The organism is Pseudomonas sp. Mb7 (assembly GCF_054790525.1).
Genome location: NZ_CP186501.1, coordinates 60,172 through 117,473 on the forward strand (window position 1 = coordinate 60,172; position 57,302 = coordinate 117,473).

Genomic DNA, 57,302 nt, shown 5'->3' on the forward strand with positions numbered 1-57,302 from the left:
CCCTACGCGGCGGACAAACCGCTGTTCACCATCACCAAAGCCAATCTCGACCAGTACAAAGCCCACCTCAGCCCCGGTCAGATCGCGCTGTTCAACAGCTACCCCGACACTTTCCAGATGCCGATCTATCCATCCCGGCGATCCGGCTCAGCGCCGCAATGGCTGTACGACAACACCCTCAAGAATGCGACCTCGGCCAAATTGCTCGAAGGCGGCAGCGGCTTCTCCGATGCTTACGGCGGCGTGCCGTTCCCGGTGCCCAAGGACGGCGTTGAAGTGTTGTGGAACCACATCACTCGCTATCGCGGTATCTACGTCGTGCGCCGCGCCTCCGAAGCGCCGGTCCAGCGCAACGGCAGTTTCGCGCTGGTGACCTCGCAGCAGGAAGCGCTGTTCAATTACTACCGCCCGAACGGCCAGTTCGCCGACCTGAAGAACATCCTGTTCTACTACCTCGCCTTCGTGAAAAGCCCCGCACGATTGGCCGGCGGTGCCGCACTGGTGCACGAAACCCTCGACCAACTCAAAGACGCACGCCAAGCCTGGATCTACGACGCCGGCCAACGCCGCGTGCGCCGCGCACCGAACCTCGCCTACGACACGCCGATCGCGTCCTCCGATGGACTGCGCACCGCCGACGACACCGACCTGTTCAACGGCTCACCGGACCGCTACGAGTGGAAGCTCAAGGGCAAACAGGAAATCTACATCCCCTACAACAACTACAAAGTCGCCAGCCCCGAGGTGAAATACGCGCAACTGCTCACCCCGGGCCACCTCAACCCGCAATACACCCGCTATGAACTGCACCGCGTGTGGGTGGTGGAAGGCAACCTGAAACCGGGCTCGCGGCACATCTACTCCAAACGCGTGCTGTTCCTCGATGAGGATAGCTGGGGCGCGGCACTGGTCGATCAGTACGATGGGCGAGGGGAGTTGTGGCGCGTATCGATGGCCTACCTGAAAAACTTCTACGACCTGCCGACCACGTGGAGTGCGCTGGATGTTTTCCACGATTTGCAGGCGCGTCGTTACTACGTGCAGAACCTTGATAACGAAGAAGCGGAGACGGTGGATTTCGCGCAGCCGGTGCCGGAGGATGCTTACTTCATGCCGTCGGCGTTGCGGCAGCGGGGTACGCGGTAAGTGATTGCGCTGGCTGTTCTTGGGCGGATGGATGTTAGTCTCGATCAATGATTTTTAGTTGATAGCAGGAGTCATCATGGCCAGCATCACAATTCGAAATATTGATGGTCCGCTCATGGATCAGTTACGGATTAACGCGGCCCGGAACGGAAATTCCATCGAGGAAGAAGCTCGCATGATTCTGGGGCGAGCATTGATTAGAAGGGATAGCGCTGGAGGCTTGGGTAGCCGGATTCGCCAGCGCTTTTCCTCGGTCGGAGGGATCGACCTTGGTTTGCCTTCACGGCAGGAAAAAGCCAGGGTTATGGATTTTCCAGATTGCTGATGCTCGAAATGCGCACGCGCTGAAGAATACCTTCATGTAGGAGCTGCCGAAGGCTGCGATCTTTTGATCTGGCTTCTGATTTGTTCAAAAGCGAAGATCAAAAGATCGCAGCCTGCGGCAGCTCCTACATTAGGCGGAGTTTTTTTCCGGGACATCGGGGTGATGGGGCGGACGCAATCGCGAGCAGGCTCACTCCTACATGGGAATTGGCGTCGCCCACATAATCTGTGATCGACGCGTTACCTGTAGGCCTTCGCCTGCTCGCGATTCGGTTGTAGCTTCAGCGCGAAATCAGGATCAAACGCGGAAGTGGCTGACCATCTGCTGCAACTGACCACCCAGACGCGCCAGTTCAACACTCGACGCTGCCGTCTCATCACTCGCCGCTGCGGTCTGTTCCGACACGTCGCGTACGTTGATGATGCTGCGGCTGATCTCTTCAGCCACGGCGCTCTGCTGTTCGGCAGCAGCAGCGATCTGCTGGTTCATCGACTGGATGTTTGACACCGTACGGGTGATGTTTTCCAGCGATGCGCCAGCCTTGCGCGTCAGGGCCACGCTGCTGTCGGTCAGGGCGCGGCTGTTGCTCATCACCGCCGAGACTTGCTGGGTGCCGTTCTGCAGACCGGCGACCAGGCCTTCGATTTCTTCGGTGGATTTCTGCGTACGCTGAGCCAGACCACGAACTTCATCAGCGACCACGGCAAAACCACGACCGGCTTCACCGGCACGCGCGGCTTCGATCGCGGCGTTGAGCGCGAGCAGGTTGGTCTGTTCGGCCACGGCTTTGATCACGTCCATGACGCTGCCGATCTTGTCGCTTTCCTGTTGCAGCACGCTCATCGCTTCGGTCGAACGCACCACTTCGCTGGCCAGACGTTCGATCTGGGCGATGGCTTCGTTGACGACTTTGTCGCCTTCACGGGCTTCGCCGTCAGCGGCGGCAGCGGCTTGTGAGGCTTCTTCGGCGTTGCGCGCGACTTCCTGCACGGTGGCGGTCATTTCGTGCATCGCGGTGGCGACCTGATCGGTCTCGACTTTCTGGCTGTTCACACCGGCGCTGGTCTGCTCGGTCACAGCGGACAGTTCTTCGGCGGCGCTGGCGATCTGGGTGACGCCGTCGCGGATACCGCTGATCAAGTCACGCAGGGTCACGCCCATGCGTGCGATGCCTTGTTGCAGCACGCCGAGTTCGTCGCGGCGGGTGACGGTGACGTTCTGGGTCAGGTCGCCGCTGGCGATGCGCTCGACCACGGCCAGGGTTTCTTGCAGCGGACGGGTGATCTGACGGGTGATGATTACCGCAGCAATCACGCCGACCAACAGCGCCAGCAGGGTGCTGATCAACTGGAAGGTGCGCGCCTGGGCACTTTCGATGTCGCGACGGTCGAGTTGGATCTGATACAGCTGCTCGCTCGTGGTAACGATGGCGGCGCCCTGATCGGTCATTTCTTTGCGCGCCTGCACCGCATCGGTGTTGGCGTTTTTGTACGCCATCAATGCGCTGCGATAGTTGACCAGTGCGGTTTCTAGCTGACGCAGGGCGTCTTGCTGCGAGTCAGCAAAATGCACGTTCAGTTGCTTGAGGCTGGCAATGGCGGCGTCGATCTGGCGGACGGCTTTCTGCTCGGTTTCGGCGTTGCTGGTGGCGGTGTAGCCGCGCACTTCGTAGCGCGCGAGGATGAACGCTTCCTTGGCGGCGGTGATCGCCTGGAACTGTTCGAAACGCTGCTCGCTCATGTCCATCTGCTGCACGCGTTTGCTGATCGATTCGATCTGGTTGTACGCGGTCTCGGCACTCACGCTCATGCTGTCGCGCGCGCTGTTGCCGGTGCGATAGGCGTTGCGCATTTTGTTCAGCGAGGTCTGGTATTCAGCGATGGTCGCTGCCTGCTCTTTGAGCAGTTTGACGTTTTCCGGGCTCTTGAAGCTGTTGATCAGCTTCTGTTGCTGCGCGGCGAAGCTTTCGAGGGTGGTTTGCACATTCTGTGCGGCGGTTTCATCGCCATTGGTCAGCATGTATTGCAGGCGCACCACGCGCAGTTTGGTCAAACCGGCATTGAGCTGGGTGATGTCACTCATCCAGTTGCTGCGGTCGATCAGGCCACCGAGGCTGGTCCAGCCCGTCAGGGCCAGCACGCAGGTCAGGGCCAGCACGAGGCCGAAGCCCAGGCCCAGTTTCATGTTCACGCTGATGTTGCCGAACCAGCTATTCATCAAAAATCCTCCAGAAACGTTGGGTTTCTTGTCGTCGGTTAGGCTGGAAGATTGTTGTTTTTTTGAGCCAGCAAGGGTGTTAGCAGGACTGTATCGGCCGCATTTCCCAGAGCTGAAAGGATTTTGTCCTACGGAATTTGTAACACCGGATCCCAAGACTTTTTTCACATGGGTTTCACTGGCTGCCCACGCGCGCCTCTGTACCTTCGCCGCATCGAATGAACCCGAGATGCACAGTGGCGAGGCGGTTTTTGTGGAATTGAGACTGAGTCTGTTCGGCGTCAAACGCTCGATCGATCTGAGCTTTTTAGCGCGTTTTCGCAACACTTGGGTGGTGTTGGCGGCATCAGTGTTGGTGATCCCGCTGACTCTGTGGTTGCTGGCGCCGGCGGCGGTGCCGGACCTGGCCCACGGCAATGTCGCCGGTGCGCAAGCGTTGGCGACAGGTTGGGCTAAGGGCGAGATGATCGTGCTGGTGCGTCATGTCGAGCGCTGCGATCACTCCAAAGCTGCCTGCCTGAGTGGCAATGACGGTATTACCGATCGCTCGCGCAGTGTCGCGGTGGCGGTTGGTGCCGGGTTCGAACAACTGGGCCTGAACAACGCCGACATCTACAACAGCCCGTCTATGCGCACGGTGCAGACGGCCGGCTACATGTTCAATCATGCCGCCAGCGGTGACGACTGGTTGATCAACTGCCGGGGGCGCATGTTGCAGGATGCGCTCGCCCACAAGATCCCGGGGCGCAACCTGATTCTGGTGACCCACAGCGAGTGCATGGCGCAAATCGAGAAAGACCTCAACGTACCGACTTCGAGCGCGGGTTATGGCTCGTCGTTGTTTGTCTCCGCTGCCAGCCCGGCGGCTCCCAAGATGCTCGGCTTTATTGAAGCCTCCGACTGGCGCACGGTGAATACCCGATGAAATCCCGCTTCTACGCTTACAACTTTGGTATTCCGCTCGCTTGTGCGGCGCTGGTGTTCCTGATGTTCGACATGACCAAAATCGACATCGCCTTCAGTAACCTGCTGTTCGATCCGCTGACCCAGACCTTCCCGCTCGACAAAATCCACTTCTTTGAAAAACTCACCCATAAATGGGCGCGGATCATTCCCAACTGGACGGCGGAAATCGCCCTGATCGGCGCGCTGCTATCGGTGCTCTGGCCGTTGGTCAATCCGTACAAACGTCCGCGACTCGGCGCAATGCTGGAGCGCAGCAAAGTCGCGCCAGTGCTGCGATTTGCCGCTGATCACCGTAGGGATTTTCTGTTTGTGGTGGTCGCATTTGCCGTTTGCACCGGGGTGATTCACTTCCTCAAATCCCACACCAGCGTTTACTGCCCGATCGAGACCACGCTGTACGGCGGCAAAATGGCTCACGTTGAGTGGTACAGCAATTTTCAACTGTTCCATGAAGCGGGTAGTGGCCGGTGCTGGCCGGGTGGCCATGCGTCGGGCGGCTTCACCATGCTGGCGCTGTATTTCGTGGCGAGACGTTATCAATGGCGTTTTTCCAGTGCCATCTTGTGGGGTTCGCTGCTGCTGGGATTGGTTTACGGCACCACCCGCGTCCTGCAGGGCTGGCATTACATGTCCCACACGTTTTGGGCCGGAATCTTTGTCTGGCTGGCGTGTTTGCTGACAGCGTTGGCGTTCTATGGGCGGGCTCGGCTGGATTTGCCAGTGCTGGGCAAGCGTGAGCAGAAAGCTTTCAGTGCTGAGGTCTCTCTCTGAACCCGTTCGGATCAAATGAAAAACCCGCCAATCATCGGCGGGTTTTTTTATGGGGCTGCGCAGGCCCTCAATAGCCGACGAAGTAATACGGTTGTCGTCCGACTATCATGGTCTTGAGCACTTTCAATGGGGCTGCGGGTTCGCTGTCGCCGGCCATCACCGCGACATGCGAGGGTGATGCCGCGAGAAAATCTCGTAACTGCGCTTCGGTATCCAGGCCTTTGAGTACTTGCTGGGTATAGAAGACCGTGGCGCCACCGACCCGCTCATTGGCCTGAAACAGCGCGACTTGGTGCCCGGCGGTTTGCAGCGATTGAATCTCTGCACTCAACGGCAGGAACGAAAGCTTTTTGTCGGCATGAGGCAACGCCCACTGCGCGGCGGCGAGGTAACTGCCGATCACCAGCGTGAGCACACCGACTACCAGTGTCTGACGCTGCCGGGCAATTCGGCCTACGAATCCATTACCGGATTCATACTGCTTCAAGCGCTCGAACAGCACGCCTGCATACTCCGCTGCGATCACCGCGGCGGCCGGTGTCATCGACATCAGGTACACCGTGCGTTTGCTCGACGCCAACGTCAGCATGATGAACTGCGCCACGATCCACAGGCTGAAAAACAGCAGGTAACGATTGGCCTTCAGGTGTTTGCGGAAATGCCAGAGCCCCAGGTACACCAGAATATTCCACGGCAGAAAGGCTTCCGGCAGTTTGGCGAGGTAGTAGTAGAACGGTTCGTAGTGCCCGGCCTCGACGAACGAACCGCTGAAGCGCCCGACGCTGTTGGTCAGCAGCACTTCTCTGACGGCCTGTGCGCCGCCGTGCTGGAAGAGGATGACGAGCCAGATCAGCAGCGGAATCAAACCGAGCAGGGTCAGGAAACCCGGTCGCAGCCAGTCAGCGATTTTCAGTCGTTTGTCCATCAGGTTGTCGGCCAGCAGATAGGCAAAAATCACCACTCCCGGCATGGCCAGCCCCAGCACACCTTTGCTCAACGTGGCGATGGCGATCCCGACGACAAACAGCAGCGAGTTGCCCAGAGTCGATGCCCGCTGCGCCTGATAAAAGGCCAGCAGCGCGGTGGTCACGCCGAGTGCGAGCAGCGCATCCTCACCGACGCCGCGCACATTGCTCCAATAACTGGCCATGGTCGCGAGCAGAATGCCTGCGGTCCAGGCAATCATTTTCGGTCGCTCGAAACGCCGTAACATGCCGTACAGCAGCATCACACTGAGCAAACCGGCAACGGCCGACGCCAGCCGCACGGCCCACGGTGAAACACCGAACACGCGCATGGCGCCAGCATCCAGCCACAGGCTCAGCGGTGGTTTTTCCAGAAACGGTTCGCCGAACAACCGAGGCGTCACCCAGTCGTCGTCCAAGTGCATCTCCATGGCGATACCGGCGACGCGGGCCTCAGTGGAGCCTTGCAATTGGTGGCCACCCAGCGCGAAGAAAAACAGCAGGGCGGCAAGCAGAAACAGCGAAGTGGCGGCACGCGACATAGGTTTCAGGCAACCGGAAGGGGCGGGAGGCCTGAGCATACGACGGCAATCCTTAACGAATTGTGAAACTCACGCCAAAGGTTTCGACCAGCGCTTTTCCGGTGTTTCGAACCTCGAATTGACCCGCGCCGTCAGCACGTGATCCTGCCAGCGCCCGGCAATGTTCAGATACGCCTTGGCGTAACCCTCGCGCTCGAAGCCCAGGCGCTCAAGCAAGCGCGCACTGCGCTCGTTGCCGGGAATGTAGTTGGCCATTATCCGGTGCAGGTTCTGGGTATCGAACATGTAAGCGATGCCAGCCTCCAGCGCTTCGTGCATCAAGCCCTGTCCCTGTTGGGTCTCATCAATGTGATAACCCAGATAACACGCCTGAAAGGCACCACGAATGATGCCGCTGAAATTGCAGGCGCCGATCATCTGCTGGCCGTCCGGGCTCAGCAGCGCGAAATGCATGGCCAGCCCGGCCTCGAATGCGCTGGCCTGTATTTCAAGGCGTCGGCGAATCTGCACGGTGGAAAAATATTCGGTGGTGCGGATCGGCGACCATGGCGCGAGGTGGCGCTGGTTGCGCTGGTAGAACTCGCTTTCAAGCTCGGCCTGCTCCGGTGCAAGTATCGCGAGCGTTAGGCGTTGGCAGGGCAGGGTCAACAGCGGCATCGGGCGCTCCGGCTTGTGGGATCTGCTCGCAGAGTCGCGCAATCACTGGGGTTACGGCAAGTTGTGACGAATAAGGGGTTTTGTTTCAGGCAAAAAAAAGCCCGCAGGAGCGCGGGCGAACCGTAGTTTCTTGAATGAGCGAGCGGACTGTACAAGGCTTGGCCGCGCAGCTGCAGTGAAGAAAAATTCATCTCGATGGGCGGCTCCAATGCAGTCCGATGCGCAACCGAACGCCGGGGGTTCGCCCTTCAATGGCGGGTTTCAGGCCCGGTAGTGTTCAGCGGTTTCTGCGGATCAAGATTGTCCCGTGCCCGACAAATCAGGATCTCGGCGAGTGCGCTCAATTGCTTCATGGCCACCGCCACATGGCGTTTCGAGCCGTCGAACTCATCGGCAAAAGTTGCGCTGATGGCCGCGAGGGAATCGAGGATCTCACTGGCGTGGGTGAGCAGGGTCAGGGTGTCGACATCGTCGCGCACCCTGATGAGCTGATTGAGCGGGATGCTACGGCGCCGCTTGTGCGCTTCGCTGGTATTCGATGGCGGTTGGGTGCTGGACGTTGGCGCATCGGACGGTGCCGGGCCAACCAGCGAAAGGCGGGGGATTTTCTTCATGACGTAGCTCCGTGGAGTGAACATTCACTGCAATTGCGGCTGCCAAACCGTCCGCTGGATGGCAGTGGTCGTGGAGCGTAACGCCCTGAGGAACTGTGCACCAGTTCATCAAAGTCGACGCGTGTTGCGGGAATTTTCCTAGGACGTTCGATGTGGGAAGTAGGGTGTGGCGACAAAACCAATGGCAGTCGCGGTGATCACGGACGTCATTTCAAGGCAGGTGGTCAGCAGCAAAGTCAGCCTCTGACCGGGCACGCAACTGCCCCTTGCGACACGCCGTCTGGAAGCGTTCGAAATCACGTTCGTTCTGCGCGGTGTAATGTTGCGCGTACTTCAACAGCGCATCCGCCAGCGCATCGCCTTTGCCGATGTAGCCACTGATCTGCGCAGCGAGACCGGAGGCCTTGGCATGTGCTCGAGCGAGGGCGCGGCCGCAAACGCGACCGTAGGCAGCAAAGGTTTCACCGTCGAAGTTTTCCAGTTCGGCAGAGATCTTCATGTCGCGTAATTGCCGCACGTAGAATTGCCGACCGCTGGGGCCGGTCGTCCAGCCCAGAAACAGGTCGCTGGCCGCCTGCATCAGGCGCTGCCCCTCGACCACGCGCTGCCCTTCATGACGCACCCTGGATTTGCTTTTGACGTAGTCGGCGAGCACCGAACGCCGGGCTTCCTTGAATTGCAGGAACAGCGGGAACTCCTGATCGTCCGTCAGCAGCGCCACCAGACAACGCGTGCCGACACTGCCGACGCCCACCACTTTGAACGCCAGATCCTGCACGTGAAACCGCGACAACAACTCGCGGCGGTCGGGTTGCAACGTGCTGCGATACTCGCGCATGAAGGTGTCGAAGAGCGGCCGCCAGTCCGCGAGCCGCAGCCAGTCATCCTCGGCATCCAGCAGCGTGGTGTTTTTGTGCAGGTGAAAAATTTCCGGCAGGTCATCGCGAATGATCAGACGCCCGTGGGTATCGCGCTCGCTGATTTTCGGCAGCAGCTCGGCGTGTGTGCGCCGTTCGGCCTTCTCGATGGCGCGCTCCACATGTTCAAGGGTACTTTTGCGTGCCTGCGCCAGCAGGTCGTTGTAGCTGATCGACTCGTACCAGTTTTCCAGCGTGCTCTGCTCGGCGCACTCCAGAAGCGTGGTCTGATAGGCGCCGACCATTTCACGACACACCTGTTCCTCGACCGACTCACCGTGGCGCAGGTCGCGGGCTGCCACCACGCAACTTGCCGCCAGACGCTTCAGATCCCACTCCCACGGCCCGGGATGTGCTTCGTCGAAATCGTTGACGCTGAACAGCAGATTGCGCTCAGGCGTGGCGAAACCGCCGAAATTCATCAGATGGCTGTCACCACAGATGGGCAAGTTCAGGCCCATGTTCGCCGTGCCCGACAAATCGTGCGCCTGCAACAAGGCATTGCCGCGAAAGAACGTGAACGGCGACACCAGCATGCGCCCGTAACGCAGTTCGACCAGCGACGCGACGCGGCCCTGGCTGGAGGCCTTGATCAACGGAATCGGGTCACGGTTCATCTTGCCGGTGGATGCCTGAGCGCTGCGTGAGCACTGCTTGCGGGCGTCCTTGCCTTGTTGCATGCGGTCTTTGAGTGAGGTCATTGGGCTCGGTCCGGCGGAAGGGGCGCTGTGAGTGTAGAAGCGCTTTTGGGGTTTATCCGTTGGCGTGAGCCCGGTGACGTCAACTCAATACTCCGCCACCTTATCTTCGCGCAAAACCCACCCGGCCTCGCCCGCCATCAACGTGTATTGAACCTGGCGCATCTTCCCCGTGCGGCCTGCGCCTGCGTCAGTGCTGTCATACACCGGGAAGCGCTGCACCAGCGCGTTTTCCACCACTGCAAACGAATCCTCGCCCTGATAGCCTTCGGCGATTTTCGGATTGTCGCTGACCGGCGGCAGGTAGATTTCGCTCAGGGATTTCTTGTTGTTGGCGGAATAGGCGATCAGATCGCCCGGCATGCCGCGTCCGGGCGAGCGGGTAAACACGTAGAGTTCGGGGGAGCCGTCGTTATTGAGGTCAGCAACCTCGGCACGCACGACCTCACCGGTGAGCGCCCGGCTGATGACCGCGTTATCGATCTCCAGACCTTTGGGGGTGATGCGCAGCGTCGGTTTGCCATCGACCTGTTCGGTGCTGGCGTGAAAGGCAATGCCCTGCAATTCCAGCGTCTGCTCGAATGGCTGTCTCCCGCTGGTGGCGTCGCCATTGACCCGTCTCAGAGACAGCTCGTAGTTGGCCACTTCGTTGAGCCGTGCGGCATTGCGCATGAGATAGACCTGAACGATGTACTCGCCGTCGGCCGGCAATGTTCCGAGGAAATGATTGCCCATGATCGAACCGTTGAACAGCGCGTAATCCGCGCCCTTGGCGGTGATGTTGAAGTAAGCGGAGGTGTTGGACGGTTTGAAATCGACGGTGAGCAACTGGCCGGCCTTGGCGTTGAATCTGTACTCCGCCGTCTGGTCGCCCTTGATCGACTGTTTGCGCTGAACACTGTCGGCGCTGGTTGGGAAATCGATCGGTTCGACGCGCACAGCGCCAGTATCTGCTGCGAGGACCGGCAGAGAAATCAGTGCGGCCAACGCGGCGGCAATCCAGGTTTTCATCTTCAACTCCATTGCATCTCGATGTACGCAGCATAGAGGCTGCGTCGAGCAGGCACCCAGTGATTACGCGGTTTATATGTTGCTGGATTTGAGCGCGTGCTTGAGGTGATGTTTCTGACACGAATCAGCTGTTCACATAATTCTCACCTCAGTTTTGCCATGATCATTACCGGTATTCCATCGGCCCGAGCGAGTGATCCCGTCATGAATGTGAGCGTTCTCTACGCTTTGGTTGCGGCAGCATTGTTTGGCGCCAGCACGCCACTCGCCAAGCTGTTGGGGGTACAGATTTCACCGATTCTATTGGCCGGTTTGCTCTATCTGGGCAGCGGTCTGGGTTTGGCCGTCCTGCGTTTCGCCCGCGATCGAGGCTGGCAGCGTTCCGGACTGGGCACAGGCGAATGGCCGTGGCTGGTCGGAGCGATTGGCTTCGGCGGTGTGCTGGCGCCAGTGGCATTGATGTTCGGTTTGACCAGAACGTCCGGCGCGAGCGCGTCACTGATGCTCAATCTGGAATCAGTGCTCACGGCACTGCTGGCCTGGGTCGTGTTCAAGGAAAACGCTGATCGACGAATCGTGATCGGCATGCTCGCCATCGTGGCCGGCGGTGTCGTGTTGTCATGGCCGCAAGAGGCCATGTCGGCGCAGGACTGGACAGGCCCGCTGGCCGTCGCCTTCGCCTGCTTTTGCTGGGCCATCGACAATAACCTCACGCGGAAAGTCTCTGCCTCGGACGCACTGTTCATCGCCGGCAGCAAAGGCCTGGTCGCCGGTCTGGTCAACTGCGGCCTGGCCTTGCTCATCGGCACGCAAATGCCTGCGGCCACCACGCTGGTGCCCATCCTGCTGGTCGGATTTCTCGGCTACGGCGTCAGCCTGGTGATGTTCGTCCTCGCCCTGCGCGGGCTGGGCAGTGCACGCACCGGCGCATACTTTTCCACCGCACCGTTTCTGGGCGCAGCGATCTCGATTCTGCTGCTGGGCGAGTCGGTATCGCTGATGTTCCTGCTCGCAGCAGCGTTAATGGCCGTGGGGGTGTGGATTCATCTGATGGAGAACCATATTCATGAGCATCAGCACGAACGGCTCGAGCATGATCATCGCCATACCCACGACGAGCATCACCAGCATACGCACGGGGCTGACTGGGATGGAACGGAGCCGCACAGTCATCCGCATGTGCATACGCCGATGCGTCACCGGCATGCGCATTTTCCGGATGTGCATCATCGGCATGAGCATTGATTGAATGTCTGAAGTCTGGTGATTGATATCATTGTGATATCATTTTTTGTCTTCAGTCTTTCATTCGAGTCATTCCATGAAACCCTTTTTCCTGCTGCCCCTTGTCACCCTGTTTTCTGCTTTCAGCGTTGCCGCTGCACCCTCACCGGTGGCGTTGTTTGCCGCTTGTGACGATCACTCACTGGCCGTTGTGCAATCACCTTTGATCAAGGATCTGGTGCCAAGCACCGTCGAAAATGGCCAGATCAGATTGTCCGGCGGCACCAAGAGCGACATGGGGCAGCGCTGGATGTTTGCCAAACCGGTCGAGATCGATGGCATGTCGTTGACCGGCTTTTACGCCGAAGACATGGATCTGATGGGCACGCGCATCATCAGTTGGGGCTTCTACGCCAAGCAGACGCCGAACGAACTCCACACTCAACTGGAAAAAGCGGGCGGCCCACGCCTGGACATGTCGCAGGGACTCTACGCTCGCGCGGAAATCTGGTCCCATGGCAAATCCAGCTGGCAGCCGGAAGATCCTGCTGCCACTGCCGGTAAGCTGGTGGTCGACAGTGCTGAGCGGGTGTTCTTGATCGAACCGGCTCCGGAAGAGCTGAGCGGTGGGAGTAAGGGGATGTTTACTTGCTCGATTCAAGGCAAGGTTAATGAGGCGATGCTTAAGTCTAGTCGTCCGGATTTGGTTAGTGTTGCTCGTTGATTGTTAAGGAATGCGGGTATGGAAAAGGACGACATTAGGTCGTCCTTTTTCGTAGCGTTTTCGAGGTAGTCGAGCCTGATCAATTGCAGACTACGGTCTTGCGTGCCCGGTTTGGCTTATGCCCTGATGCGACAAAGCCCGCACTTGGCGGGCTTTGTCGTTGAGAGGTGGTGGGCCGGGGTAATCTGAACTGAGTTGTTAGGTATTTGATTTAATTGATTAATATGAATTTATATTTTTCTTTGGAATACCAGCTGGAATACCGCGAGAAGTAGGAGTAAGCCGCATGCTTCGTATCCGTATCTTGCAGAGCACGGCTAAAAGGCTTCTGTTTACTCGAAACCGGGCAAGCTGAGCATGCCGCCTGTGGTGCGTTTGCCAAAGCCGGTGGGTATTAGGATTTTGTGCTTTTTCATCTCTGCGAGTATCGCCAACCATTCGGTTTTGCCAAAGCGCAGCTTGGTGTCGTTCCAGCTATGCATGACTTCGTCCACGATGGCGTCATCGGAAACCGGGCGGCCTTCGAGAATAAAGTCGTTCCAGGCGGCATAGAGCGTCACAGTCATTTCGCAACGATCTGTATCCCAGTCCCGCATTAGCTCGATGATCTGCTCAATGGTGGCGCGCTCAGCGGCCGACCAGGTGCTGCTATAGGCCTGCCGATGCTGTCCTGCTTGGGAAAGTGGGCGGTAAGCATGGCCAACAGTCTCGCGCTCGATGCGCTCATACCACTGATGGTCTTCCATTTCGCCTTCGACCTTATTCATCAACTGGCGATCGTGGGGGCCAGCGGCGTCGCGCAGGTAGGTACCATGGATAGCGGTGAGTCTGGCCGTGTGTTCGGCCAAGTAAATCACCTTCTGCAGCTTGCGTTGGCCGAAGGTGCGTTGCGTATGTAGCTGATGAGTGATTTGTGCGGCGAGCAGGGTGCGGGCTGCTTGCCGATCCGTGGCAATGGGGGACCGTTGGCCGTCTTCGGCAATGGCTCGTCCGATCAAGGTACTGCTCAACTGTTCGTTCAGTTTACGGGCCTGGGTTAGACGGGTTTTGATTTGGTCGCAGAGGGCCATTAGTTGATCGACTTTGGCAACGATGCGTTGTTGTTCGGCAAGAGGAGGTAAGTAAACAACATGCGACCACAGCTTTTCCGAGATCAGCTTGCAGGTGCCATGACTCGAACGATCTACAAGCCCAACCATTGTCGCCTTGGCGGCCTGTAGGTACATCAACAGATAGTCGCTGAGTTCTTGTGGGGGCACCAATGCTTTCATGTCTTGGTTGATTGTTACTTCCCGAGCGGTGAGTGCTACAGGGAAGGAGTGCACCAAGATCATACCCCGGACAACCATAAGTAGACTTCTGGGAGGGATTGTTTTCAGCGAGGTTTCCGCTAAGGCTCGCGCTGAAACGTGGTCTTCAGAGTCTTGGATCACAGAACGTTTCATATCCTTTGGGGAGACCCAGGGAATATCACCGTTCCAGAACTCTACATTGGCTTTGTTAGGTGTTGAACCGCCAAGAATTTTGCCCAGATTCCCTAGTGGAACCTCGGCCCATCCTTGTAGTGTGTGGGGTTGGCCTTTGATGCCGTTGCGCTGTAACAAGCGTGCTACAGGTTCGTCATCGGGCTCCTGCGACACCAGCTTGCCCATCACTGCCAGTTGCAGCAGGGTTTGTTTGAGGATGTCGATGTTGGGTTCGGTGGTGAACAGGGTGTGGAAGTGTTCGGTCAGGCGATCCCAGTTGGTGGCGAATTCGGTGGCGTCTCTGGCTTGGGTCAGGTTACCTAGTAGCGCGTGCACCAGTTGGCCGTGGGCGCTTTCGGCGTCGGCCTGCTGGGCTTCCAAGCGGTCGCACAGGACCATCAGTTCATCGACTTTGGCGACGATGCGGTGTTGTTCGGCGAGGGGTGGAAGAGGGAGAATTGAATCCGCTATCCGATGAAGAGCAAGCTTCGGTTGAGCCAATTGGTTTGTGCTGTCTGAAAACTGGCGTTGAGCGAACTGGCTATTCAGTGTTCGCTGCAACCAGCGCCTATCAATTTTTTGGAAAACTATTTTTGCCGCATTCTCAGTAAGGTTCATACCATCGAAGTGGTCGGGCACCATGCCCACGTCGCCGATAGTACCTGCGATAGTTATGTAAAGATCATCCTTCGATATGGTGTATTGCTTAATGGCACCTTGAGTCACTTCATCAATATATTTGAGACTCTGATCAATAATGGTACCGCCCTTCATATTGGTAACTTGGATGTACACATGCGGAGTTATTTCAGGTGCAAAGGTTGCACCTGCAGGTAAGCGCTTACCACCTTTTATCTGACTGAGGCTGCCAAGGCGTACCCACTCCCACCCTAGAGGTAGGCAGAATTGCTGTTCTGCCTCATCGATTACATCTAGCGACTTTTGCTTCTTAATTTTCCCCTCAGCTACCAATCGCTCCTTTTCCTCGGCAATACGCTTGAGCAACTCACTGGCCGGTTCATCAATCGGATCTTGCGGCACCAACTTTCCGCGTACCGCCAGTTCCAGAATCAGCTCACGCAGCTTCTTAATGCCACTCGGCGCGCCAGCCAGCAACGGCAAGTTATCGGTGAGCAACGCCGTCATACCTGGCGCTCCAGGGCTTCGGCCAGCACCGCCTTGAGCTGATCACGCAGATCGCTGATCTCGCCTTGTAGGCTGGCGTAATTGCGCAGCAGCTCGTCCGGGTCGTGGCTGATCTGTTCGCTGATATGCGGGTTTTTGCAGTCCAGGTTCCAGTTGCGCACTTGCAGTTCTTCGAAGCTGACCTGCCAAGCGAATTCATTCTCCACCCGCGTGGCAAAGCCATCGCCCTCGTTGCCCCACCAGGCTTGTTCCAGGGCGAATTCTTCAATGCGCATGGGGCGGGTCTTCGAGTAGTTCTTAACGCCTGCCGGGTACTGGTGTTCGTAGAACCACACCTGTTTGGTCGGTATGCCTTTGGTAAAGAACAGCAGGTTGGTCTTGATACCGGTGTATGGGTTGAACACGCCGTTGGGCAAGCGAACTATGGTGTGCAGGTTGCACTCGGTCAGCAGCTTTTCCTTGATCCGGCTTTTGATACCTTCGCCAAACAAGAAGCCATCGGGCAGTACCACAGCGGCGCGGCCACCGTCTTTGAGCAACTGCATGATCAGCACCAAAAACAGGTCGGCGGTTTCGCGAGTGCGGAAGGCAGCAGGGAAGTTGGTTTCGATGCCATCTTCTTCCATGCCGCCGAACGGCGGGTTGGCAACGATGCAGTGCACGCGCTCACTCGGCCCCCAGCTGATCAGCGGTTTGCTCAGGGTGTTGTCGTGGCGAATCTGGTTGGGCACCTCGATGCCGTGCAGGATCATATTGGTGGTGGCCAGCAGGTGCGGTAGCGGCTTTTTCTCCACGCCGAAAATGCTGGTCTGCAGGGTGCGTTCGTCTTCGGCGGTTTTTACATAGCGGCTGCGTTTGTGTTCGATGGCGCAGGTGAGGAAGCCGCCTGTTCCGCAGGCCGGATCCATGACCTTCTCGTCCAGCTTGGGGTCGACCATGCGCACCATAAATTCAGTGACTGGGCGCGGGGTGTAGAACTCGCCGGCGTTACCCGCGTTCTGCAGGTCTCGCAGCAGTTGCTCGTAGAGATTGCCGAACTCGTGGCGCTCCTGGGCCTTGTTGAAGTCCACGCCTTCCTGAATCTTATTGATCACCTGGCGCAACAACTGCCCGGACTTCATGTAGTTATAGGCGTCTTCAAACACGCTGCGTACCACATAGGCCGAAGGCGTGTTGCTGTACTCATTCAGGTTCTGCAACTGGGGAAACAGGTTGTTGTCGATAAAGCCCTTCAGCGCATCGCCAGTCATGCCTTCCGGATTAGCGGCCCAGGTACGCCAGCGGCAACTGTCGGGAATGGGCGAGCGGTAGTTGTCGTCCATCAGCTCCCATTCCAGCTCGCGGTCATCGAAGATTTTCAGGAACAGCAGCCAAACCAACTGGCCGATACGCTGGGCGTCGCCGTCTACGCCAACGTCTTTGCGCATGATGTCCTGGATGGACTTGATGGTGGAGCTAATGGACATTAAGTTCTCTCAACGCGTACCGCAAGGGGGGCGAAATTCTACCGGATAGTGGGGACGACGGCTTTGGCATGTCGTCGGCGCTTAGCCCTTAGCTTGCGTAAAGTTCGTCTTCCAGTTCGTGGATAGCTTTGTTGTAGCCAGCCTTGCCGCCAAAGGCTTTGACCAGCTCGATGGGCGCACCGAACTGGCTGAAAGGGTCAAGCTGAAGGATTTTGATGTCCTCGATATGCTCGATGCCGGTATCGGCGTATTTATCCAGCAAGGCCTCCAGCACCTGGCGAGCGGCGCCAGAATACTTGGCGAAATAGTTGCGCTTTTTCACCTGTTCCGCCCGCTCGCGGCGTGATAGGGCAGGCTGATCGAAGGCGACGTGGCAGATCAGATCGAACGGATCGAGCGGCTTGCCCTGTTTCTTTTCTACTTCTTCGGCCAAGGCTTCCCACATCACGCCCTGGACGGCCATCTCCTCGATGATGACTTTCTTCTGCTCGGAATTACTCCAGCGTCGGAGGAAGTCATCCAGCGAGGCGAACTGCTTTTGTACGCAGGTACGGGTGTAGTCGTGCAGCGATTCGGTGATTAGTCGGCCATCCGGGCCGTAGTACTGCACGCGCTCGGCGACGACGTAAATCGGGACGGTATCGATTACGTACTTAATGCGTTTTTTGCCATCATCCTCGCCGGTGAATTCCAGGTCATCGCTCTCGTTATTGTTGCCTGCGCTGATGCCGTCTTCATCGGCAAGTGGATCGTCCGGCGGTACGGGCGAGTCATTGGCATCGGGGGCGTAGATCACCACCGGGTCACCGTCGAAGGCCGGGTCGGCAAAAAGCTCAGTGGCCTTTTTGAAGTCCATGATGGTGAACCAGTACTTGCCGTAGTCCTCGTTGATGCGAGTGCCGCGACCGATGATTTGCTTGAACTCGGTCATCGATTTGATGTGCTGGTCGAGCACGATCAGCTTGCAGGTCTGAGCATCGACGCCGGTGGTCATCAGCTTGCTGGTGGTGGCAATGACTGGGTAGCGCTCCTCCGGGTTTATGAAGTTATCCAGCTCGGCCTTGCCTTCCTGGTCGTCGCCGGTGATGCGCATGACGTACTTGCGATTCTCGGCCACACGTTCAGGGTTAAGGTTGACCAGGGCTTGGCGCATGCGCTCGGCGTGGTTGATGTCGTCGCAGAAGACGATGGTTTTCTGAAACGGGTCAGTGGCCTTGAGCAGTTCGGTGACCTTCTGCGCCACCAGTTGGGTGCGCGCCTCGATAACCAAGGTGCGGTCCATATCCTTGAGGTTGTAGATGCGATCTTCGATCAGTTCGCCATTCTTATCGAGCATGCCTTTGGGGGGGCGCCAGCCTTGTAGGTCTTTATCGAAGTCGATGCGCACCACTTTGTAGGGGGCGAGAAAGCCGTCTTCGATGCCTTGCTTCAAGGTGTAGCTGTAAATCGGCTCGCCGAAGTAAGTGATGCTGGATACTTCTTTGGTTTCCTTTGGTGTGGCGGTAAGGCCGACATGGGTGGCGCTGGAGAAATAATCGAGGATTTCACGCCAGGCGGAATCCTCGGAGGCGCTGCCACGGTGACATTCGTCGATCACGATCAGGTCGAAGAAGTCGCGGGAGAACTGCTTGTAGATGTTCATCTCTTCATCAGTGCCGGTGACGGCCTGATAGAGCGACAGGTAGATTTCGTAGGAGGTATCGATCTGGCGTTTGGCGATTTTGGTCATCGCCTGGCCGAAGGGCTTGAAGTCGTTGTTTTTGGTCTGGTCGACCAGGATGTTGCGGTCGGCCAGAAACAGGATGCGTTTCTTCTGTTTCGATTTCCACAGCCGCCAGATGATTTGGAAGGCCGTGTAGGTCTTGCCGGTGCCCGTAGCCATCACCAGCAGGATACGGTCTTGACCGCGCGCCACAGCCTCGACGGTGCGGTTGATGGCATTCATCTGGTAATAGCGCGGCATGCGCCCGGAGCCGTCGTCGTAGTAGGGCGCTTCGATCTTGTGCTGGGCTGTAGTATCCAGCCCCTTCCACTGGCAATAGCGGTGCCAGAGTTCGGCAGGGCTAGGGAATTGATCAAGGGTGAGTTCGGTTTCTACTTGGCCGCCTGTGCCACTGCGGTCGTGAAACAAGAAGCCATCGCCATTGCTGGAGAACACGAACGGTACGTCCAGCGCCTCTGCATAGCCCAAGGCTTGCTGCATGCCGGAGCCAACGGAGTGCTTGTTGTCCTTCGCCTCGATTACAGCGATAGGCAGGTTGGCCTGGTGGTAGAGGATGAAGTCTGCGCGGCGTGCTTCTCCACGGCTGTGAAGTTTGCCTCGGACGATAATGCGGCCTTTGGTAAAGCTGACTTCCTCGCGCACCTGCTTGTGCATGTCCCATCCAGCTTGTTGAACGGCTGGGGCGATGTATTTGCTGCAGATGTCCCGCTCGGAATGCGACTTTTTGTCCATAACCCCAATTTCCTTTCAAGCCGGCCTGGTCGCTCCATTCCGGCACTGCTGATCGTGCTTGATGGGCGTAAATGTACCTTGTTTGATGATGGCACGGGGGAAGATCAGACTTTGGTGGCTGAAGCTGTAGGTCAGATGAGTTGAGGCAATAACAAGGCGCATGTTTCGCGTTGTCCGAATCCTTTATCTAGGATCGTTTACTGCGGCGGGCTGAAGATGGCTAGGGTGAATAGGACCGCAAGCAAATCGTTGGTATTGAATTAACTTTCGTCGGCGTACATCGCCAATTTGGTGGAGCATGTTCGGTCGTTCCCGATCCGTGTAGGTAGCTGGATACAGCGCCGGATCATAGGGAATGGCGTCCAGCACGTCGATTCCATACTCGACATAAACACGCTTGCCGAGCGGTGTCAGGGCCAAAGCCTTAATTCGGCGGATATGTTCTGATATGGCTCGGTATCCATCATGTACAAGCAGGTCGCGCAGGTAATGGTTCGAGGCGCGAAGTGCGATCTTCACCCGCACGGATTCCCTGTGCCGCCGATCCTGCCAGTAAGCAAATAGGTTGAACAGGCGAGACTTTAGGCATGTGATGGGGTCGATGACGGCGACTTGCACGCCTTCGATATCCAGAACGGATAAGTACTTGAAAATCTCTTTTTTGGGCGCGCCCCCGACGCTGTCCATTTCGAGGATATCGACGATGACCTCTTTACCGTCAACCCAGTCAATGTACGCGGCGGCAATATTTATTGTGTTGTCTTCCATCTTCGCTTTGCGAAAAGGGACGCCCATCATGCGGGAGCAATAATCAACAGAGTTGGGTTTGCCGATAAAGTCCAAGTCATCGCTGGTGACGAATCCGACATCCTCGCCTGTCATTTCGTCGATGAGGTATTGCCGGGCCCAAAGCGTAAGCGATTGCCCGCCAACGATCACAAGACCGTAATCGGTGACAGCTGATTGAATTGAGGGGCGGTAGACGCGCTGAATTAGATCGAGCAGGAAAGCGAAGAGCTCTGAACGTTCAAGTAGGGCGAACGGAGCGTCTTCGTCTACCGTTTCGGGCATCAGTTGCTTAGCGCAGAGAATCGTTGTGGGCGAGCGATTGAAGCTGAGTTGCCACGAAGGGCGGCTTTGGCGCGGGCAGCAGCCATTTCAAGCATCTGAGGATCAGCAGCATAGACAGCATCAACCTGGCGGTCACGTGAGCTGCTTTTAAGGCTCATCATTTCCGCAAAGCTAAGGTCATTTGAATGCTGGTGGCCGCTGATCATGGCAAAAATACCCATAAGGGTGAAAATATACTTGGGTTTGAGACTAGCATATTCAGTTGGCGCATTTACAGGTGAAGGGCTGTAAACGCAGAGTGTCCTGACGAAATGCATGCTAATCATGCCGTCTAGGCGCAGGGCCGGCAAAGCCGGCCCTGCGCCTAGACGGCAGCTTAACGAAATAGACGGGACGCTATTAACAGAGATAATCATTTGTCAAGCAGAATGTCAATATGGTGGGCGAAACCACTGGATGGGCTGAGTATGTCGCTCCTAGCAATCTTATGACGAGCGTTTTTCTGAATTTCAGGCACAAAAAAAGACGTCCTAGGACGTCTTTTTTATAGAGTTGGTGGAGCCGGGGGGATTTGAACCCCCGTCCGCCAGTACTCCGCTGTCGGTACTACATGCGTAGCCGTTTCTATTAAGTTAACCCTCAGCGACCCGAAGGGCAGGGTGCTTTGGGCGAGTTGTGTAAGTTTTAGCCGCTTCGTCCACAACGTACTGCACGGCGATTCTGTTCTATATGACAATCATTTTGGGTTTACAGACATCCCCTGATGATTGCTGGACCCGAAGGTACCAGGAGCATTGTCAGCTGCAATTAAGCAGCGAGAGCAACACCGTATTGGTCGTCATTGGCAACTATAAGTAGTTGCAACAGTGGATTTACGACTTCTGTTACCAAGTCGGCATGCACCTAAAGTTTCGCAACCGGCGTCGAATCCTAAACGGCCCCGAACTCATTGCTCAGTACATCTGTTTGAGCAACAAGCGTGTGCAGTGTACGCCAATCGGCCCACAAGGCCAACCCGAAGGTTGGCCGGGACGCTGATCAGTTGTTGGTACCGGTGGACTTGCGCAATTCCACGATGGTTTGCGACGTTTCCGCAATGCAATCGTCGATTTTGCCTTGAGCCTTGAGCGCCTCGGCCTTGCTCACACTGGCGTTAGCACGCTGACTCAGTTCCGGGTTCGCTGACAGCTGGCCCTTGGCATTGTTGATGGTCTGAATATTGGCATCACACAGGTCAGCAGGCTTGCCGTCAGCAAACGAAGTGGACGCCATCATCGATGCAGTAACGAACAGACCTAACAGTACAGAACGTTTCATGTGTATCTCCTTGAACCGAGTGGGTCCAGACTTCGCTGGCCGTCAGGACGGGCAACCGTATGGAAGAAAAACCCCGATCAGCCGGGGTTATTCTGTGGACTACAGTCGAACTCAAGGGTTCTATTTTTCTTCAACAGGCCTTCGCCCGGGTCACGCGATCCACCAGATAGACCAGTCCGTGGTAGTCAATTCCGCCATGTTGCGTCAGACCGATCTCACAAGTTCGACTGGTGGAAATCCCCTCGCTGCAATGCTGCACCGCGTCCTTGAGCGTGCGCAGCGAATGGCTGTTCAGCTCCGGCGTGGTGAAGCCTTTGTCCCCGGCAAACCCACAGCAATGAATGCCTTCCGGGATCACCACGTTGTTGCTGCACTTGCGCGCCAGATCGATCAACGCCTGGCTTTCGCCCAGATGCTGCGTGCTGCAGGTCACGTGTACGGCAATCGGTGCCTCTTGCGGGGTGAAGTCGAGTCGATCAAGAAGGTGCGTACGGATGAAGCGCACCGGATCGTACAGATCAAGACGAACATCACCGACATCCTGCACCAGGCGCAACGTGCACGGACTGGTGTCGCAGTAGATCGGATCGAGTCCGCCGCGACTCGCATGCAGCAGTGCGCTGATCAACTCTTGGCGTTTGTGTTCGGCCTGTTCGGCGTAGCCTTTTGAGGCGAAGGGCTGGCCGCAGCAGAGATTGTCCTGATTGTCCGGGAAGACCACTTGGTAGCCGGCCTTCTCCAGCAAGCCACGGGTTTTGTCGTAGAGCGACATTTGCTCTTTGTCACCCGCCGCCGGGCCCATCACTCGCGACACACACGCGGCCAGATAGACAACGCGCGGGCGCTCGTCCGACACGCTGGGGCTGAAGCGAATGGCTTTCTCCGGTTGCGGCATCGCATTCGTCCACAACGGCACCTGACCTTTGGACAGGCGCGTAATGGTTGCCGAAAGTTTCGCCAGACGCGGCGCGCCGAGCATCATTCGTGCGCCGTTGGCCACATGCAGGGTGAAGCGTGCGCCTTGCAGGGTCTTGGCGAAATTTCCTTCGATCCAGTCAGCGGTTTTCTGATGCGTCGCGTGTCGGGCTCGGAGTTTTTTCACCAGCTCACCGGTATTGATGCCTACAGGGCAACGTTGCGCGCACAGACCAGTGGCGGCGCAGGTTTCGATGCCTTGGTACTCGTAGGCTTTTTCCAGTTCGGTGGTGTCGACACCTGCACGTTTTTTCGCCTGAATATCGCGCCAGATGACAATGCGCTGGCGCGGGCTGAGGGTCAGGCCTTTTGACGGGCAGACAGGTTCGCAGAAGCCGCACTCTATGCACTTATCGACAATCTCATCCGCCGCCGGCAGCGGCTTCAGGTGCTTGAGGTGGATCTGCGGATCTTCGCTGAGCACCACGTCGGGATTGAGAATGCTATTCGGGTCGAGCAGACGTTTGAGCTGCCACATCAACTGATAGGCGTCGCTGCCCCATTCCAGTTCCACGAACGGCGCCATGTTGCGACCGGTGCCGTGTTCGGCTTTCAGCGAGCCGCCGAATTCCACTGCGACCAGTTGCGCGACGTCATCCATGAACGCTTGATAGCGTGCGACTTCTTCCGGGTTGTTGAAGCCTTGGGTGAAGACAAAGTGCAGATTGCCTTCCAGTGCGTGTCCGAAAAGGATCGCTTCGTCGTAGGCATGTTTGTCGAACAACTCGATCAAGCGATTGACGCCGATCGCCAGTTGTTCGACCGGGAAGGTCACGTCTTCGATGATCACCGTGGTGCCGGTTTTGCGCACTGCGCCTACGGCGGGGAAGGTGTCCTTGCGGATCGCCCAGAGCTTGGCGTTCTCGGCAGGGTCTTCGGTAAAGTCGACCTGCTTCTCCACTGGGAAGTCGCTGAGCGACGCCATGATCTGCCCCAGCTGCTCCTGCAGCAAAGTGGAAGATGCGGCGCGGGATTCGATCAGCAGTGCGCAGGCATTGTTCGACAGCTGTTGTACGAAAGCAGGCATGCCCGGTTTGTCTTGCACCGAGCGCAGGCTACGCCGATCGAGCAGCTCTACGGCGGACACCGGTTGGCTTTTCAACACGGTGACCGCGTTGCAGCAAGTCTCCACATCCGGGAACACGATCAGTGCCGACGCCTTGTTCGGATGATCGATCACGGTGTCGTAAGTCACCGCGCTGATGAAGCCGAGGGTGCCTTCGGAACCGACCAGCAAGTGGCTCAAGATATCCACAGGCTCATCGAAATCCACCAAGGCGTTGAGTGACAGGCCGGTGGTATTTTTCAGACGGTATTTGTGGCGGATTCGTGCAGCCAGTTCGGCGTTGGCGCGGGTCTCGCGGCCCAATGTCGCCAAGCGTTCGAGCAGATCGCCGTGGCTTACGCGGAATGCCGCGACACTTGTAGCGTCTTCGGTATCCAGGCGCGTGCCATCGGCCAGCACCAGGCGAATCCCGGCCAGCGTGTGGTAGGTGTTTTGCGCGGTGCCGCAGCACATGCCGCTGGCATTGTTAGCGACGATGCCGCCGATTTTGCAGGCGTTGATCGACGCCGGATCCGGGCCGATCTTGCGCCCGAACGGTGCCAGCCATGCGTTGGCCTGTGCGCCGATCACCCCGGGTTGCAGGCGTATTTGCGTGCCTTGGCCGCGAATCTCGCGAGCGTTCCAGTTATCCCCAAGCACGATCAAAACGGAATCGCTGATCGCCTGACCGGAAAGGCTGGTGCCCGCCGCACGGAAGGTCACTGGAACATGGTCGCGCTGAGCCAGTTTTAGCAGCGCCACCACTTCATCTTCGGACTCGACGCGGATTACCAGTTGCGGGATCAGTCGATAAAAACTGGCATCCGTACCAAAGGCCAGAGTCGATAACGGATCATCAAAACGGCGCTCGGCCGGAATCAGTTGTTGCGCATCACGCAGGAAATTCACCGGAAGCGTCATTGGTCCTCCAGGATCAGCACCACGAGGTCTTTCGGGCCGTGGGCGCCGTAAGCCAGCACTTGCTCAATGTCAGCGGTTTTCGACGGGCCGGACACCAGCAACGCATTGGTCGGCATGCCCTGGGCCCACGCGAATTCCTCTTGCACCTGATAGAAGTTGTCACGGATTTCGCTGGCCTTGAGCAGGGCGAAATGCACCGGCGGGACCAGGCTCATCAAACGCGGTTCTTCGCGGGTTGGCCAGAGGATCAGGCTGCCGGTGGCGGCGATTGCACCGAGGGTGCCGGTGAGGCTGGCCGGGGTGTCGTTGAACAGTTCGGCTTTCCACTCTTCCATTGGCCGGTCGTAGGATTTCAGTGTCGGCAGATCAGGATTGTTCGCCCAATGCTGTGTGATTTTCTGCCCGTGCGCTGTCGTCGGTGCGATCAACAGACTCGGCAACTGGCGGTCGCGCAACAATTGCGCAAGCAGTGCCGGCCATTCTGCGTCGGAGGTCAGGTGGATTTCGGTGTGCACCGCTTCCATCAATTTGCGCAGTTGCGGGATGCGTTGTTCGGCGCTGTAGGTGTAAGGCTGCGTCACCAGATCGACATCGAAGTTGTCGGCAATCGGTGTGGCGCCAGTCAGACTTTTCCGCAGTTTGCCGAGGATATTTTGCTTGGCGCTCATCAGCGGTCTCCCTGTTTGGCCAGATGCTCGCGGGCCATGTCGTGCAGTGAGCGGGCAGCGGGTTTCGGCGCGCTGTGATTTTGTGTCCATGGGCCGACATTGCTCGGGGTCAGGGCACGCAGGCGCGTGGCGAAGAAGCCGAACAATCGATACAAGGTCGGCGAGCTGTTGAGCTTGGCCCAGGCGTTCCAGATGAAACGTTCCTTGCGCGAATACTTGCTGCCCTGACCGCGCATCACTTGATTCGGGCTGTCCGGGGCTTTGACGTTCTCTTCGCGCAGGCGCCGCAGGATTGCCGGGATCGGAATTTTTACTGGGCACACTTCACCGCAGGCACCGCACAGCGACGAAGCGCTCGGGTGATCGGGGACTTTGGCCAGACCGACCATGTGCGGGGTGATGATTTTGCCGATCGGTCCCGGGTACACCTCGCCATAGGTGTGGCCACCGACGCGGGTGTAGACCGGGCAATGGTTCATGCAGGCGCCGCAGCGGATGCAGTTCAAGGTCTGACGCAGTTCACTGTCGGCGAAGGCCTGACTGCGCCCGTTGTCGAGCAGCACCAGGTGCACTTCCTGCGGGCCGTCGAGTTCGTGCTCCTTGCGCGGGCCGGAGATCATGTTGACGTAGGTGGTGATCGGAATGCCCAGCGCCGAGCGCGTCAGCAGTGACAGCAGCGGCACCACGTCACGCAGGTTTTCCACGACTTTTTCGATGCCGGTGACGGCGATGTGCACCGGCGGCACGGTGGTGGTCATGCGGCCGTTGCCTTCGTTTTCCACCAGCAGCAGGGTGCCGGTTTCGGCGACGGCGAAGTTGACACCGGAGACGCCGATGTCCGCTTCGAAGAATTTCTGCCGCAGGACTCTGCGACCGATCTGAATGAGTTGGTCAACGTCCTTGGTGTATTCCACGCCAAGTTTGTCGTGGAACAAGGACGCGACCTGACCGGCATTCTTGTGGATCGCCGGCATAATGATGTGTGAAGGCTTCTCGTGGTCGAGCTGGACGATGTATTCCCCCATATCGGACTCCAGACATTCAATGTCCCGAGCCTCGAGGAAATGGTTCATCTCCATCTCTTCGCTGACCATCGATTTGCCCTTGATCACTTGCCGCGCCTCGTGAGCGCGGATGATCGATAAGACGATGCCATTGGCCTCGTCCACCGTTTCCGCCCAGTGCACTGTCACACCGTTGCGGGTCAGGTTCTGTTCCAGTTGCTCGAGCAGGTCGGGCAACTTGGACAGCGCGCGGGCCTTGATCGAATTGCCCAGTGCGCGCAAATGTTCTCTTTCGTGGGCATCGCTGAAAGCGGCTGCCCGCTTGGCCATCAGTGAGTCCATGGCAGTACGGAAGTTGTTCCGCAGTTGCTGATCACCCAGAGCATTGTGTGCCCGGGTGCGGAAATCTTCTTCTACGGCGACCGTAGGAATAATCGCGGAAGTGCTCATTGCGCACCTCCGGTTCGTTGCCACAGAAAGCTGGCGAGATGTTGCCCGCGTAGCGCTTCTTTTTGTTTCTCCAATGCGCCGTTGATGTTCATCAAACAGCCACAGTCGGCGCTCAACACCTTGTGCGCGCCTGAATCCTTCAGCGCTTGGGTCTTGTCAGCCACCATCGCGCCGGAAATGTCTGGCATACGGACGCTGAATGTCCCACCGAAGCCACAGCATTCGCTTTCGTGGTCATGGTTGACCCGTTCCACGTTGCTCAACTGCGCCAACAACTCGCGGCCGTGCAGGTGGGTGTTCATTTCGCGGCGTGCCGAACACGAAGTGTGCAGCGCGACTTTGACCGGTTCACCGCTGTCCTTGAGTTGCACCTTGCAGACGAACAGCAGAAATTCGGCCAGTTCATAGGTGCGGGCCGCGAGGGCCAGAACCTGTTTCAACGTCTCCGGTTCGTCCTTGAACAAGTCGGCGTAATGCTCGCGCAGCATGCCAGCGCAGGAACCCGACGGCACCACCACCGGATAATCCCCGGCAAACAGCGCCAGTTGCGAGCGCGCTACCGTCCGCGCCTGCTCGGTGTAACCCGAGGTGTAGGCCGGTTGGCCGCAGCAACTTTGCCCTTGCGGATACTCGACCCGGATCCCTTCGCGCTCCAGCAAGTGGATCGCGTCCATCCCGGCTTCGGGGTAGAACAGGTCGACCACACACGTGCCGAACAGGTAGACCCGCGACGGTTTCTCGCTGGGGTATTGCCGAGGTTCGGGCAGTGGCGGTGCCACGCGGGTCGCGTTTGGCACAGCGTTGTAAAAAAGCTCGCTCATCAGGCGTGTCTCCGGGTGGGCCCGGTTATCCGTCTGTGCGGCTGCTGAATATAAAGAGCGTTGCTTTCAGCAGCCTTACAGACCGGGTTGTGAATTGCTGACGCCGGCATCACGTAACCGGCGTCGGTTTTTTCCATGCTTCTTGTAGGTTTAGTGCACCAGCATGCCGGTGAACCAGTAGGCCTGAGCCAAGGTGATCAGACCGACAATCGTTGCAAAGAATAGGCTGTGCTTGAGGGTGAAGCGGAACAGATCCGATTCCTTGCCCACCAGTCCGGTCGCGGCGCAAGCCACGGCGATCGATTGTGGCGAGATCATCTTGCCGGTCACGCCGCCGCTGGTGTTCGCTGCCACCAGCAGGGTGTCGTTGACGCCGATCTGGTGAGCGGTGGTCGCCTGCAGCGAGCTGAACAGGGCGTTGGATGAAGTATCCGAACCGGTGAGGAATACGCCCAGCCAGCCGAGGAATGGCGAGAAGAACGGGAACGCTGCGCCCGTACCGGCCAGCACCAGCGCCATGGTCGAAGACATGCCGGAGTAGTTGGTGACGAAGGCGAACGCCAGCACCATGCCGATCGACAGGATTGGCCAGCGCAGTTCGTAGAAGGTCTCTTTCAAAGTGGTCAGACCAGTTTTGAAATTGATCTTCAAGACCAGCATCGAGATCAGCGCGGAGAAGAAAATCGCCGTGCCGGTCGCGGAAATCGGATCGAGTTTGAACACCGCTGGAATGGCAGTCGGGACGGCTACGATCGGTGCGGTTTTGATCACTAATTGATCAAGGTGTGGGATCGCGAAGTTGAACACCCAGCTGTACATCGAACCGCCAGCGGCGAACATCGCCTTGAAAGGCTTCAGCGTCCAGATCGTTACCAGCACGGTGAGGATCAGGAACGGTGACCAGGCTTTGAAAATTTCCCCGAGGCTGTAAGGCGACGCCACGGTGGTGCGCTTCTGGCCGAAACCGCCGACGCTGGCGGTGATCGCTGCGCTCGACGTGGCGCCGGCGATTTGCGCGCCTGCGGTGCGTTTTGGCTGCCAGATTTTCAGGAACAGGGTCAGCGATATCAGGCTGGCCAGCGCCGAGGTGATGTCCGGCAATTCTGGCCCAATGAAGTTCGAGGTGAAGTATTGGGTGATGGCGAAGCTCAGGCCCGCAACCAACGCCGCTGGCCAAGTTTCACGTACGCCGCGCAGGCCGTCCATCATGAACACCAGCCAGAACGGCACGAACAGCGACAGCAGCGGCAGTTGGCGACCGGTCATGGCGCCGATCTTGAACGCGTCGATACCGGTGACTTGGCCGGCGACGATGATCGGGATCCCCAGTGCACCGAACGCTACCGGTGCGGTGTTGGCGATCAGGCACAGGCCAGCGGCGTACAGGGGGTTGAAGCCCAGTCCGACCAGCAACGCGGCAGTAATCGCCACGGGTGCGCCGAAACCGGCGGCACCTTCCAGGAACGCTCCGAAGCAGAAACCGATCAGCAGCACTTGCAGGCGCTGGTCGTCAGTAATCGATAACACCGAGCTGCGAATGACCTCGAACTGACCACTTTTGACCGTCAGTTTGTAGAGGAACACCGCCGCGACAATGATCCAGGCAATCGGCCACAGGCCGTAGGCGAAGCCATACCCGGCAGCGGCGAAGGCCATGTCGACCGGCATGTGGAACGCGAAGATCGCCACGGCAATCGACAGGCCGAGGGTGATGCTCCCGGCCACATGGCCTTTGAGGCGGAACACCGCCAATGCGAGGAAAAAGAACACGATGGGAATGACGGCCGCGAGTGCGGACACGCCGAGACTGCCGAGCGGGCTGTAGAGCTGTTGCCAGGTTTGCATATGAGGTGGCCCCTAATTGTTGTTGGTCAGGCACTGTCAGCGTTCTTGGATAATTGGTAAGACCAATTTACAATCGCTGTTGGCTAGGGTAAAAGCCTTGGTGTCGGTGTGTCAATTTGTCGCCCTGAAACTTTTGTCGAACAAGCGGTGCAGATCGCATCTGATCTGGTTTGCGCAAGTGGTGTCTGGTAGGTGTCGGCAAGGCGCCGATAGGCCAGAATAGAGAGCCCGGCGAGCGGTCGGGATCGTGGAGAAATGAGTTATGGGGTTTGATCAGATACGTCAGCGCCGTTTGTCTGACGATATTGTCGAGCGACTTGAGGGGATGATCCTTGAGGGCACACTGAAGTCCGGCGAACGGCTGCCGGCGGAGCGCACGCTCGCCGAACAATTTGGCGTATCACGGCCGTCGCTGCGCGAAGCGATTCAGAAACTTGCGGCCAAGGGGTTGCTGGTCAGTCGTCAGGGTGGCGGCAACTATGTGGTGGAAAGTCTGGGTTCGACGTTCAGTGATCCGCTGTTGCAGCTGCTTGAAAGCAACCCCGAGGCACAACGCGATCTACTGGAGTTTCGGCATACTTTGGAGGCATCGTGCGCCTATTACGCCGCATTGCGCGCCACCGATGTCGATCGTGAGCGGCTGACCGCCGCGTTTGAAGAGCTGCAGGACTGCTATTCGCGTCACGATGAAGTCAGCCGGGCGGAGGAGGGCGCGGCGGATGCGAAATTCCACCTGGCGATTGCTGAAGCCAGTCATAACGCGGTGTTGCTGCACACCATTCGTGGCTTGTTTGATCTGCTCAAGCGTAACGTCGTTACCAACATCGGCGGCATGTATAAGCAGCGCACGGAAACCCGCGACATGCTGATCACCCAGCATCGGGAATTGTATCTGGCGATTATTGAAGGTCGCGCGGAGCAGGCGCGAGAAGTCTCCAGCCGACATATCTTGTATGTGCAGGAAGTGCTGGAAGAGGTGCGGCAAGAGGTTCAGCGCATGGCCCGGGCGGAGCGGCGCAAGGGGATGTGATTTTCAAAGCAAAAGATCGCAGCCTGCGACAGCGCCTACATTGGAATATGTATTCCCCTGTAGGCGCTGTCGCAGGCCGCGATCTTTGCTTTCGGGGGGAAGACTAGTCTTCCTTGCCCTTGTTGCGCACCGCGCGCTGCAATTCACGACCAGCATCGCGCTCGCGCTCGGTATCACGCTTGTCGTATTCCTTCTTGCCCTTGCCCAGAGCAATTTCGCACTTGACCATGTGCTTGCTCCAGTACCAGGACAGGCAGACGCAGGCGTAACCCTTTTGCTGCACAGCGGCGGCGAGCTTTTCCAGCTCGCGGCGGTTGAGCAGCAATTTGCGTGTGCGCACCGGGTCAGCGATGACGTGGGTACTTGCGGTCATCAGAGGCGTGATGTGGCTGCCGAGCAACCATGCTTCGCCATCCTTGAGCAGAACGTAGCTGTCGACCAGCTGTAGCTTGCTTGCCCGCAGACTTTTTACTTCCCAGCCGGCCAGGACCAGACCAGCCTCGAACTTGTGCTCGATGAAGTAATCGTGTCGCGCCTTTTTGTTCTGCGCGATGGTCCCTGTTGGGTGTTTCTTCTGTTTAGCCATAGGGGCGGCATTATATGGAGATAAACCGCCGTCGGCTACGGTGATGCTGCGTGCTTGAGCAGGTTGAGTGAATCCCGGACAATGCGGCCTCTTTTTCTAACGCTTGGGCGTGATAAACGATGTCGACAGACAAGGTTTCTGTCCACGGCAGTTGGGCTAGCCGCTGGGTATTCATACTCGCCGCGACCGGTTCGGCCGTGGGACTGGGTAGTATCTGGAAGTTCCCCTACATGGTCGGGGTCTACGGCGGCGGCGCCTTTGTGCTGATGTTTCTGGCGTGCATCGCGCTGATCGGCATCCCGGTCATGCTCGCTGAAACCCTGATCGGCCGGCGCGCCCGCCAGAGTCCGGCGAACGCCTTGAAGGTGCTGGCACTGGAAGCCGGGCACTCGGGCAAATGGTCGTGGGGCGCATTTGCCGGGATGATCACGGCATTGTTGATCCTGTCTTTCTATAGTGTGGTCGGCGGCTGGTCGCTCGACTACATTGTCGATATGGGTCGCGGCGACTTCCAGGGCGCCACAGCCGATCAAGTCGGCGCTTATTTCGGCAATGTCATCTCCAATCCATGGCGTCTGACACTTTGGCATACGATTTTCATGCTGCTGTCGGCATTCGTCATCGCCAAGGGGGTGGTCGCCGGGCTTGAGCGCAGCCTGCGCATCATGATGCCGCTGCTGTTCGTGATGATTCTGGTGTTGCTGGGTTACAGCATGACCACCGGGCATTTCATGGAAGGCGTGCATTTCATGTTCGACTTCCACCCGGAAAAAGTCCTCGACGGCTTGTTGCCGGCCATGGGGCACGCGTTCTTCTCGCTGAGCGTCGGTGTCGGTTCGATCATGATCTACGGTGCTTATATGCCGAAGAGTTCATCGTTGTCGGGCACCGTTGTCGGCGTGGCACTGCTCGATACCTTTGTTTCGCTGATCGCCGGTCTGGCCTTGTTCCCGATTGTATTTGCCGGAGGCCTGAACCCTAGCGAAGGGCCGGGGCTGATGTTCGTCAGTCTGCCATTTGCCTTTGGTAACGTGGCGTTCGGTCAGTTGATGGGCGTGGTGTTCTTTGTGCTGGTGGCGATCGCTGCTTGGAGTTCGGCGATCTCCCTTCTGGAGCCGATGGTTGCCTATCTGGTTGAGCGGACCAAAGTCAGCCGCGCGTGGGTGACTTTCTGGCTTGCCTTCACTTGCTGGTTCGTCGGTCTGGGCACGGTGTTCTCCTTCAATATCTGGAAGGAAGCCAAATTTTTCGTGAACGAAGGCGGGATGTTCCACCTCTACCAATGGGGTGCGCAGAGCGGTCTGGACTTCTTTGGTGTGATCGATTTCTTCACCTCACGGATCATGCTGCCGCTCGGTGGCCTGTGTTTCGTGCTGTTTGCCGGATGGGTGATGGGGCGTGAAGCGGTACGCGACGAGTTGTCGATCCGCAATCCGCTACTGTTCGCCCTGTCTTTGTTCTTGATGCGCTACGTGGCGCCCATCGGCATTCTTGTAGTGTTTGCCGCTCAGCTCTGGAAGTAACGCTCACATGACGACACATATTCAACGATCGGCGTTGCTGCCGTACCCGGCGCAATTTCTCTATGACTTGGTCAACGACGTGGCGCGCTACCCGGAATTTCTGCCGTGGTGCTCCTCGGCGGAAGTGCTGGAAAGCTCGCCGGAGCATATGCGCGCCAGTGTTGGCGTAGCCAAGGGCGGGCTCAGTCAGCATTTCGTGACGCGTAATACGCTGGTGCCGGGGCAGTCGATTGAAATGAACCTGGAAGAAGGCCCGTTCAATCAGTTGCACGGCGTCTGGGTGTTCAAGGCTTTGAACGAGAAGGCCTGCAAGATCAGTCTGGATCTGTCGTTCGATTACGCCGGGCCGCTAGTGCGCGCGACGTTGGGGCCGCTGTTCAATCAGGCTGCGAATACGCTAGTGGACGCGTTCTGCCAGCGCGCCAAGCAGATGCATGGTTGAGTCGGTGATCGAGATAGAGGTGGTATACGCGGCCGTGGATCGTCAGGTATTGCGCTCATTCAGCGTCAATGAAGGCGCGACGGTGCGGGCTGCGGTGTTTGTATCGGGTATTGGTAGCGAGTTTCCTGAGCTGAATCTGGCGGAGTGTCCGTTGGGTATCTTCGGCAAAGTGGTGGCTGACCCGGATACGCGGGTGATTGAGGCAGGGGAGCGCATCGAGATTTATCGTCCATTGCTGGCCGATCCGAAAGAGGTACGACGCTTGCGGGCCGCCAAGGCTGCCGAAGCCAAAGCGCGAAACGCGTAAAAAGCCAAATCGCAGGCAATAAAAAACCCGGAATTTCCGGGTTTTTTATTGCGTCGCAAATTATTGCGGCGAGGTGTCCAGCGGCTCTGGTGTCGGAACCGGAACGGTTTCTACACCATCGACGTCCTTCTGGATCTGATCCAGCAAGGAACCTGGCTTGACCGGTTTTTCCGGTTTTGGCTTCTCGGCGTTTTCAGCAGGAGCGGTCACGGTCGTGCCATTGTCCTTGCCGAGAATGGCTTCATCACGGCTTACGCCCGGCATAAAGTCACCGGACAGGCTGACAAGCTGGTCGTTTGAGTTGAAAATAACGCTGACGCGTTCCTGTTGGCGTTCACCGCCACCCGGTTGCAGGCTGTACAGATAATCCCAGCGATCGGCATGGAACGTGTCGACAAGCAGAGGGTTACCCATGATAAACCGTACTTGCGGCCGGGTCATTCCCGGGCGTAACTGGTCTATCATGTCCTGCGTGACGACATTGCCCTGCTGGATGTCGATTTTGTAAACCCCGGGGAATGAACAACCGGCGAGTGCGAGCAGTCCCACAAAGGTGAAACTGGTTAGCAAGAGCTTGGTGTTTTGCATCGGTGGGCGACTTCCACTATCTTGGCTGGGACAACGTAAACGCCGATCATACCCGCATTAAGAGAAGCTGCGAAGCAGCATCGCGAGAAAGCTGACCATGGTTGAAAATAGCGAACTACGCAAAGCCGGCCTCAAAGTGACCCTGCCACGGGTCAAGATCCTGCAAATGCTCGACTCTACCGAGCAGCGTCACATGAGTGCCGAGGACGTCTACAAGGCGTTGATGGAAGCTGGCGAGGACGTCGGTCTGGCCACGGTTTACCGTGTTCTGACCCAGTTCGAAGCCGCTGGCCTCGTGGTCCGTCACAACTTCGACGGCGGCCACGCGGTATTCGAGTTGGCCGACGGTGGCCACCATGACCATATGGTCAACGTGGAAACCGGTGAAGTCGTCGAATTCGTCAGCCCGGAAATCGAAAAGCTCCAGAAGGCAATTGCCGAGGAGCACGGTGTTGATCTGGTAGATCACAACCTGGTGCTGTACGTGCGCAAGAAAAAGTAAGCATGTCGCGCGAATTTCACATTCGCGAAACGAACGAAGGCGACCCAAGGGTCGCCTTCGTGCTTTCTGTGGTTGTCAAACCTTGACGGTGACGACCATTTTTTTCGCGTGAGCCAGGGACTCCTTGGTCAGATCGATGCCGCCGAGCATGCGCGCCACTTCTTCTATACGGTCGTTCTTGCTCAGTTTGGAAACGGCGGTGTGAGTCGCCTCTTCACCGCGCACCTTATGCACGAACAGATGTTGATGGCCTTGCGCTGCCACTTGCGGCAAGTGTGTCACGGTCAATACCTGGCCGCGATCGCCGAGACGGCGCAACAGTTGGCCGACAATTTCAGCCGTCGGGCCACCGATGCCGACGTCCACTTCGTCGAATACCAGTGTCGGAACACGGGATGTCTGCGCGGTGATCACCTGAATCGCCAGGCTGATCCGTGACAGCTCGCCGCCGGAAGCGACTTTTGCCAGCGCCTTTAGCGGCTGGCCCGGGTTGGCGCTGACCAGTAATTCGACCTGTTCCAGTCCGTTGGGCAGCAGTTCGTCGCTGCTGTTGGCCTTCAATTCGATAGTGAAGCGACCACCCGGCATGCCCAGTCGTTGAATTTCCTGCTCAACCGCACTGGCGAGACTGCCGGCAGCCTGATGCCGCAAATCGCTCAGTTCTCGCGCCTTCTCTTGATAGTGGCGGGCATACGAGGCCAGCTCATCACCCAGGCGCTCGATGGATTCGTCGTTGGCGTTGAGGGTTTCGATCTCATCCAGCAGTTTTTGCTGCATTTCGCCGACTTCGGTGGGTTGAATTCGATGCTTGCGTGCCAGCGTGTAGATCGCGTCGAGACGCTCTTCCAGGTATTGCAGGCGCGCCGGATCGGCATCGAAGTTGTCGAGGAAGCGATTGAGTTCGCCAACGGCCTCTTCGACCTGGATTTGTGCGCTGGTCAGCAGGCTGCTGGCTTCGCCCAGTGCGCCGACGGAATTGTTCACGCTCGACAGGCGATTAAGGCTGGCAGTCAGTGCATTCAATACATTGCCGGAATCGCTTTCGCTGCATTGTTCGACCACTTGCCGACAAATGCCCAGCAGGGTTTCTGCGTTGGTCAGGTTTTTGTGTTCCTGCTCCAGTTGCTCCAGCTCGTTATCACCGAGACCGAGGTTTTCCAGCTCTTCAAGCTGATAGCTGAGCAATTGGTGGCGCGCGCGTTGTTCATCACCGGAGTTGGAGAGGCGCTCGAGTTCCTGGCGAGTCTGGCGCCAGCGCTGGGCGGCGAGTTGAACCTGGCGGGCCAGATCGGTAGCGCCGGCGTACTCGTCCAGCAAGCGGCGATGAGTATCGGTTTTCAGCAGGGACTGATGTTCATGCTGGCTGTGGATATCGATCAACAATTCGCCCAGCGACTTGAGATCGCCCAGCGGGCAAGGGGTGCCGTTGATGTAGCCGCGCGAACGACCTTCGCTGGTAATCACACGACGCAAGATGCACGGCCCATCGGACTCCAGATCGCGCTCGGCCAGCCATGCGCTGGCTTCAGGAATGTCAGCCAGATCGAAGGTCGCGAGGATGTCGGCCTTGTCGGCGCCGGGGCGTACCACGCCGCTGTCGGCACGATCGCCGAGGGTCAGGCCCAGCGCGTCGAGCATGATCGACTTGCCGGCGCCGGTTTCACCCGTGATCACGCTCATCCCGCGATCGAGTTCGAGATCGAGATGTTCAACGATGGCGTAGTTATGTACGGACAGGTGCACCAGCATAAAGGCCGCTCCCAGGCTTTAGGTCTGGTTATTTATACAGTGTTTTGTTTCAGGCTGACAATGCCCTCCCTTAGCTCGATTTGCTTGAACCTCAAATCTGCTTAGCGCATTGAGGAATGAAGATTCGACACTTTTTTGTAGGGTTAATGTTTGCAGGCCCTTGAAGCCTGATTTTGCGGCCCCATATATCGGGGCAGAAGCGCGAGTCAGGCTCGCGGACGAAATTGAAAGGAGAATTCTATGGCTGACGAACAGACAGTAGATACGCAAAACCCAGAAGCCAATCAGGCGCCCGAAGGTTCGGGTGATGACCTGGCGACCCGTGTACAAGTGCTCGAAGAGCAATTGGCCGCCGCGCAGGATCAATCTCTGCGTGTTGCTGCCGATCTGCAGAACGTCCGTCGCCGTGCTGAGCAGGACGTCGAGAAGGCGCACAAGTTTGCCCTGGAAAAATTCGCTGGCGACCTGTTGCCGATCGTCGACAGCCTGGAGCGCGGCCTCGAGCTGTCGAACCCGGACGACGAAAGCATTCGTCCGATGCGTGAAGGCATCGAGCTGACGCTGAAAATGTTCCACGACACGCTCAAGCGTTATCAGCTGGAAGCGATCGACCCGCATGGCGAACCGTTCAACGCCGTTCAGCATCAGGCGATGGCCATGCAAGAAAGCGCCGACGTAGAACCGAACAGCGTTCTGAAGGTGTTCCAGAAGGGCTACCAGCTCAACGGTCGCCTGCTGCGTCCGGCCATGGTTGTGGTCAGCAAGGCGCCTGCGCCAATTTCGCCTTCGATTGACGAGAAGGCTTGAAATTAGCCGCAAGGCCCCCATTTAGAAGTCAAGCGTTTAAGTATTACCGCAGTCAGCCACCACTACTGCGGCAAAAAAATCCAAAGTTTCGGGAGAGTTAACATGGGCAAAATTATCGGTATCGACCTGGGGACTACCAACTCCTGCGTCTCCGTGCTGGAAAACGGCAAAGCAAAAGTTATCGAAAACGCTGAAGGCGCGCGTACCACGCCGTCGATCATCGCTTACGCCAACGATGGCGAAATCCTGGTAGGTCAGTCGGCCAAGCGTCAGGCTGTGACCAACCCGCACAACACCCTGTACGCAGTAAAGCGTCTGATCGGTCGTCGCTTCGACGAAGAAGTTGTGCAGAAAGACATCCAGATGGTCCCTTACAAGATCGTCAAGGCTGACAACAACGACGCCTGGGTTGAAGTGAACGGCCAGAAAATGGCGCCGCCACAAATCTCGGCTGAAATTCTGAAGAAGATGAAGAAGACCGCCGAAGACTACCTCGGCGAGACCGTGACCGAAGCGGTCATCACCGTTCCGGCCTACTTCAACGACAGTCAGCGTCAGGCGACCAAAGACGCCGGCCGCATCGCGGGTCTGGACGTAAAACGTATCATCAACGAACCAACCGCAGCCGCTCTGGCTTACGGTATGGACAAGGCCAAGGGCGATCACACCGTGATCGTTTATGACCTGGGTGGCGGTACTTTCGACGTTTCCGTGATCGAGATCGCTGAAGTTGATGGCGAGCACCAGTTCGAAGTTCTGGCCACCAACGGTGACACGTTCCTCGGCGGTGAAGACTTTGACATTCGTCTGATCGACTACCTCGTTGACGAATTCAAGAAAGAAAGCGGCATGAACCTCAAAGGTGATCCGCTGGCCATGCAGCGCCTGAAAGAAGCCGCTGAGAAAGCCAAGATCGAGCTGTCGTCCGCTCAGTCGACCGACGTCAACCTGCCGTACATCACTGCAGACGCGACCGGTCCTAAGCACCTGAACGTGAAGATCTCGCGTGCCAAGCTCGAAGCACTGGTTGAAGACCTGGTTCAGCGCACCATCGAACCTTGCCGCATCGCCATGAAAGATGCTGGTCTGGACGTTGGCGCGATCAACGACGTGATTCTGGTCGGTGGTCAGACCCGTATGCCGCTAGTGCAGAAGCTGGTTACTGATTTCTTCGGTAAAGAAGCTCGCAAAGACGTTAACCCGGACGAAGCTGTTGCCATGGGTGCTGCGATTCAGGGCGCCGTTCTGGCTGGTGACGTGAAAGACGTTCTGCTGCTCGACGTCAGCCCGCTGACCCTGGGTATCGAAACCATGGGTGGCGTGATGACCGCGCTGATCGAGAAAAACACCACGATTCCTACCAAGAAATCGCAAGTGTTCTCGACTGCTGACGACAACCAGGGCGCTGTGACCATTCACGTGCTGCAGGGCGAGCGTAAGCAAGCCACTCAGAACAAGTCCCTGGGCAAGTTCGACCTGGCCGACATTCCACCTGCTCCACGTGGCGTGCCGCAGATCGAAGTGACCTTCGACATCGACGCTAACGGCATCCTGCACGTTGGTGCGAAAGACAAGGCTACCGGCAAGACCCAGTCGATCGTGATCAAGGCCAACTCCGGTCTGTCCGACGAAGAAATCGAGCGCATGGTGCGTGACGCCGAAGCCAACGCTGAGGAAGACCGCAAGTTCGAAGAGCTGGCCGCTGCCCGTAACCAGGGTGACGCACTGGTTCACTCGACGCGCAAAATGATTGCTGACGCGGGCGACAAAGTCACCGCCGAAGAGAAGACTGCGATCGAAGCCGCTGTGGTTGCTCTGGAAGCCGCTGTCAAAGGCGACGACAAGGCTGCTATCGAAGCGAAGGTTGAAGAGCTGTCGAAAGTCTCCGCTCCGGTTGCTCAGAAGATGTACGCCGAACAGGCTCAGCCAGCTGATGGCGCAGCCCCGCAAGGCGAATCGGCTGAGAAGGCTGACGACGTTGTCGATGCAGAGTTCGAAGAAGTCAAAGACCACAAGTAAGTTGTTGGTCGGCCGGTTGACTGCCTTTAGGCAGTGACTGGTAGGATGTCGCCGCGCGGGAGCTAGCTCCCGCGTTGGCGTATCTGGAATACGCGAATTTTTACAGCATGCGACAAGGTTCGGATGTTGGCGGTATGGCCGGGAATGCTCCTGCTTTTCGCGCTGAAAGTACCGCAAGAAACAAAGACCAGGATCGTTGAATTGACGTGAGTTGGGTCCGGGCCTGTATTGGGGCTCAACGAGTTTGGCGATCCTCAGGAGGGGTTTGCTGAACGTCCTCAAGAGTGCAGAAGACTTATGGCAAAGCGTGACTATTACGAAGTGTTGGGTGTTGAGCGTGGCTCAAGCGATGCGGACCTGAAAAAGGCTTACCGTCGTCTGGCGATGAAGCACCACCCGGACCGTAATCCCGATGACAAAGCGTCGGAAGAAATGTTCAAAGAGGCCAATGAGGCCTATGAAGTACTGTCCGATTCCAGCAAGCGTGCGGCGTACGACCAGTACGGTCATGCCGGCGTCGACCCGAGCATGGGTGGCGGCGGTGCCGGTTTCGGCGGTCAGAACTTCTCGGACATCTTTGGTGATGTCTTCAGTGATTTCTTCGGTGGCGGTCGCGGCGGTTCCCGTGGCGGCGCTCAGCGTGGCAGCGACTTGCGCTACACCCTGGAGCTGAATCTGGAAGAAGCGGTGCGCGGTACGTCGGTGAATATCCGCGTTCCGACACTGGTCAACTGCAAGCCGTGCGACGGTTCGGGTGCCAAGAAAGGTTCCTCGCCTTCGACTTGCCCGACCTGTGGTGGCATTGGTCAGGTGCGCATGCAGCAGGGCTTCTTCTCGGTGCAGCAGACCTGCCCGCGTTGCCATGGCCAAGGCAAGATCATTTCCGATCCGTGCGATTCCTGCCACGGTGACGGTCGCGTTGAAGAGTACAAAACCCTGTCGGTCAAAGTGCCGGCCGGCGTCGACACCGGCGACCGCATTCGTCTGTCCGGCGAAGGCGAGGCGGGCACGCAAGGTGGTCCGACGGGCGACCTGTATGTGGTCATCAATGTCCGCGAGCACGACATCTTTCAGCGCGATGGCAAGCATCTGTTCTGCGAAGTGCCGATCAGCTTCGTCGATGCGGCACTGGGCGGCGAGCTGGAAATTCCGACCCTCGACGGTCGCGTCAAACTGAAAATCCCCGAAGGCACTCAGACCGGCAAGCAGTTCCGTGTACGCGGCAAAGGCGTTGCGCCGGTGCGTGGCGGTGGTGCGGGCGACTTGATGTGCCGTGTCGCGGTTGAAACGCCGGTCAATCTGAACCGTCGTCAGCGCGAACTGCTGGAAGAGTTCCGCAGCTCGCTGGCGGACGACAATAGCCATTCGCCAAAAACCACCGGTTGGTTCGACGGTGTGAAGCGCTTCTTCGGCGATCTGTAAGGAGTCGGCATGCGACGTATAGCTGTGATGGGCGCTGCTGGGCGCATGGGTAAGATTCTGGTCGAGGCCGTGCAGCAACGCGCGCCGCTGACCGGTTTGACCGCCGCTGTGGTCCGTCCGGGCAGCACGCTGATCGGCGTCGATGCCGGTGAGCTGGCCTCGCTGGGTCGCATCGGCGTGCCGTTGTCCGGGCATATCGAGGCTGTGGCTGAAGAGTTCGATGTATTGATCGACTTCACCCTGCCGGAAGTGATGCTGAAAAACCTCGCGTTCTGCCGCAAGGCCGGCAAGGCGATGGTCATCGGCACCACCGGGCTGGACGCGGCGCAAAAGCAGCTGCTGGTCGAGGCGGGCAGGGATATTCCGATCGTGTTCGCGGCCAACTTCAGTGTCGGCGTCAATCTGTCGCTGAAACTGCTCGATATGGCGGCGCGCGTGCTGGGTGATGAGGCGGATATCGAAATCATCGAAGCGCATCACCGGCACAAGATCGATGCGCCGTCGGGTACGGCGTTGCGCATGGGTGAAGTGATCGCCAGTGCACTGGATCGTGATTTGCAGAAAGTCGCGGTGTACGGTCGTGAGGGTCATACCGGCGCTCGTGAGCGTGAAACCATCGGCTTCGCCACCGTGCGTGGTGGTGATGTGGTGGGTGATCACACCGTGTTGTTCGCCTGCGAAGGTGAGCGCCTGGAGATCACGCACAAGGCGTCTAGCCGTATGACGTTCGCCAAGGGCGCGGTGCGTGCCGCGCTGTGGCTGGATGGTCGCGAGCCGGGTCTGTATGACATGCAAGACGTGCTTGACCTGCGTTGATACACTGCTGAACCCGGCGCAAACGCCCTGTTTGCGCTGGTTTTTCTCCGCTCGGCGACGACCTGTCGCATTCTCCGGCCTTTTAGGCTCTTTAGCGGTGGACCAAAAAAGCCTTTTTCTGTAAGCTACAGCTTTAGTGTGTCCACTAAAAGCGCGCAGAATAATTCAGTGAAGAAGCGGGGTGACGTGTCCATACGTCACTCCGCTTTTTTACAACCTGCGATCGCCCTTTCATGCGTTATTTACGGGAGGTCTTCTTGACTAAGCCAGCCATACTTGCCCTTGCTGATGGCAGCATTTTTCGCGGCGAAGCCATTGGTGCCGACGGTCAAACCGTTGGTGAGGTGGTGTTCAACACCGCAATGACCGGCTATCAGGAAATCCTTACCGATCCTTCCTACGCCCAACAGATCGTTACCCTGACTTACCCGCACATCGGCAACACCGGCACCACGCCGGAAGATGCCGAGTCCGACCGCGTCTGGTCCGCTGGCCTGGTCATTCGTGACCTGCCGCTGGTAGCGAGCAACTGGCGTAACACGATGTCCCTGTCCGACTACCTGAAAGCCAACAACGTTGTGGCAATCGCCGGTATCGACACCCGTCGCCTGACCCGCATCTTGCGTGAAAAAGGCGCACAGAACGGCTGCATCATGGCCGGCGACAACATCTCCGAAGAAGCGGCCATCGCCGCTGCGCAAGGCTTCCCGGGCCTGAAAGGCATGGATCTGGCGAAAGTCGTCAGCACCAAGACTCAATACGAGTGGCGCTCGACTGTCTGGGATCTGAAAACCGACAGCCACGCGACCATCGACGCTTCCGAGCTGCCTTACCACGTGGTTGCCTACGACTACGGCGTCAAGGTCAACATCCTGCGCATGCTGGTTGAGCGCGGCTGCCGCGTCACCGTCGTACCTGCGCAGACGCCTGCCGCTGATGTGCTGGCACTGAAGCCGGACGGCGTGTTCCTGTCCAACGGCCCTGGTGATCCAGAGCCATGCGACTACGCGATCAAGGCGATCAAGGAAGTGCTGGAAACCGAAATTCCGGTATTCGGCATCTGCCTCGGTCACCAACTGCTGGCTCTGGCCTCCGGCGCCAAGACCCTGAAAATGGGCCACGGCCACCACGGTGCCAACCACCCGGTGCAGGATCTGGACACTGGCGTCGTGATGATCACCAGCCAGAACCACGGTTTTGCGGTAGACGAAGAAACCCTGCCAGCCAACGTGCGTGCGATCCACAAATCGCTGTTCGACGGCACCCTGCAAGGCATCGAGCGCACCGACAAGAGCGCGTTCAGCTTCCAGGGCCACCCTGAAGCGGCCCGGGCCCGAACGATGTCGCGCCACTGTTCGACCGCTTCATCAACGAGATGGCCAAGCGACGCTAAGCGTTCGCCTTGAGACTGTAGAGAGAAGCCCTCGAGGGCGGCCCCGACACCGGCGGCCCCCTCGGGACTTCAGAAATCGATCAAGACGGCTTGCCGACTGACCTGCGGATTTGAGTGACAAACCCATGCCAAAACGTACAGACATTAAAAGCATCCTGATTCTCGGCGCTGGCCCGATCGTTATCGGCCAGGCCTGCGAATTCGACTACTCCGGCGCCCAGGCCTGTAAAGCCCTGCGCGAAGAGGGTTACCGCGTCATCCTGGTGAACTCCAACCCGGCCACCATCATGACCGACCCGGACATGGCCGACGCGACCTACATCGAGCCGATCAAGTGGCAGACCGTTGCCAAGATCATCGAAAAAGAACGCCCGGACGCGGTGCTGCCAACCATGGGCGGCCAGACTGCTCTGAACTGCGCCCTGGATCTGGAGCGCGAAGGCGTTCTGGAGAAGTTCGGCGTAGAAATGATCGGCGCCAACGCCGACACTATCGACAAGGCTGAAGACCGCTCGCGTTTCGACAAGGCGATGAAGTCCATCGGCCTGGCGTGCCCGCGTTCCGGTATCGCCCACAGCATGGAAGAAGCCAACGCGGTTCTCGAAACCCTGGGTTTCCCGTGCATCATCCGTCCGTCCTTCACCATGGGCGGCACCGGTGGCGGTATCGCGTACAACCGTGAAGAGTTCGAAGAAATCTGCGCCCGTGGTCTGGACCTGTCGCCGACCAAAGAGCTGCTGATCGACGAATCGCTGATCGGCTGGAAAGAATATGAAATGGAAGTTGTCCGCGACAAAAAGGACAACTGCATCATCGTCTGCTCGATCGAAAACTTCGACCCGATGGGCGTGCACACCGGTGACTCGATCACCGTTGCTCCAGCACAAACCCTGACCGACAAGGAATACCAGATCCTGCGTAACGCCTCCCTGGCGGTACTGCGCGAGATCGGCGTCGAGACTGGCGGTTCCAACGTGCAATTCGGTATCTGCCCGAACACTGGCCGTATGGTCGTGATCGAAATGAACCCGCGCGTATCGCGTTCCTCTGCACTGGCTTCGAAAGCCACCGGTTTCCCGATCGCCAAAGTCGCGGCCAAACTGGCTGTGGGTTACACCCTCGACGAACTGTCGAACGACATCACCGGCGGCAAGACCCCGGCGTCCTTCGAGCCGTCGATCGACTACGTCGTCACCAAGTTGCCACGCTTCGCCTTCGAGAAGTTCGCCAAGGCTGACGCACGCCTGACCACGCAAATGAAGTCGGTTGGTGAAGTCATGGCCATCGGCCGTACCTTCCAGGAATCCCTGCAGAAAGCCCTGCGCGGTCTGGAAGTCGGCGTTTGCGGTCTGGACGAGAAGCTCGACCTGAGCAACCCGGAAAGCATGAGCGTGCTCAAGCGCGAACTGACCGTGCCGGGCGCCGAGCGTATCTGGTACGTGGCAGACGCTTTCCGCGCTGGCCTGTCGGTCGAAGACATCTTCGGCATGAACATGATCGACCCGTGGTTCCTGGTGCAGATCGAAGATCTGATCAAGGAAGAAGAGAAGGTCAAGACCCTCGGTCTGTCCGCTATCGACCGCGACCTGATGTTCAAGCTCAAGCGTAAAGGCTTCTCCGATCAGCGTCTGGCCAAACTGTTGGGCGTGACCGAGAAGAACCTGCGCACTCATCGCCAGAAGCTGGAAGTGTTCCCGGTCTACAAGCGCGTTGACACCTGCGCCGCCGAGTTCGCCACTGACACCGCTTACCTCTACTCCACCTACGAGGAAGAGTGCGAAGCTGCGCCGTCGGGTCGCGACAAGATCATGATTCTGGGCGGTGGTCCGAACCGTATCGGCCAGGGCATCGAGTTCGACTACTGCTGCGTTCACGCTGCTCTCGCCCTGCGCGAAGACGGCTACGAAACCATCATGGTCAACTGCAACCCGGAAACCGTTTCCACCGACTACGACACTTCCGACCGTCTGTACTTCGAACCGGTAACTCTGGAAGACGTGCTGGAAATCTGCCGCGTCGAGAAGCCGAAAGGCGTGATCGTCCAGTACGGCGGTCAGACTCCGCTGAAACTGGCTCGTGCCCTGGAAGCCGCTGGCGTGCCGATCATCGGCACCAGCCCGGACGCCATCGACCGCGCTGAAGACCGTGAGCGTTTCCAGCAAATGGTTGAGCGCCTGAACCTGCGTCAGCCGCCAAACGCCACCGTGCGCAGCGAAGACGAAGCTGTTCGTGCTGCCGCGAAGATCGGTTATCCGCTGGTGGTGCGCCCGTCTTATGTACTGGGCGGCCGTGCGATGGAAATCGTCTACAAGGAAGACGAGCTCAAGCGTTACCTGCGTGACGCGGTGCAAGTGTCCAACGACAGCCCTGTGCTGCTCGACCACTTCCTCAACTGCGCCATCGAAATGGACGTGGATGCGGTCTGTGACGGCAAAGATGTGGTGATCGGCGCGATCATGCAGCACATCGAACAGGCTGGCGTTCACTCCGGTGACTCAGCGTGCTCGCTGCCGCCGTACTCGCTGCCGGCGCACATCCAGGACGAGATGCGCGAACAGGTCAAGAAAATGGCTCTGGAACTGGGCGTTGTCGGCCTGATGAACGTGCAGTTGGCGCTGCAAGGCGAAGACATCTACGTCATCGAAGTCAACCCGCGCGCTTCCCGTACCGTACCGTTCGTGTCGAAGTGCATCGGTGTCTCCCTGGCGATGATCGCTGCCCGCGTGATGGCCGGTAAGACCCTGAAAGAAATTGGCTTCACCAAAGAAATCATCCCGAACTTCTACAGCGTGAAAGAGGCGGTGTTCCCGTTCGCCAAGTTCCCTGGCGTTGACCCGATTCTCGGCCCAGAGATGAAGTCGACCGGTGAAGTGATGGGCGTCGGCGACACCTTCGGTGAAGCATTCGCCAAAGCCCAGATGGGCGCCAGCGAAGTGCTGCCGACCGGCGGCACTGCATTCATCAGTGTGCGTGACGACGACAAGCCACTGGTTGCAGGCGTGGCCCGCGATCTGATCAACTTGGGCTTCGAAGTGGTAGCCACTGCCGGCACTGCCAAGCTGATCGAGGCCGCAGGTCTGAAAGTGCGCCGTGTGAACAAAGTGACCGAGGGTCGTCCGCACGTGGTCGACATGATCAAGAATGACGAAGTCACCCTGATCATCAACACCACTGAAGGTCGTCAGTCGATCGCTGATTCGTACTCCATTCGTCGTAATGCCTTGCAGCACAAGATTTACTGCACAACCACTATTGCTGCTGGCGAAGCTATCTGTGAAGCGCTGAAGTTCGGTCCTGAAAAAACCGTGCGCCGCTTGCAGGATCTACACGCAGGATTGAAGGCATGATCAAATACCCAATGACCGTCCAGGGCGCCAAAGCCCTGGAAGAAGAACACGCTCACCTGACCAAGGTCGTCCGTCCGAAGCTCAGCCAGGACATTGGTACGGCTCGCGAGTTGGGTGACTTGAAGGAAAACGCTGAATACCATGCTGCCCGCGAACAGCAAGGCATGGTCGAGGCGCGGATTCGTGATATCGAAGGCCGGATTCAGAATCAGGTCATCATCGATGTCACGACCATTCCGCATACTGGCAAAGTGATTTTCGGTACCACCGTCGAAATCGCCAACGTCGAGACTGACGAAAGCGTCACTTACCACATCGTGGGTGAGGATGAGGCTGACTTCAAACTTGGCAAGATTTCGGTCGGCTCGCCTTTGGCCCGTGCCTTGATTGGCAAGGAAGAGGGCGATGTGGTCGCCGTGAAAACGCCAAGCGGCGTGATCGAGTACGAGATTGTCGAAGTCCGTCACATCTGAAAAAGGGCGCCCGCTGCATGCGGGCGCCATGCTTTGGCAGCTGACCCAGATGCTTTGGGTTGGCGGTCTATGGCTGATTCATCTCGGTTTGCAGCCGGCGTTGGGCAAGATTGGCCTGGCACCGCTGCTGATCGATGAGGTGGCCAGTGCATTCGAAGTGCTGGTGGTGGGATTCGCCGCCGCATGCGTGATCTTTCAGGCGCTGGTGCTGGTTCAAGCTGAGGGTCTTGCCAGTCTATGGCGGGATTTTCGCGGGCAGGTGTTGCTGATGGCGTTGTATGCGTGTGCGATGTTTGTCGCAGTGCGTGTCGGCTGGCCGGATGCGCAGCGCTGGCAGGTCTTCAGTTATCTGGTTCTGGGCTTTTCCGGGCTGGTGCTGGTGATGCAGCCGGTGCCGGGATGGAGTGGCAGGGTGCGCGAAGCACACCCTTGACCCTTGTCATCACTTGAAGCGATGAACGTTCGACAGCTGCTTGTTGACGCTGAAGTTCTTGCGGTAAACCAGTGCCATCTTGCCGATGACCTGTACCAGGTCCGCTTTGCCGACCTTGCACAGTTCTGCGATATGCGCCAGGCGCGACTCGCGATCGAGGATGTTGAGCTTGATCTTGATCAGCTCGTGGTCCGCCAAAGCGCGTTCAAGTTCGGCTAAAACACCTTCAGTCAAACCGTTGTCAGCCACCGTCAAAACCGGTTTCAGGTGGTGGCCAATGGATTTGTACTGTTTCTTCTGCTCTGGAGTGAGCGGCATAATCTGACCCTTTCGTCTGGATTCTGTAAAATGGCGGCCATTTTACCCGAGGGCTCGTGGATCCGCCCAATTAATCACGACCCTAATCATCGAGGTGCCCAATGGCGCGTTCCAAGACAAGCCTTGGTTGGCTGAAACGACATGTCAACGATCCCTATGTCAAGCAAGCACAGAAGGATGGCTACCGCTCGCGTGCGAGTTACAAACTTCTGGAGATCCAGGAGAAATACAAGCTGATCCGTCCCGGTATGAGCGTTGTCGACCTGGGTGCGGCGCCCGGTGGCTGGTCGCAGGTGACTAGCCGGCTGATCGGTGGTCAGGGACGTCTGATCGCCTCGGACATCCTGGAAATGGACAGCATTCCGGACGTGACTTTCATTCAGGGCGATTTCACCGAGGACGAAGTGCTCGGGCGGATTCTAGAAGCCGTGGGTAATTCGCAGGTGGACCTTGTGATTTCCGATATGGCCCCCAATATGAGTGGTACGCCTGAAGTGGATATGCCCAAAGCCATGTTTCTTTGCGAGCTGGCGCTTGATCTGGCCGAACGGATCCTCAAGCCGGGCGGTAATTTCGTGATCAAGATTTTTCAGGGCGAAGGGTTTGATGTTTACCTGAAGGATGCTCGCAAGAAGTTCGACAAGATCCAGATGATCAAGCCGGACTCCTCTCGTGGCAGCTCCCGCGAGCAATACATGCTGGCTTGGGGTTATCGCGGGCGTAGCGAGTAAAACGAGGTTTTTGTGCAGGGTGATAGGTTTTTAGTATTTCGCCCGGCGAGCATTAACGAATATTGTGTAGAAAGTGTTTCACAAAGGGTTACAGACGGCGCCTGCCAGAGTTGTAGGTAATGTAGTAAGTTAGGCCGGTGAATATCATGCGAAGCGCGCGCCAGTAGCGGAGCTTGCTTCAGAGGGTAGTTAATTGAACGATATGGCAAAGAATCTGATCCTGTGGTTGATCATCGCGGCTGTCCTGGTGACGGTGATGAACAACTTCTCCAGCCCTAACGAGCCGCAGACCCTCAACTATTCCGACTTCATCCAGCAGGTCAAGGATGGCAAGGTCGAGCGCGTAGCCGTTGATGGTTATGTGATTACCGGCAAGCGCAATGATGGCGATAGCTTCAAGACCATTCGTCCGGCAATCCAGGACAATGGTCTGATCGGCGACCTGGTCGACAACCACGTTGTGGTTGAAGGCAAGCAGCCTGAGCAGCAAAGTATCTGGACTCAGTTGCTGGTGGCCAGCTTCCCGATCCTGGTGATCATCGCGGTGTTCATGTTCTTCATGCGCCAGATGCAGGGCGGTGCCGGCGGCAAGGGCGGACCGATGAGCTTCGGCAAGAGCAAGGCGCGCCTGCTCTCCGAAGATCAGGTGAAAACCACATTGGCTGACGTTGCCGGTTGCGACGAAGCCAAGGAAGAAGTCGGCGAGCTGGTTGAATTCCTCCGTGACCCGGGCAAATTCCAGCGCTTGGGCGGTCGTATTCCTCGCGGTGTGCTGATGGTCGGTCCTCCGGGTACCGGTAAAACCTTGCTGGCCAAGGCGATTGCTGGTGAAGCCAAGGTTCCGTTCTTCACCATTTCCGGTTCTGACTTCGTCGAGATGTTCGTCGGTGTCGGTGCCAGCCGTGTTCGCGACATGTTCGAGCAGGCCAAGAAGCATGCTCCTTGCATCATCTTTATCGACGAAATCGACGCCGTCGGTCGCCATCGTGGCGCCGGCATGGGTGGTGGTCACGATGAGCGTGAGCAGACCCTCAACCAATTGCTGGTTGAGATGGACGGCTTCGAAATGAACGATGGCATCATTGTTATCGCTGCGACCAACCGCCCAGACGTCCTTGACCCAGCGCTGCTGCGTCCGGGCCGTTTCGACCGTCAGGTTGTCGTTGGTCTGCCAGATATCCGTGGTCGTGAGCAAATCCTCAAAGTACACATGCGCAAAGTGCCAATGGGTGACGACGTCGCTCCGGCCGTTATCGCGCGTGGTACTCCGGGCTTCTCCGGTGCTGACCTGGCTAACCTGGTCAACGAAGCGTCTTTGTTCGCTGCACGTAGCGGCAAGCGCATCGTCGAAATGAAAGAGTTCGAACTGGCCAAAGACAAGATCATGATGGGCGCCGAGCGCAAATCCATGGTCATGTCCGAGAAAGAGAAGCAGAACACCGCTTATCACGAAGCTGGGCACGCCATTGTCGGTCGCGTCGTGCCTGAGCATGATCCGGTCTACAAGGTGTCGATCATTCCACGTGGTCGTGCGCTGGGTGTGACCATGTTCCTACCGGAAGAAGATCGTTACAGTCTGTCCAAGCGTGCGCTGATCAGCCAGATCTGCTCGCTGTACGGTGGCCGTATCGCTGAGGAAATGACCCTCGGTTTCGACGGTGTGACCACCGGCGCTTCCAACGATATTATGCGTGCTAGTCAGATTGCGCGGAACATGGTCACCAAGTGGGGCCTGTCGGAAAAACTCGGTCCGTTGATGTACGCCGAAGAAGAGGGTGAAGTGTTCCTCGGTCGCGGCGGTGGCGGTCAAGCTGCCAGCTTCTCCGGTGAGACAGCCAAGCTGATCGACTCCGAAGTGCGCAGCATCATTGATCAGTGCTACGGCACGGCCAAACAGATTCTGACGGACAACCGTGACAAGCTTGATGCCATGGCTGATGCGTTGATGAAGTATGAAACGATCGATGCTGAACAGATCGACGACATCATGGCGGGTCGTACACCACGCGAGCCACGTGACTGGTCGGGGGGCACTGGTACACCACCACCTCCGGTGGTTCATGACGAGCGTCCGGAAACACCGATTGGCGGTCCGGCTGCTGACGTTTAAGGTTTGAAATGACTTCTGTACAGTCCCTGACCCGGTTGCCTTGCGGCAACCGGGTTCTTGATTTGGCCCAGACGCATGTCATGGGTATTCTCAATGTCACCCCTGATTCTTTCTCCGACGGCGGCCAATACAGCCAGCTCGATGCGGCTTTGCGCCACGCCGAGGCTATGGTTGCAGCGGGTGCGACGCTGATTGATGTCGGTGGCGAGTCCACTCGCCCAGGCGCGCGCGCAGTGTCACCGCTCGAAGAGCTTGAGCGTGTGGCGCCGATCGTCGAGCTGATCAATCGCGAGTTGGATGTGATCATTTCGGTGGACACTTCTACGCCAGCCGTTATGCGCGAAACCGCACGATTGGGTGCCGGGTTGATCAACGATGTGCGGTCACTGCGGCGCGATGGCGCGCTGGATGCGGCGGCGGCTACGGGTTTGCCGGTGTGTCTCATGCATATGCTCGGTGAGCCTGGAGACATGCAGGACAATCCGCAGTATCAGGATGTCACGCGCGAAGTCGGTGATTTTCTAGCCGAGCGCATGGCGCAATGTGCGGCGGCCGGTATTCCTGAGGAGCGGATCATTCTTGACCCGGGTTTCGGTTTCGCCAAAACCCTGCAGCACAACCTAAGCTTGTTCAAGCACATGGAAGCCCTCCATGCCCTGGGCAGGCCTTTGCTTGTCGGTGTTTCCCGAAAAAGCATGATCGGGCAGGCCTTGAATCGTCCTGTCGGCGAGCGGCTGCATGGTGGTCTGGCACTGGCGGCGCTGGCATCGGTGAAGGGGGCGCGTATATTGCGCGTCCATGATGTAGCGGAAACGGTAGACGTGGTGCGCATGATCGCAGCCGTGGAATCAGCCGAATAAGAATGATGGAGCACTTATGAGCAAGAAATACTTTGGTACTGACGGCATTCGTGGTCGAGTCGGTGAATACCCGATTACTCCTGACTTCATGCTCAAGCTCGGCTGGGCTGCCGGCATGGCGTTCCGCAAAATGGGCGCTTGCAAGGTGCTGGTCGGCAAGGACACGCGGATTTCCGGTTATATGTTCGAGTCGGCACTTGAGGCTGGTCTGACATCGGCGGGGGCCGATGTGATGTTGCTGGGTCCTATGCCGACGCCGGCCATTGCCTATCTGTCGCGCACGTTTCAGGCTGAGGCCGGTATCGTGATCAGTGCCTCGCACAATCCGCATGACGATAACGGCATCAAGTTTTTCTCCGGTAAGGGCACCAAGCTGCCAGATGAGCTGGAGTTGATGATCGAGGAGTTGCTCGATACCCCGATGACTGTGGTTGAGTCGAGCAAGATCGGCAAAGTGTCGCGAATCAACGATGCATCAGGTCGCTACATTGAATTCTGCAAGAGCAGTGTGCCAACCGGGACCAGTTTTTCCGGTCTCAAGATCGTTATCGACTGTGCGCACGGTGCGACCTATAAGGTGGCTCCGAGTGTCTTCCGCGAGTTGGGGGCAGAAGTCGTTGTGCTGTCAGCGCAGCCAAACGGTCTGAATATCAATGAAAACTGCGGCTCGACCCATATGGGTCAGTTGCAGGCTGCGGTGCTCGCCGAGCATGCCGACCTGGGTATCGCTTTCGATGGTGATGGTGATCGGGTGCTGATGGTCGATCACACTGGCGCCATCGTCGATGGTGACGAATTGCTGTTTATCATCGCTCGTGATCTGCATGAGCGGGGTAAATTGCAGGGCGGCGTTGTTGGTACCCTGATGAGTAATCTGGGGCTGGAACTCGCGCTGGCGGATCTTTCGATTCCTTTCATTCGTGCCAATGTGGGTGACCGCTACGTGATAGCCGAGTTGCTTGAACGCAACTGGCTGGTCGGCGGAGAAAACTCGGGGCATATCGTTTGCTTCAATCACACCACGACCGGTGATGCGATCATCGCTGCGTTGCAGGTGCTGATGGCGCTGAAGACCCGTAATGAAGGTTTGGCGCAAACCCGCCAGGCATTGCGCAAGTGCCCTCAGGTACTGATCAATGTGCGTTTTGGTGGTGGCGAAAGTCCGCTGGAACACCCGGCTGTCAAGGAGGCCAGTGCGCGCGTCACCCAGGCAATGGCGGGGCGCGGGCGCGTGCTTTTGCGCAAGTCCGGGACAGAGCCTCTGGTGCGCGTAATGGTCGAAGGCGAGGACGAAACCCAGGTTCGCAACTACGCCGAAGAGCTGGCAAAACTGGTAACTGAAGTTTCTGCCTGATACGGCTTGCAAGCCATGATTGTGTTGGGTAACATCTGCGCCCACTTTGACCGACGAGGTACAGCATGCGTCGCCCTATGGTAGCTGGTAACTGGAAGATGCACGGTACCCGCGCCAGCGTCGCTGAGCTGATCAACGGCCTTCGTCATCTGGCCTTGCCAAGCGGTGTTGATGTCGCGGTATTCCCGCCTTGCTTGTATATCAATCAAGTGATTGATGGCTTGAAAGGCAAATCGATTTCGGTCGGTGCGCAGAATTCTGCGGTGGAATCCATGCAAGGTGCATTGACCGGTGAGATTGCGCCGAGTCAGTTGGTGGATGCAGGTTGTTCCCTTGTGCTTGTCGGGCACTCCGAACGCCGCCAGATAATGGGCGAGCGAGACGGGATGCTGAATCGCAAGTTCGCAGCGGCACAGGCATGTGGCTTGATTCCGGTGTTGTGTATAGGGGAAACCCTGGAGCAACGCGAAGCTGGAAAAACTCTTGAGGTTGTCGGGCGTCAGCTGGGCAGCATCATCGAGGAGCTGGGTGTAGGTGCCTTTGCCAAGGCAGTCATTGCTTACGAGCCGGTCTGGGCTATTGGTACCGGACTGACTGCTACGCCGCAGCAAGCTCAGGATGTGCATAAAGCCATCCGCGAGCAGCTGGCGGCAGAGAATTCTGAAGTCGCACGAGGTGTGCGGCTTCTATACGGCGGCAGCGTGAAGGCGGCCAATGCGGTCGAACTGTTCGGCATGCCGGATATCGATGGGGGGCTCATTGGTGGAGCTTCCCTGAATGCAGATGAGTTCGGTGCGATCTGTCGCGCCGCGGGAAACTGAAAAAATGCTGGAAACAGTCGTAGTCGTTTTTCATCTGCTGGGTGCATTGGGCGTAGTTGCTCTGGTTTTGCTGCAGCAGGGTAAAGGTGCGGACGCTGGCGCGTCTTTCGGAGCAGGTGCTTCAAATACTGTGTTCGGAAGCCAAGGTTCCTCTACCTTTCTTAGTAAGTTTACTGCTATACTTGCCGCCGGTTTCTTCATAACCAGCTTGGGGTTAGGTTACTTTGCTAAAGAGAAGGCTCATCAGCTGACTCAAGCAGGATTGCCAGATCCAGCAGTGTTGGAAGTACCTAAGCAACAACAACCGGCTTCTGATGATGTCCCGGTGCTTCAAGAGCAAAAGTCGGCTACTCCAGCGACTGACGTACCTCCAGCTCAAGAGCAGAAGTAAGAAGGGTTTCAAACGTAGTTTTGCCGAGGTGGTGGAATTGGTAGACACGCAACCTTGAGGTGGTTGTGCCCATAGGGTGTAGGGGTTCGAGTCCCCTTCTCGGTACCAATTAGTCAGGAGAGCCCGCTGTTGCGGGCTTTCTTGCAGGTGGAAGGTTACATTGACCCTATAAGGGATCGGTCGTATACTTCCGCCCCAGCTTTGTCGCGGGGTGGAGCAGTCTGGTAGCTCGTCGGGCTCATAACCCGAAGGTCGTCGGTTCAAATCCGGCCCCCGCAACCAGTTTAAGGAGCCCCTTTTAAGGGGCTTTTTGTTAGCTGGACACTTTCAACGCCGCTGTTCGACGGCGTTTCAAGGATGGGCGTTAAGCCCATTTTTTTATTTTGCAAAGCATGCACATATCATGCACTAGGGGGTTCAGGTGTCGAGCAAGCTAGAAGAGTTGCAGGCCTTGCTGGCCCCGGTGGTCGTGGCCCTGGGCTATGAATGCTGGGGTATCGAGTTTTCGGCTCAGGGTCGTCACTCGATGTTGCGCGTTTATATCGATAAAGAGGGTGGCGTGCTGGTGGACGATTGCGCCATTGTCAGCCGTCAGATCAGCGGTGTACTGGATGTTGAAGATCCAATTTCCGTTGAATACACCCTCGAAGTTTCCTCGCCTGGCATGGAGCGCCCACTGTTCACTCTTGAGCAGTTTGCAAAATTTGCCGGTGAACAAGTGAAGATCAAGCTGCGCTCGCCTTTTGAAGGTCGACGCAACTTTCAGGGCCTTCTGCGCGGTGTAGAAGAACAGGATGTCGTGGTGCAGGTAGACGACCATGAGTTCCTGTTGCCGATCGATATGATCGACAAGGCCAACATTATTCCCAGTTTTGACTGAGACGCGGATCCCGCGGATCCAATGGCTTGCGAAAGGCGAGGCGTACGATGAGCAAAGAAGTACTGCTGGTTGTTGAGTCGGTATCCAATGAAAAGGGCGTACCGGCAAGCGTAATTTTTGAAGCGCTGGAGCTGGCTCTGGCCACTGCTACCAAAAAGCGTTTTGAAGACGAAGTAGACCTGCGTGTGGAAATTAACCGCCACACCGGTTCTTACGAAACTTTCCGTCGCTGGACGGTCGTTGAAGAGAATGATCTCGACGATCCGGCCATCGAAACCTGGCCAACCAAGGTTGCTGAAACGCATCCTGGCGCCAAGGTTGGCGACGTCGTTGAAGAAAAGATCGAATCCATCGAGTTCGGCCGCATCGCTGCACAGACTGCCAAGCAGGTCATTGTGCAGAAAGTTCGCGAAGCCGAGCGCGCTCAAGTGGTCGACGCCTATCGCGAGCGCCTGGGAGAAATCATCTCCGGCACCGTGAAAAAAGTCACCCGCGACAACGTGATCGTCGATCTGGGTAACAACGCTGAGGCGTTGCTGGCCCGTGAAGACATCATTTCTCGCGAAACTTTCCGTGTCGGCGTGCGCCTGCGTGCGCTGCTCAAGGAAATCCGCACCGAGAACCGCGGCCCGCAGCTGATCCTGTCGCGTACCGCGCCGGAAATGCTGATCGAGCTGTTCCGCATCGAAGTGCCGGAAATTGCCGAAGGCCTGATCGAAGTAATGGCAGCGTCCCGTGATCCGGGTTCGCGCGCCAAGATCGCCGTCCGCTCCAAGGACAAACGCATCGACCCGCAGGGCGCTTGCATCGGTATGCGCGGTTCGCGCGTCCAGGCAGTGTCGGGTGAGTTGGGCGGTGAGCGTGTTGATATCGTCCTGTGGGATGACAACCCGGCTCAGTTCGTGATCAACGCCATGTCCCCGGCTGAGGTTGCGGCAATTATCGTTGACGAAGATGCCCACGCCATGGACATCGCCGTTGGCGCAGACAATCTGGCTCAGGCCATCGGTCGAGGTGGTCAGAACGTGCGTCTGGCGAGCCAGTTGACTGGCTGGACCCTGAACGTGATGACCGAATCGGACATCCAGGCTAAGCAGCAAGCAGAAACCGGCGACATCCTGCGCAACTTCATCGACGAGCTGGAAGTCGACGAAGAACTGGCTCAGGTGCTGGTAGATGAAGGCTTCACCAGCCTGGAAGAGATTGCCTACGTACCGTTGGAAGAAATGCTCAACATCGACGGCTTTGACGAGGACATCGTCAACGAGCTTCGCGCTCGTGCCAAGGATCGTTTGTTGACCAAAGCCATCGCTACTGAGGAAAAGCTGGCAGACGCCCATCCGGCCGAAGACCTGCTCTCGCTTGAGGGTATGGACAAGGATTTGGCGATGGAACTGGCGGTGCGCGGCGTAATTACCCGCGAAGACCTGGCCGAGCAGTCTATTGACGACCTGCTCGACATCGACGGCATTGACGATGATCGTGCCGGCAAGTTGATCATGGCCGCCCGAGCCCACTGGTTCGAGTAATTAGGCGCGGCCTGAGGAGAGAAGTGCATGACGCAAGTCACGGTGAAACAACTGGCCGATGAGGTCAAAACACCGGTAGAGCGCCTGTTGCAGCAGATGCGTGAGGCAGGTCTGCCGCACACCGCCGCCGAAGAAAATGTGACTGACAGTGAGAAGCAGTCCCTGCTGACTCACTTGAAAAGCAGCCACAAGGCGAAAGTGGAAGAACCACGCAAGATCACGCTGCAGCGTAAAACCACCAGCACCCTGCGTGTGGCTGGTAGCAAAAGCATCAGCGTAGAAGTTCGCAAAAAGAAAGTTTTCGTACAGCGTAGCCCGGAAGAAATCGAAGCCGAACGCAAGCGTGAACTGGATGAGCGTCGCGCAGTAGAAAATGCTGCTCGTCAGAAGGCTGAAGAAGAAGCCAAGCAGCGCGCCGAAGAAGAAGCGCGTCGCCAGCCTGCTGCTGCGCAGACCGCTACCAGCGACGCCGTTGCGGCGCCGGCTGCAGCTGCCGAACCTGTTCGCGAAAGCGCGCCGGTGGTTGCCGCTGCTCCAGCTCCGTCTGCTGAAGTTCGTAACAAGCAGAACGAACAGCGCCGTCCGGACAAACCACGTGCTGACGACAACAATCGTCGCAGCGGTGGTGGTGATGGCGAGCGCAAAAACGCTCCGCATCGCGCATCGGTCAAAGAAAAAGCGCCGGCTCCACGTGTGGCGCCACGCACTACCGACGAAGAAAGCGATGGCTTCCGTCGCGGTGGTCGCGGCAAGGCCAAGCTGAAAAAGCGCAACGCCCACGGTTTCCAGAGCCCTACCGGCCCTGTCGTGCGTGACGTGCAGATCGGCGAGACCATCACTGTTGGCGATCTCGCCAATCAGATGTCGGTCAAGGCTGCTGAAATCATCAAGTTCATGTTCAAACTGGGTACTCCAGCGACCATCAACCAGGTACTTGATCAGGAAACTGCTCAACTGGTTGCTGAAGAGCTGGGCCACAAAGTGACCCTGGTCAGCGACACCGCCCTGGAAGATTCCCTGGCCGAGTCCCTGAAGTTTGAAGGCGAAACGTTCTCCCGTGCACCGGTCGTGACCGTAATGGGCCACGTTGACCACGGTAAAACCTCGCTGCTCGACTACATCCGTCGTGCCAAGGTAGCTGCTGGCGAAGCCGGCGGTATCACTCAGCACATCGGTGCGTACCACGTTGAAACCGAACGCGGCATGGTCACCTTCCTCGATACCCCGGGTCACGCCGCGTTTACCGCAATGCGTGCCCGTGGTGCCAAGGCGACCGACATCGTGATTCTGGTGGTTGCAGCGGACGACGGCGTGATGCCGCAGACCATTGAAGCTGTTCAGCACGCTGTAGCGGCTGGCGTTCCACTGGTTGTTGCAGTGAACAAAATCGACAAGCCGGGCGCCGATCTCGATCGCATCCGTAGCGAACTGTCGGTTCACGGCG

The 57,302-nt window shown here is 57.8% G+C and carries 48 protein-coding genes, 2 tRNA genes, 1 other RNA gene and 2 pseudogenes (2 of these 53 only partly in view); 30 read left to right on the forward strand and 23 right to left on the reverse strand.

Annotated elements, in window-relative coordinates; all coding sequences use genetic code 11:
* Both ACOYXH_RS00235 and ACOYXH_RS00240 read left to right on the forward strand, forming a co-directional pair.
* Positions 1–1,146, forward strand: the 3' portion of a protein-coding gene (locus ACOYXH_RS00235; protein ID WP_095049688.1) for a DUF1329 domain-containing protein. 228 nt of this gene lie to the left of the window's left edge; only the last 1,146 of its 1,374 coding nucleotides appear in the window; its start codon lies beyond the left edge, outside the window; it ends in the stop codon at positions 1,144–1,146.
* Between the two features lie 76 nt (positions 1,147–1,222).
* Positions 1,223–1,471 (forward strand): FitA-like ribbon-helix-helix domain-containing protein, encoded by a 249-nt coding sequence (locus tag ACOYXH_RS00240; RefSeq protein ID WP_095049689.1) that lies wholly within the window; start codon positions 1,223–1,225, stop codon positions 1,469–1,471.
* Positions 1,472–1,768: 297 nt separating this feature from the next.
* On the opposite strand, the gene ACOYXH_RS00245 is transcribed toward ACOYXH_RS00240, so the two are convergent.
* Positions 1,769–2,632 (reverse strand): methyl-accepting chemotaxis protein, encoded by an 864-nt coding sequence (locus tag ACOYXH_RS00245; protein ID WP_371748303.1) that lies wholly within the window; start codon positions 2,630–2,632, stop codon positions 1,769–1,771.
* Positions 2,627–3,688 (reverse strand): annotated as a pseudogene (locus ACOYXH_RS00250) (methyl-accepting chemotaxis protein); the annotation flags it as partial. The pseudogene ACOYXH_RS00250 and the gene ACOYXH_RS00245, both read right to left, overlap by 6 nt.
* Positions 3,689–3,941: 253 nt before the next feature.
* On the opposite strand from ACOYXH_RS00250, the gene pmrG reads away from it, so the two are divergent.
* Together pmrG and ACOYXH_RS00260 are read left to right on the forward strand one after the other, a co-directional pair.
* The gene (gene pmrG / locus ACOYXH_RS00255; RefSeq protein WP_095126609.1) at positions 3,942–4,613 is read left to right on the forward strand and encodes a lipopolysaccharide core heptose(II)-phosphate phosphatase PmrG; all 672 of its coding nucleotides are present in this window, start codon (positions 3,942–3,944) and stop codon (positions 4,611–4,613) included.
* Positions 4,610–5,425, forward strand: a complete 816-nt coding sequence (locus tag ACOYXH_RS00260) for a phosphatase PAP2 family protein (RefSeq protein WP_095126586.1) — start codon at positions 4,610–4,612, stop codon at positions 5,423–5,425. The genes pmrG and ACOYXH_RS00260 overlap by 4 nt, the downstream gene beginning before the upstream one ends.
* Before the next feature lie 67 nt (positions 5,426–5,492).
* Here ACOYXH_RS00260 and ACOYXH_RS00265 read toward each other — a convergent pair whose 3' ends face one another.
* From ACOYXH_RS00265 to ACOYXH_RS00285, 5 genes are all read right to left on the reverse strand, one after another.
* Positions 5,493–6,971 (reverse strand): ArnT family glycosyltransferase, encoded by a 1,479-nt coding sequence (locus ACOYXH_RS00265; protein ID WP_460410165.1) that lies wholly within the window; start codon positions 6,969–6,971, stop codon positions 5,493–5,495.
* Between the two features lie 30 nt (positions 6,972–7,001).
* On the reverse strand, positions 7,002–7,589 hold the full coding sequence (gene rimJ / locus ACOYXH_RS00270; protein ID WP_460410166.1) for a ribosomal protein S5-alanine N-acetyltransferase: 588 nt from the start codon (positions 7,587–7,589) through the stop codon (positions 7,002–7,004).
* A 248-nt stretch (positions 7,590–7,837) separates the two neighbouring features.
* On the reverse strand, positions 7,838–8,203 hold the full coding sequence (locus ACOYXH_RS00275) for a DUF6124 family protein (protein ID WP_220557669.1): 366 nt from the start codon (positions 8,201–8,203) through the stop codon (positions 7,838–7,840).
* 211 nt (positions 8,204–8,414) lie between these two features.
* On the reverse strand, positions 8,415–9,821 hold the full coding sequence (locus tag ACOYXH_RS00280) for a DUF2252 domain-containing protein (protein ID WP_460410167.1): 1,407 nt from the start codon (positions 9,819–9,821) through the stop codon (positions 8,415–8,417).
* Positions 9,822–9,905: 84 nt separating this feature from the next.
* A complete protein-coding gene (locus ACOYXH_RS00285) occupies positions 9,906–10,829 on the reverse strand; it encodes a PliI family lysozyme inhibitor of I-type lysozyme (RefSeq protein WP_460410168.1) in 924 nt (307 codons plus the stop codon).
* A gap of 204 nt (positions 10,830–11,033) precedes the next feature.
* On the opposite strand from ACOYXH_RS00285, the gene ACOYXH_RS00290 reads away from it, so the two are divergent.
* Positions 11,034–12,074, forward strand: coding sequence for a DMT family transporter (locus ACOYXH_RS00290; protein WP_460410169.1), 1,041 nt, complete (start codon positions 11,034–11,036; stop codon positions 12,072–12,074).
* Between the two features lie 76 nt (positions 12,075–12,150).
* Positions 12,151–12,777 carry a hypothetical protein gene (locus tag ACOYXH_RS00295; protein WP_460067089.1) on the forward strand — a complete coding sequence of 209 codons (627 nt, stop codon included), beginning with the start codon at positions 12,151–12,153 and terminating at the stop codon, positions 12,775–12,777.
* A gap of 332 nt (positions 12,778–13,109) precedes the next feature.
* On the opposite strand, the gene ACOYXH_RS00300 is transcribed toward ACOYXH_RS00295, so the two are convergent.
* From ACOYXH_RS00300 to ACOYXH_RS00355, 12 genes are all read right to left on the reverse strand, one after another.
* Positions 13,110–15,389, reverse strand: coding sequence for a restriction endonuclease subunit S (locus tag ACOYXH_RS00300; protein WP_460067091.1), 2,280 nt, complete (start codon positions 15,387–15,389; stop codon positions 13,110–13,112).
* Positions 15,386–16,855, reverse strand: coding sequence for a type I restriction-modification system subunit M (locus ACOYXH_RS00305; protein WP_460067094.1), 1,470 nt, complete (start codon positions 16,853–16,855; stop codon positions 15,386–15,388). Before ACOYXH_RS00305 ends, ACOYXH_RS00300 begins: the two co-directional genes overlap by 4 nt.
* A gap of 88 nt (positions 16,856–16,943) precedes the next feature.
* Positions 16,944–19,310 carry an EcoAI/FtnUII family type I restriction enzme subunit R gene (hsdR, locus tag ACOYXH_RS00310; RefSeq protein ID WP_460067097.1) on the reverse strand — a complete coding sequence of 789 codons (2,367 nt, stop codon included), beginning with the start codon at positions 19,308–19,310 and terminating at the stop codon, positions 16,944–16,946.
* A gap of 183 nt (positions 19,311–19,493) precedes the next feature.
* Positions 19,494–20,381, reverse strand: coding sequence for a hypothetical protein (locus ACOYXH_RS00315; RefSeq protein WP_460067099.1), 888 nt, complete (start codon positions 20,379–20,381; stop codon positions 19,494–19,496).
* Positions 20,381–20,698: a hypothetical protein gene (locus tag ACOYXH_RS00320; RefSeq protein ID WP_460067102.1), complete on the reverse strand. Its 318-nt coding sequence runs from the start codon at positions 20,696–20,698 to the stop codon at positions 20,381–20,383. The genes ACOYXH_RS00315 and ACOYXH_RS00320 overlap by 1 nt, the downstream gene beginning before the upstream one ends.
* A 236-nt stretch (positions 20,699–20,934) precedes the next feature.
* Positions 20,935–21,323: a transfer-messenger RNA gene (ssrA, locus tag ACOYXH_RS00325) on the reverse strand.
* Between the two features lie 96 nt (positions 21,324–21,419).
* Complete coding sequence (locus tag ACOYXH_RS00330) at positions 21,420–21,698, reverse strand: hypothetical protein (protein WP_095049699.1); 279 nt, start codon at positions 21,696–21,698, stop codon at positions 21,420–21,422.
* Between the two features lie 130 nt (positions 21,699–21,828).
* Positions 21,829–24,639: an FAD-binding and (Fe-S)-binding domain-containing protein gene (locus ACOYXH_RS00335; protein WP_460410172.1), complete on the reverse strand. Its 2,811-nt coding sequence runs from the start codon at positions 24,637–24,639 to the stop codon at positions 21,829–21,831.
* Positions 24,636–25,307 (reverse strand): LutC/YkgG family protein, encoded by a 672-nt coding sequence (locus ACOYXH_RS00340; protein WP_095125366.1) that lies wholly within the window; start codon positions 25,305–25,307, stop codon positions 24,636–24,638. The genes ACOYXH_RS00335 and ACOYXH_RS00340 overlap by 4 nt, the downstream gene beginning before the upstream one ends.
* Complete coding sequence (locus tag ACOYXH_RS00345; RefSeq protein ID WP_095049702.1) at positions 25,307–26,761, reverse strand: LutB/LldF family L-lactate oxidation iron-sulfur protein; 1,455 nt, start codon at positions 26,759–26,761, stop codon at positions 25,307–25,309. The genes ACOYXH_RS00340 and ACOYXH_RS00345 overlap by 1 nt, the downstream gene beginning before the upstream one ends.
* Complete coding sequence (locus tag ACOYXH_RS00350) at positions 26,758–27,582, reverse strand: (Fe-S)-binding protein (RefSeq protein WP_258709237.1); 825 nt, start codon at positions 27,580–27,582, stop codon at positions 26,758–26,760. The genes ACOYXH_RS00345 and ACOYXH_RS00350 overlap by 4 nt, the downstream gene beginning before the upstream one ends.
* A 150-nt stretch (positions 27,583–27,732) precedes the next feature.
* Entirely contained in the window at positions 27,733–29,427 is a 1,695-nt protein-coding gene (locus ACOYXH_RS00355) for a lactate permease LctP family transporter (RefSeq protein WP_258709238.1), read from the reverse strand.
* Positions 29,428–29,689: 262 nt separating this feature from the next.
* Here ACOYXH_RS00355 and ACOYXH_RS00360 point away from each other — a divergent pair, with 262 nt between their 5' ends.
* Positions 29,690–30,457 carry an FCD domain-containing protein gene (locus ACOYXH_RS00360; protein WP_007915207.1) on the forward strand — a complete coding sequence of 256 codons (768 nt, stop codon included), beginning with the start codon at positions 29,690–29,692 and terminating at the stop codon, positions 30,455–30,457.
* A gap of 103 nt (positions 30,458–30,560) precedes the next feature.
* On the opposite strand, the gene smpB is transcribed toward ACOYXH_RS00360, so the two are convergent.
* Positions 30,561–31,043 carry an SsrA-binding protein SmpB gene (gene smpB / locus ACOYXH_RS00365; RefSeq protein WP_007915208.1) on the reverse strand — a complete coding sequence of 161 codons (483 nt, stop codon included), beginning with the start codon at positions 31,041–31,043 and terminating at the stop codon, positions 30,561–30,563.
* A gap of 119 nt (positions 31,044–31,162) precedes the next feature.
* On the opposite strand from smpB, the gene ACOYXH_RS00370 reads away from it, so the two are divergent.
* The 3 genes from ACOYXH_RS00370 to ACOYXH_RS00380 are packed head-to-tail and all read left to right on the forward strand — an operon-like array spanning position 31,163 to position 33,315.
* Positions 31,163–32,566: a sodium-dependent transporter gene (locus tag ACOYXH_RS00370; RefSeq protein WP_093435729.1), complete on the forward strand. Its 1,404-nt coding sequence runs from the start codon at positions 31,163–31,165 to the stop codon at positions 32,564–32,566.
* A gap of 7 nt (positions 32,567–32,573) precedes the next feature.
* The gene (locus tag ACOYXH_RS00375; protein ID WP_003221509.1) at positions 32,574–33,008 is read left to right on the forward strand and encodes a type II toxin-antitoxin system RatA family toxin; all 435 of its coding nucleotides are present in this window, start codon (positions 32,574–32,576) and stop codon (positions 33,006–33,008) included.
* Entirely contained in the window at positions 33,001–33,315 is a 315-nt protein-coding gene (locus tag ACOYXH_RS00380) for an RnfH family protein (RefSeq protein WP_331694353.1), read from the forward strand. Before ACOYXH_RS00375 ends, ACOYXH_RS00380 begins: the two co-directional genes overlap by 8 nt.
* Before the next feature lie 60 nt (positions 33,316–33,375).
* Here ACOYXH_RS00380 and ACOYXH_RS00385 read toward each other — a convergent pair whose 3' ends face one another.
* Complete coding sequence (locus ACOYXH_RS00385) at positions 33,376–33,903, reverse strand: outer membrane protein assembly factor BamE (RefSeq protein ID WP_123594493.1); 528 nt, start codon at positions 33,901–33,903, stop codon at positions 33,376–33,378.
* Between the two features lie 97 nt (positions 33,904–34,000).
* Between ACOYXH_RS00385 and fur the strand changes: the two genes are divergently transcribed.
* A complete protein-coding gene (gene fur / locus ACOYXH_RS00390) occupies positions 34,001–34,405 on the forward strand; it encodes a ferric iron uptake transcriptional regulator (RefSeq protein ID WP_003221515.1) in 405 nt (134 codons plus the stop codon).
* A gap of 75 nt (positions 34,406–34,480) precedes the next feature.
* Here fur and recN read toward each other — a convergent pair whose 3' ends face one another.
* Entirely contained in the window at positions 34,481–36,154 is a 1,674-nt protein-coding gene (gene recN / locus ACOYXH_RS00395; protein WP_460410173.1) for a DNA repair protein RecN, read from the reverse strand.
* 240 nt (positions 36,155–36,394) lie between these two features.
* Between recN and grpE the strand changes: the two genes are divergently transcribed.
* The 8 genes and pseudogenes from grpE to ACOYXH_RS00435 all read left to right on the forward strand — a co-directional run bounded on the left by grpE (position 36,395) and on the right by ACOYXH_RS00435 (position 46,864).
* Positions 36,395–36,961, forward strand: coding sequence for a nucleotide exchange factor GrpE (gene grpE, locus ACOYXH_RS00400; RefSeq protein WP_007915219.1), 567 nt, complete (start codon positions 36,395–36,397; stop codon positions 36,959–36,961).
* 102 nt (positions 36,962–37,063) lie between these two features.
* Positions 37,064–38,980, forward strand: a complete 1,917-nt coding sequence (gene dnaK / locus ACOYXH_RS00405) for a molecular chaperone DnaK (protein ID WP_007915221.1) — start codon at positions 37,064–37,066, stop codon at positions 38,978–38,980.
* 297 nt (positions 38,981–39,277) lie between these two features.
* Positions 39,278–40,402, forward strand: a complete 1,125-nt coding sequence (gene dnaJ / locus ACOYXH_RS00410) for a molecular chaperone DnaJ (RefSeq protein ID WP_016986506.1) — start codon at positions 39,278–39,280, stop codon at positions 40,400–40,402.
* Between the two features lie 9 nt (positions 40,403–40,411).
* Positions 40,412–41,218, forward strand: coding sequence for a 4-hydroxy-tetrahydrodipicolinate reductase (gene dapB / locus ACOYXH_RS00415; RefSeq protein WP_460410174.1), 807 nt, complete (start codon positions 40,412–40,414; stop codon positions 41,216–41,218).
* A 257-nt stretch (positions 41,219–41,475) separates the two neighbouring features.
* A pseudogene (gene carA, locus ACOYXH_RS00420) lies at positions 41,476–42,611 on the forward strand (glutamine-hydrolyzing carbamoyl-phosphate synthase small subunit).
* A gap of 125 nt (positions 42,612–42,736) precedes the next feature.
* Entirely contained in the window at positions 42,737–45,958 is a 3,222-nt protein-coding gene (gene carB, locus ACOYXH_RS00425) for a carbamoyl-phosphate synthase large subunit (RefSeq protein ID WP_007915231.1), read from the forward strand.
* A complete protein-coding gene (gene greA / locus ACOYXH_RS00430; protein WP_003221530.1) occupies positions 45,955–46,431 on the forward strand; it encodes a transcription elongation factor GreA in 477 nt (158 codons plus the stop codon). The genes carB and greA overlap by 4 nt, the downstream gene beginning before the upstream one ends.
* A 28-nt stretch (positions 46,432–46,459) precedes the next feature.
* Positions 46,460–46,864 (forward strand): MFS transporter, encoded by a 405-nt coding sequence (locus tag ACOYXH_RS00435; RefSeq protein ID WP_095049710.1) that lies wholly within the window; start codon positions 46,460–46,462, stop codon positions 46,862–46,864.
* Positions 46,865–46,873: 9 nt separating this feature from the next.
* Here ACOYXH_RS00435 and ACOYXH_RS00440 read toward each other — a convergent pair whose 3' ends face one another.
* Positions 46,874–47,182, reverse strand: coding sequence for a YhbY family RNA-binding protein (locus tag ACOYXH_RS00440; protein WP_003221534.1), 309 nt, complete (start codon positions 47,180–47,182; stop codon positions 46,874–46,876).
* Between the two features lie 101 nt (positions 47,183–47,283).
* On the opposite strand from ACOYXH_RS00440, the gene rlmE reads away from it, so the two are divergent.
* The 11 genes from rlmE to infB form a co-directional block, all read left to right on the forward strand.
* Positions 47,284–47,913, forward strand: coding sequence for a 23S rRNA (uridine(2552)-2'-O)-methyltransferase RlmE (gene rlmE / locus ACOYXH_RS00445; protein ID WP_007915237.1), 630 nt, complete (start codon positions 47,284–47,286; stop codon positions 47,911–47,913).
* A gap of 202 nt (positions 47,914–48,115) precedes the next feature.
* Positions 48,116–50,023, forward strand: coding sequence for an ATP-dependent zinc metalloprotease FtsH (gene ftsH, locus ACOYXH_RS00450; RefSeq protein WP_095049711.1), 1,908 nt, complete (start codon positions 48,116–48,118; stop codon positions 50,021–50,023).
* An 8-nt stretch (positions 50,024–50,031) separates the two neighbouring features.
* Positions 50,032–50,883, forward strand: coding sequence for a dihydropteroate synthase (gene folP / locus ACOYXH_RS00455; RefSeq protein ID WP_095049712.1), 852 nt, complete (start codon positions 50,032–50,034; stop codon positions 50,881–50,883).
* 16 nt (positions 50,884–50,899) lie between these two features.
* Complete coding sequence (gene glmM / locus ACOYXH_RS00460; RefSeq protein ID WP_064119464.1) at positions 50,900–52,237, forward strand: phosphoglucosamine mutase; 1,338 nt, start codon at positions 50,900–50,902, stop codon at positions 52,235–52,237.
* A 65-nt stretch (positions 52,238–52,302) separates the two neighbouring features.
* A complete protein-coding gene (gene tpiA, locus ACOYXH_RS00465; RefSeq protein WP_016986498.1) occupies positions 52,303–53,058 on the forward strand; it encodes a triose-phosphate isomerase in 756 nt (251 codons plus the stop codon).
* 4 nt (positions 53,059–53,062) lie between these two features.
* Positions 53,063–53,449: a preprotein translocase subunit SecG gene (secG, locus tag ACOYXH_RS00470; protein ID WP_027610782.1), complete on the forward strand. Its 387-nt coding sequence runs from the start codon at positions 53,063–53,065 to the stop codon at positions 53,447–53,449.
* Between the two features lie 22 nt (positions 53,450–53,471).
* Positions 53,472–53,557 (forward strand) — tRNA-Leu (locus ACOYXH_RS00475).
* A 97-nt stretch (positions 53,558–53,654) separates the two neighbouring features.
* A tRNA-Met gene (locus tag ACOYXH_RS00480) sits at positions 53,655–53,731 on the forward strand.
* Positions 53,732–53,870: 139 nt separating this feature from the next.
* On the forward strand, positions 53,871–54,329 hold the full coding sequence (gene rimP, locus ACOYXH_RS00485; RefSeq protein WP_007915250.1) for a ribosome maturation factor RimP: 459 nt from the start codon (positions 53,871–53,873) through the stop codon (positions 54,327–54,329).
* A 47-nt stretch (positions 54,330–54,376) separates the two neighbouring features.
* Positions 54,377–55,858, forward strand: a complete 1,482-nt coding sequence (gene nusA, locus ACOYXH_RS00490) for a transcription termination factor NusA (protein WP_093435760.1) — start codon at positions 54,377–54,379, stop codon at positions 55,856–55,858.
* Positions 55,859–55,885: 27 nt separating this feature from the next.
* Positions 55,886–57,302, forward strand: partial view of a translation initiation factor IF-2 gene (gene infB, locus ACOYXH_RS00495; protein WP_095049713.1) — the 5' portion only. The gene runs 1,115 nt beyond the window's last position; 1,417 of the gene's 2,532 nt are visible here — the first part of the coding sequence; its start codon is at positions 55,886–55,888; its stop codon lies off the right edge, out of view.

Bases quoted from the DNA above. Each gene is read 5' to 3' on its own strand.
- ACOYXH_RS00240 (WP_095049689.1), top strand. From the start codon at position 1,223: ATGGCCAGCATCACAATTCGAAATATTGATGGTCCGCTCATGGATCAG.
- ACOYXH_RS00245 (WP_371748303.1), bottom strand. From the start codon at position 2,632: ATGGGCGTGACCCTGCGTGACTTGATCAGCGGTATCCGCGACGGCGTC.
- ACOYXH_RS00260 (WP_095126586.1), top strand. From the start codon at position 4,610: ATGAAATCCCGCTTCTACGCTTACAACTTTGGTATTCCGCTCGCTTGT.
- ACOYXH_RS00265 (WP_460410165.1), bottom strand. From the start codon at position 6,971: ATGCTCAGGCCTCCCGCCCCTTCCGGTTGCCTGAAACCTATGTCGCGT.
- rimJ (WP_460410166.1), bottom strand. From the start codon at position 7,589: ATGCCGCTGTTGACCCTGCCCTGCCAACGCCTAACGCTCGCGATACTT.
- ACOYXH_RS00275 (WP_220557669.1), bottom strand. From the start codon at position 8,203: ATGAAGAAAATCCCCCGCCTTTCGCTGGTTGGCCCGGCACCGTCCGAT.
- ACOYXH_RS00280 (WP_460410167.1), bottom strand. From the start codon at position 9,821: ATGACCTCACTCAAAGACCGCATGCAACAAGGCAAGGACGCCCGCAAG.
- ACOYXH_RS00285 (WP_460410168.1), bottom strand. From the start codon at position 10,829: ATGAAAACCTGGATTGCCGCCGCGTTGGCCGCACTGATTTCTCTGCCG.
- ACOYXH_RS00290 (WP_460410169.1), top strand. From the start codon at position 11,034: ATGAATGTGAGCGTTCTCTACGCTTTGGTTGCGGCAGCATTGTTTGGC.
- ACOYXH_RS00295 (WP_460067089.1), top strand. From the start codon at position 12,151: ATGAAACCCTTTTTCCTGCTGCCCCTTGTCACCCTGTTTTCTGCTTTC.
- ACOYXH_RS00300 (WP_460067091.1), bottom strand. From the start codon at position 15,389: ATGACGGCGTTGCTCACCGATAACTTGCCGTTGCTGGCTGGCGCGCCG.
- ACOYXH_RS00305 (WP_460067094.1), bottom strand. From the start codon at position 16,855: ATGTCCATTAGCTCCACCATCAAGTCCATCCAGGACATCATGCGCAAA.
- hsdR (WP_460067097.1), bottom strand. From the start codon at position 19,310: ATGGACAAAAAGTCGCATTCCGAGCGGGACATCTGCAGCAAATACATC.
- ACOYXH_RS00315 (WP_460067099.1), bottom strand. From the start codon at position 20,381: ATGCCCGAAACGGTAGACGAAGACGCTCCGTTCGCCCTACTTGAACGT.
- ACOYXH_RS00320 (WP_460067102.1), bottom strand. From the start codon at position 20,698: ATGCATTTCGTCAGGACACTCTGCGTTTACAGCCCTTCACCTGTAAAT.
- ACOYXH_RS00330 (WP_095049699.1), bottom strand. From the start codon at position 21,698: ATGAAACGTTCTGTACTGTTAGGTCTGTTCGTTACTGCATCGATGATG.
- ACOYXH_RS00335 (WP_460410172.1), bottom strand. From the start codon at position 24,639: ATGACGCTTCCGGTGAATTTCCTGCGTGATGCGCAACAACTGATTCCG.
- ACOYXH_RS00340 (WP_095125366.1), bottom strand. From the start codon at position 25,307: ATGAGCGCCAAGCAAAATATCCTCGGCAAACTGCGGAAAAGTCTGACT.
- ACOYXH_RS00345 (WP_095049702.1), bottom strand. From the start codon at position 26,761: ATGAGCACTTCCGCGATTATTCCTACGGTCGCCGTAGAAGAAGATTTC.
- ACOYXH_RS00350 (WP_258709237.1), bottom strand. From the start codon at position 27,582: ATGAGCGAGCTTTTTTACAACGCTGTGCCAAACGCGACCCGCGTGGCA.
- ACOYXH_RS00355 (WP_258709238.1), bottom strand. From the start codon at position 29,427: ATGCAAACCTGGCAACAGCTCTACAGCCCGCTCGGCAGTCTCGGCGTG.
- ACOYXH_RS00360 (WP_007915207.1), top strand. From the start codon at position 29,690: ATGGGGTTTGATCAGATACGTCAGCGCCGTTTGTCTGACGATATTGTC.
- smpB (WP_007915208.1), bottom strand. From the start codon at position 31,043: ATGGCTAAACAGAAGAAACACCCAACAGGGACCATCGCGCAGAACAAA.
- ACOYXH_RS00370 (WP_093435729.1), top strand. From the start codon at position 31,163: ATGTCGACAGACAAGGTTTCTGTCCACGGCAGTTGGGCTAGCCGCTGG.
- ACOYXH_RS00375 (WP_003221509.1), top strand. From the start codon at position 32,574: ATGACGACACATATTCAACGATCGGCGTTGCTGCCGTACCCGGCGCAA.
- ACOYXH_RS00380 (WP_331694353.1), top strand. From the start codon at position 33,001: ATGGTTGAGTCGGTGATCGAGATAGAGGTGGTATACGCGGCCGTGGAT.
- ACOYXH_RS00385 (WP_123594493.1), bottom strand. From the start codon at position 33,903: ATGCAAAACACCAAGCTCTTGCTAACCAGTTTCACCTTTGTGGGACTG.
- fur (WP_003221515.1), top strand. From the start codon at position 34,001: ATGGTTGAAAATAGCGAACTACGCAAAGCCGGCCTCAAAGTGACCCTG.
- recN (WP_460410173.1), bottom strand. From the start codon at position 36,154: ATGCTGGTGCACCTGTCCGTACATAACTACGCCATCGTTGAACATCTC.
- grpE (WP_007915219.1), top strand. From the start codon at position 36,395: ATGGCTGACGAACAGACAGTAGATACGCAAAACCCAGAAGCCAATCAG.
- dnaK (WP_007915221.1), top strand. From the start codon at position 37,064: ATGGGCAAAATTATCGGTATCGACCTGGGGACTACCAACTCCTGCGTC.
- dnaJ (WP_016986506.1), top strand. From the start codon at position 39,278: ATGGCAAAGCGTGACTATTACGAAGTGTTGGGTGTTGAGCGTGGCTCA.
- dapB (WP_460410174.1), top strand. From the start codon at position 40,412: ATGCGACGTATAGCTGTGATGGGCGCTGCTGGGCGCATGGGTAAGATT.
- carB (WP_007915231.1), top strand. From the start codon at position 42,737: ATGCCAAAACGTACAGACATTAAAAGCATCCTGATTCTCGGCGCTGGC.
- greA (WP_003221530.1), top strand. From the start codon at position 45,955: ATGATCAAATACCCAATGACCGTCCAGGGCGCCAAAGCCCTGGAAGAA.
- ACOYXH_RS00435 (WP_095049710.1), top strand. From the start codon at position 46,460: ATGCTTTGGCAGCTGACCCAGATGCTTTGGGTTGGCGGTCTATGGCTG.
- ACOYXH_RS00440 (WP_003221534.1), bottom strand. From the start codon at position 47,182: ATGCCGCTCACTCCAGAGCAGAAGAAACAGTACAAATCCATTGGCCAC.
- rlmE (WP_007915237.1), top strand. From the start codon at position 47,284: ATGGCGCGTTCCAAGACAAGCCTTGGTTGGCTGAAACGACATGTCAAC.
- ftsH (WP_095049711.1), top strand. From the start codon at position 48,116: ATGGCAAAGAATCTGATCCTGTGGTTGATCATCGCGGCTGTCCTGGTG.
- folP (WP_095049712.1), top strand. From the start codon at position 50,032: ATGACTTCTGTACAGTCCCTGACCCGGTTGCCTTGCGGCAACCGGGTT.
- glmM (WP_064119464.1), top strand. From the start codon at position 50,900: ATGAGCAAGAAATACTTTGGTACTGACGGCATTCGTGGTCGAGTCGGT.
- tpiA (WP_016986498.1), top strand. From the start codon at position 52,303: ATGCGTCGCCCTATGGTAGCTGGTAACTGGAAGATGCACGGTACCCGC.
- secG (WP_027610782.1), top strand. From the start codon at position 53,063: ATGCTGGAAACAGTCGTAGTCGTTTTTCATCTGCTGGGTGCATTGGGC.
- nusA (WP_093435760.1), top strand. From the start codon at position 54,377: ATGAGCAAAGAAGTACTGCTGGTTGTTGAGTCGGTATCCAATGAAAAG.